61 protein-coding genes and 1 tRNA gene (1 of these 62 cut by a window edge) are annotated in these 54,820 nt (G+C 57.9%); 42 read left to right on the top strand and 20 right to left on the bottom strand.

What is annotated here, in order from left to right:
• Both V7730_RS08110 and V7730_RS08105 read left to right on the top strand, forming a co-directional pair.
• Positions 1–749: the 3' portion of a flavin monoamine oxidase family protein gene (locus tag V7730_RS08110; RefSeq protein ID WP_335747096.1), read on the top strand. Its footprint begins 289 nt before the window's first position; the window shows 749 of its 1,038 coding nt (coding positions 290–1,038); the start codon falls outside the window, past its left edge; its stop codon occupies positions 747–749.
• A complete protein-coding gene (locus tag V7730_RS08105) occupies positions 746–1,174 on the top strand; it encodes a YqaA family protein (RefSeq protein ID WP_335747095.1) in 429 nt (142 codons plus the stop codon). The genes V7730_RS08110 and V7730_RS08105 overlap by 4 nt, the downstream gene beginning before the upstream one ends.
• Here the strand turns inward: V7730_RS08105 and V7730_RS08100 are convergent.
• The 3 genes from V7730_RS08100 to V7730_RS08090 form a co-directional block, all read right to left on the bottom strand.
• On the bottom strand, positions 1,171–2,226 hold the full coding sequence (locus tag V7730_RS08100; RefSeq protein ID WP_335747094.1) for a YeeE/YedE family protein: 1,056 nt from the start codon (positions 2,224–2,226) through the stop codon (positions 1,171–1,173). The genes V7730_RS08105 and V7730_RS08100 overlap by 4 nt on opposite strands.
• Before the next feature lie 58 nt (positions 2,227–2,284).
• Positions 2,285–2,620 carry an ArsR/SmtB family transcription factor gene (locus V7730_RS08095; protein ID WP_335747093.1) on the bottom strand — a complete coding sequence of 112 codons (336 nt, stop codon included), beginning with the start codon at positions 2,618–2,620 and terminating at the stop codon, positions 2,285–2,287.
• A 106-nt stretch (positions 2,621–2,726) separates the two neighbouring features.
• Positions 2,727–3,095 carry a hypothetical protein gene (locus V7730_RS08090; protein WP_335747092.1) on the bottom strand — a complete coding sequence of 123 codons (369 nt, stop codon included), beginning with the start codon at positions 3,093–3,095 and terminating at the stop codon, positions 2,727–2,729.
• A gap of 70 nt (positions 3,096–3,165) precedes the next feature.
• Here V7730_RS08090 and V7730_RS08085 point away from each other — a divergent pair, with 70 nt between their 5' ends.
• The 16 genes from V7730_RS08085 to V7730_RS08010 all read left to right on the top strand — a co-directional run bounded on the left by V7730_RS08085 (position 3,166) and on the right by V7730_RS08010 (position 16,257).
• Positions 3,166–3,906 carry a cytochrome c biogenesis CcdA family protein gene (locus V7730_RS08085; protein ID WP_335747091.1) on the top strand — a complete coding sequence of 247 codons (741 nt, stop codon included), beginning with the start codon at positions 3,166–3,168 and terminating at the stop codon, positions 3,904–3,906.
• A gap of 14 nt (positions 3,907–3,920) precedes the next feature.
• The gene (locus V7730_RS08080) at positions 3,921–4,484 is read left to right on the top strand and encodes a thioredoxin family protein (protein WP_335747090.1); all 564 of its coding nucleotides are present in this window, start codon (positions 3,921–3,923) and stop codon (positions 4,482–4,484) included.
• A gap of 119 nt (positions 4,485–4,603) precedes the next feature.
• Positions 4,604–5,077 (top strand): sulfur oxidation c-type cytochrome SoxX, encoded by a 474-nt coding sequence (gene soxX / locus V7730_RS08075; protein WP_335747089.1) that lies wholly within the window; start codon positions 4,604–4,606, stop codon positions 5,075–5,077.
• 32 nt (positions 5,078–5,109) lie between these two features.
• Positions 5,110–5,526 (top strand): thiosulfate oxidation carrier protein SoxY, encoded by a 417-nt coding sequence (gene soxY / locus V7730_RS08070; RefSeq protein WP_335747088.1) that lies wholly within the window; start codon positions 5,110–5,112, stop codon positions 5,524–5,526.
• A gap of 21 nt (positions 5,527–5,547) precedes the next feature.
• A complete protein-coding gene (soxZ, locus tag V7730_RS08065) occupies positions 5,548–5,877 on the top strand; it encodes a thiosulfate oxidation carrier complex protein SoxZ (RefSeq protein WP_335747087.1) in 330 nt (109 codons plus the stop codon).
• A gap of 27 nt (positions 5,878–5,904) precedes the next feature.
• Positions 5,905–6,750, top strand: a complete 846-nt coding sequence (soxA, locus tag V7730_RS08060) for a sulfur oxidation c-type cytochrome SoxA (protein WP_335747086.1) — start codon at positions 5,905–5,907, stop codon at positions 6,748–6,750.
• A 96-nt stretch (positions 6,751–6,846) separates the two neighbouring features.
• Positions 6,847–8,550 carry a thiosulfohydrolase SoxB gene (gene soxB / locus V7730_RS08055; RefSeq protein ID WP_335747085.1) on the top strand — a complete coding sequence of 568 codons (1,704 nt, stop codon included), beginning with the start codon at positions 6,847–6,849 and terminating at the stop codon, positions 8,548–8,550.
• Positions 8,551–8,575: 25 nt separating this feature from the next.
• A complete protein-coding gene (locus tag V7730_RS08050; protein WP_335747084.1) occupies positions 8,576–9,010 on the top strand; it encodes a DsrE family protein in 435 nt (144 codons plus the stop codon).
• A gap of 40 nt (positions 9,011–9,050) precedes the next feature.
• Complete coding sequence (gene soxC, locus V7730_RS08045) at positions 9,051–10,319, top strand: sulfite dehydrogenase (RefSeq protein WP_335747083.1); 1,269 nt, start codon at positions 9,051–9,053, stop codon at positions 10,317–10,319.
• Complete coding sequence (locus V7730_RS08040) at positions 10,303–11,367, top strand: c-type cytochrome (protein ID WP_335747082.1); 1,065 nt, start codon at positions 10,303–10,305, stop codon at positions 11,365–11,367. Before soxC ends, V7730_RS08040 begins: the two co-directional genes overlap by 17 nt.
• A 3-nt stretch (positions 11,368–11,370) precedes the next feature.
• Positions 11,371–12,078, top strand: coding sequence for a c-type cytochrome (locus tag V7730_RS08035; RefSeq protein ID WP_335747081.1), 708 nt, complete (start codon positions 11,371–11,373; stop codon positions 12,076–12,078).
• A 40-nt stretch (positions 12,079–12,118) separates the two neighbouring features.
• Complete coding sequence (locus V7730_RS08030; RefSeq protein ID WP_335747080.1) at positions 12,119–13,387, top strand: NAD(P)/FAD-dependent oxidoreductase; 1,269 nt, start codon at positions 12,119–12,121, stop codon at positions 13,385–13,387.
• An 81-nt stretch (positions 13,388–13,468) separates the two neighbouring features.
• Positions 13,469–13,909, top strand: coding sequence for a DUF302 domain-containing protein (locus V7730_RS08025; protein ID WP_335747079.1), 441 nt, complete (start codon positions 13,469–13,471; stop codon positions 13,907–13,909).
• Positions 13,909–15,129 carry a 5-aminolevulinate synthase gene (hemA, locus tag V7730_RS08020; protein WP_335747078.1) on the top strand — a complete coding sequence of 407 codons (1,221 nt, stop codon included), beginning with the start codon at positions 13,909–13,911 and terminating at the stop codon, positions 15,127–15,129. The genes V7730_RS08025 and hemA overlap by 1 nt, the downstream gene beginning before the upstream one ends.
• A gap of 60 nt (positions 15,130–15,189) precedes the next feature.
• A complete protein-coding gene (locus V7730_RS08015; RefSeq protein WP_335747077.1) occupies positions 15,190–15,324 on the top strand; it encodes a hypothetical protein in 135 nt (44 codons plus the stop codon).
• 21 nt (positions 15,325–15,345) lie between these two features.
• Entirely contained in the window at positions 15,346–16,257 is a 912-nt protein-coding gene (locus V7730_RS08010) for a YeeE/YedE family protein (protein WP_335747119.1), read from the top strand.
• Here V7730_RS08010 and V7730_RS08005 read toward each other — a convergent pair.
• The 4 genes from V7730_RS08005 to V7730_RS07990 all read right to left on the bottom strand — a co-directional run bounded on the left by V7730_RS08005 (position 16,247) and on the right by V7730_RS07990 (position 19,155).
• Positions 16,247–16,702 carry a rhodanese-like domain-containing protein gene (locus V7730_RS08005; RefSeq protein ID WP_335747076.1) on the bottom strand — a complete coding sequence of 152 codons (456 nt, stop codon included), beginning with the start codon at positions 16,700–16,702 and terminating at the stop codon, positions 16,247–16,249. The two genes, V7730_RS08010 and V7730_RS08005, sit on opposite strands and share 11 nt — an antisense overlap.
• Positions 16,699–17,643 (bottom strand): MBL fold metallo-hydrolase, encoded by a 945-nt coding sequence (locus V7730_RS08000; protein ID WP_335747075.1) that lies wholly within the window; start codon positions 17,641–17,643, stop codon positions 16,699–16,701. Before V7730_RS08000 ends, V7730_RS08005 begins: the two co-directional genes overlap by 4 nt.
• Positions 17,644–17,645: 2 nt before the next feature.
• Complete coding sequence (locus tag V7730_RS07995; RefSeq protein WP_335747074.1) at positions 17,646–18,566, bottom strand: MBL fold metallo-hydrolase; 921 nt, start codon at positions 18,564–18,566, stop codon at positions 17,646–17,648.
• A 91-nt stretch (positions 18,567–18,657) separates the two neighbouring features.
• Positions 18,658–19,155, bottom strand: a complete 498-nt coding sequence (locus V7730_RS07990) for an RNA polymerase sigma factor (RefSeq protein ID WP_335747073.1) — start codon at positions 19,153–19,155, stop codon at positions 18,658–18,660.
• Between the two features lie 246 nt (positions 19,156–19,401).
• Here V7730_RS07990 and V7730_RS07985 point away from each other — a divergent pair, with 246 nt between their 5' ends.
• Positions 19,402–19,650 (top strand): hypothetical protein, encoded by a 249-nt coding sequence (locus V7730_RS07985; RefSeq protein ID WP_335747072.1) that lies wholly within the window; start codon positions 19,402–19,404, stop codon positions 19,648–19,650.
• Between the two features lie 99 nt (positions 19,651–19,749).
• Here the strand turns inward: V7730_RS07985 and V7730_RS07980 are convergent, their stop codons facing one another.
• Positions 19,750–21,288: a trimethylamine methyltransferase family protein gene (locus tag V7730_RS07980; RefSeq protein ID WP_335747071.1), complete on the bottom strand. Its 1,539-nt coding sequence runs from the start codon at positions 21,286–21,288 to the stop codon at positions 19,750–19,752.
• 385 nt (positions 21,289–21,673) lie between these two features.
• On the opposite strand from V7730_RS07980, the gene V7730_RS07975 reads away from it, so the two are divergent.
• Positions 21,674–22,264 (top strand): outer membrane protein, encoded by a 591-nt coding sequence (locus tag V7730_RS07975; protein ID WP_335747070.1) that lies wholly within the window; start codon positions 21,674–21,676, stop codon positions 22,262–22,264.
• A gap of 56 nt (positions 22,265–22,320) precedes the next feature.
• Here V7730_RS07975 and V7730_RS07970 read toward each other — a convergent pair whose 3' ends face one another.
• Positions 22,321–23,499 (bottom strand): pyridoxal phosphate-dependent aminotransferase, encoded by a 1,179-nt coding sequence (locus V7730_RS07970; RefSeq protein ID WP_335747069.1) that lies wholly within the window; start codon positions 23,497–23,499, stop codon positions 22,321–22,323.
• A gap of 234 nt (positions 23,500–23,733) precedes the next feature.
• Here V7730_RS07970 and cysS point away from each other — a divergent pair, with 234 nt between their 5' ends.
• The 5 genes from cysS to V7730_RS07945 all read left to right on the top strand — a co-directional run bounded on the left by cysS (position 23,734) and on the right by V7730_RS07945 (position 29,366).
• Positions 23,734–25,170: a cysteine--tRNA ligase gene (cysS, locus tag V7730_RS07965; protein WP_335747068.1), complete on the top strand. Its 1,437-nt coding sequence runs from the start codon at positions 23,734–23,736 to the stop codon at positions 25,168–25,170.
• Between the two features lie 121 nt (positions 25,171–25,291).
• Positions 25,292–26,920: a citramalate synthase gene (cimA, locus tag V7730_RS07960; RefSeq protein WP_335747067.1), complete on the top strand. Its 1,629-nt coding sequence runs from the start codon at positions 25,292–25,294 to the stop codon at positions 26,918–26,920.
• Entirely contained in the window at positions 26,910–27,887 is a 978-nt protein-coding gene (locus V7730_RS07955) for an alpha/beta hydrolase (protein ID WP_335747066.1), read from the top strand. The genes cimA and V7730_RS07955 overlap by 11 nt, the downstream gene beginning before the upstream one ends.
• Complete coding sequence (locus V7730_RS07950; protein ID WP_335747065.1) at positions 27,877–28,605, top strand: class I SAM-dependent methyltransferase; 729 nt, start codon at positions 27,877–27,879, stop codon at positions 28,603–28,605. The genes V7730_RS07955 and V7730_RS07950 overlap by 11 nt, the downstream gene beginning before the upstream one ends.
• Positions 28,602–29,366: a squalene/phytoene synthase family protein gene (locus V7730_RS07945; RefSeq protein WP_335747064.1), complete on the top strand. Its 765-nt coding sequence runs from the start codon at positions 28,602–28,604 to the stop codon at positions 29,364–29,366. The genes V7730_RS07950 and V7730_RS07945 overlap by 4 nt, the downstream gene beginning before the upstream one ends.
• Here V7730_RS07945 and V7730_RS07940 read toward each other — a convergent pair.
• Positions 29,350–30,636: an MFS transporter gene (locus V7730_RS07940; RefSeq protein WP_335747063.1), complete on the bottom strand. Its 1,287-nt coding sequence runs from the start codon at positions 30,634–30,636 to the stop codon at positions 29,350–29,352. The genes V7730_RS07945 and V7730_RS07940 overlap by 17 nt on opposite strands.
• A gap of 110 nt (positions 30,637–30,746) precedes the next feature.
• Here V7730_RS07940 and V7730_RS07935 point away from each other — a divergent pair, with 110 nt between their 5' ends.
• The 5 genes from V7730_RS07935 (at position 30,747) to V7730_RS07915 (ending at position 34,907) form a co-directional block, all read left to right on the top strand.
• Entirely contained in the window at positions 30,747–31,490 is a 744-nt protein-coding gene (locus V7730_RS07935) for a precorrin-6A/cobalt-precorrin-6A reductase (RefSeq protein ID WP_335747062.1), read from the top strand.
• Positions 31,487–32,113, top strand: a complete 627-nt coding sequence (locus V7730_RS07930; RefSeq protein ID WP_335747061.1) for a DNA-3-methyladenine glycosylase family protein — start codon at positions 31,487–31,489, stop codon at positions 32,111–32,113. Before V7730_RS07935 ends, V7730_RS07930 begins: the two co-directional genes overlap by 4 nt.
• Entirely contained in the window at positions 32,110–32,775 is a 666-nt protein-coding gene (locus V7730_RS07925; RefSeq protein WP_335747060.1) for an alpha/beta hydrolase, read from the top strand. The genes V7730_RS07930 and V7730_RS07925 overlap by 4 nt, the downstream gene beginning before the upstream one ends.
• Before the next feature lie 129 nt (positions 32,776–32,904).
• Positions 32,905–33,489 (top strand): HNH endonuclease, encoded by a 585-nt coding sequence (locus V7730_RS07920; protein ID WP_335747118.1) that lies wholly within the window; start codon positions 32,905–32,907, stop codon positions 33,487–33,489.
• Positions 33,490–33,671: 182 nt separating this feature from the next.
• On the top strand, positions 33,672–34,907 hold the full coding sequence (locus tag V7730_RS07915; RefSeq protein WP_335747059.1) for an MFS transporter: 1,236 nt from the start codon (positions 33,672–33,674) through the stop codon (positions 34,905–34,907).
• Here V7730_RS07915 and xth read toward each other — a convergent pair.
• Together xth and V7730_RS07905 are read right to left on the bottom strand one after the other, a co-directional pair.
• Positions 34,904–35,713 carry an exodeoxyribonuclease III gene (gene xth / locus V7730_RS07910; protein ID WP_335747058.1) on the bottom strand — a complete coding sequence of 270 codons (810 nt, stop codon included), beginning with the start codon at positions 35,711–35,713 and terminating at the stop codon, positions 34,904–34,906. The two genes, V7730_RS07915 and xth, sit on opposite strands and share 4 nt — an antisense overlap.
• Positions 35,714–35,837: 124 nt before the next feature.
• Positions 35,838–36,161 carry a HesB/IscA family protein gene (locus V7730_RS07905; protein WP_335747057.1) on the bottom strand — a complete coding sequence of 108 codons (324 nt, stop codon included), beginning with the start codon at positions 36,159–36,161 and terminating at the stop codon, positions 35,838–35,840.
• Positions 36,162–36,256: 95 nt separating this feature from the next.
• Here V7730_RS07905 and V7730_RS07900 point away from each other — a divergent pair, with 95 nt between their 5' ends.
• The 8 genes from V7730_RS07900 (at position 36,257) to V7730_RS07865 (ending at position 43,659) form a co-directional block, all read left to right on the top strand.
• A complete protein-coding gene (locus tag V7730_RS07900; protein WP_335747056.1) occupies positions 36,257–37,435 on the top strand; it encodes a deoxyguanosinetriphosphate triphosphohydrolase in 1,179 nt (392 codons plus the stop codon).
• A 3-nt stretch (positions 37,436–37,438) separates the two neighbouring features.
• The gene (locus V7730_RS07895; protein ID WP_335747055.1) at positions 37,439–38,044 is read left to right on the top strand and encodes a hypothetical protein; all 606 of its coding nucleotides are present in this window, start codon (positions 37,439–37,441) and stop codon (positions 38,042–38,044) included.
• A gap of 58 nt (positions 38,045–38,102) precedes the next feature.
• Positions 38,103–39,848, top strand: coding sequence for an arginine--tRNA ligase (gene argS / locus V7730_RS07890; RefSeq protein WP_335747117.1), 1,746 nt, complete (start codon positions 38,103–38,105; stop codon positions 39,846–39,848).
• Positions 39,849–39,921: 73 nt separating this feature from the next.
• Entirely contained in the window at positions 39,922–40,869 is a 948-nt protein-coding gene (locus V7730_RS07885) for an SPOR domain-containing protein (RefSeq protein ID WP_335747054.1), read from the top strand.
• Entirely contained in the window at positions 40,866–41,885 is a 1,020-nt protein-coding gene (gene nagZ, locus V7730_RS07880) for a beta-N-acetylhexosaminidase (protein WP_335747053.1), read from the top strand. Before V7730_RS07885 ends, nagZ begins: the two co-directional genes overlap by 4 nt.
• A complete protein-coding gene (locus tag V7730_RS07875) occupies positions 41,878–42,660 on the top strand; it encodes a segregation and condensation protein A (protein WP_335747052.1) in 783 nt (260 codons plus the stop codon). The genes nagZ and V7730_RS07875 overlap by 8 nt, the downstream gene beginning before the upstream one ends.
• Positions 42,661–42,664: 4 nt before the next feature.
• Positions 42,665–43,321 carry an SMC-Scp complex subunit ScpB gene (scpB, locus tag V7730_RS07870; RefSeq protein WP_335747051.1) on the top strand — a complete coding sequence of 219 codons (657 nt, stop codon included), beginning with the start codon at positions 42,665–42,667 and terminating at the stop codon, positions 43,319–43,321.
• A 62-nt stretch (positions 43,322–43,383) separates the two neighbouring features.
• Positions 43,384–43,659 (top strand): hypothetical protein, encoded by a 276-nt coding sequence (locus tag V7730_RS07865; protein WP_335747050.1) that lies wholly within the window; start codon positions 43,384–43,386, stop codon positions 43,657–43,659.
• Between the two features lie 74 nt (positions 43,660–43,733).
• On the opposite strand, the gene V7730_RS07860 is transcribed toward V7730_RS07865, so the two are convergent.
• The 8 genes from V7730_RS07860 to V7730_RS07825 all read right to left on the bottom strand — a co-directional run bounded on the left by V7730_RS07860 (position 43,734) and on the right by V7730_RS07825 (position 49,746).
• The gene (locus V7730_RS07860; RefSeq protein WP_335747049.1) at positions 43,734–44,810 is read right to left on the bottom strand and encodes a 2'-deoxycytidine 5'-triphosphate deaminase; all 1,077 of its coding nucleotides are present in this window, start codon (positions 44,808–44,810) and stop codon (positions 43,734–43,736) included.
• A gap of 79 nt (positions 44,811–44,889) precedes the next feature.
• Positions 44,890–44,966: transfer RNA gene (locus tag V7730_RS07855), tRNA-Pro, on the bottom strand.
• A gap of 68 nt (positions 44,967–45,034) precedes the next feature.
• Entirely contained in the window at positions 45,035–46,291 is a 1,257-nt protein-coding gene (locus V7730_RS07850) for a MerR family transcriptional regulator (RefSeq protein WP_335747048.1), read from the bottom strand.
• Between the two features lie 4 nt (positions 46,292–46,295).
• Positions 46,296–46,598, bottom strand: coding sequence for an integration host factor subunit alpha (ihfA, locus tag V7730_RS07845; RefSeq protein ID WP_299023599.1), 303 nt, complete (start codon positions 46,596–46,598; stop codon positions 46,296–46,298).
• A 92-nt stretch (positions 46,599–46,690) separates the two neighbouring features.
• Positions 46,691–47,662, bottom strand: coding sequence for a beta-ketoacyl-ACP synthase III (locus V7730_RS07840; RefSeq protein ID WP_335747047.1), 972 nt, complete (start codon positions 47,660–47,662; stop codon positions 46,691–46,693).
• Positions 47,659–48,735, bottom strand: a complete 1,077-nt coding sequence (gene plsX, locus V7730_RS07835) for a phosphate acyltransferase PlsX (protein WP_335747046.1) — start codon at positions 48,733–48,735, stop codon at positions 47,659–47,661. The genes V7730_RS07840 and plsX overlap by 4 nt, the downstream gene beginning before the upstream one ends.
• 44 nt (positions 48,736–48,779) lie before the next feature.
• Positions 48,780–48,986: a 50S ribosomal protein L32 gene (rpmF, locus tag V7730_RS07830; RefSeq protein ID WP_335747045.1), complete on the bottom strand. Its 207-nt coding sequence runs from the start codon at positions 48,984–48,986 to the stop codon at positions 48,780–48,782.
• 205 nt (positions 48,987–49,191) lie between these two features.
• Positions 49,192–49,746: a YceD family protein gene (locus V7730_RS07825; RefSeq protein ID WP_335747044.1), complete on the bottom strand. Its 555-nt coding sequence runs from the start codon at positions 49,744–49,746 to the stop codon at positions 49,192–49,194.
• A gap of 88 nt (positions 49,747–49,834) precedes the next feature.
• Here V7730_RS07825 and V7730_RS07820 point away from each other — a divergent pair, with 88 nt between their 5' ends.
• The 4 genes from V7730_RS07820 to V7730_RS07805 all read left to right on the top strand — a co-directional run bounded on the left by V7730_RS07820 (position 49,835) and on the right by V7730_RS07805 (position 54,431).
• Complete coding sequence (locus V7730_RS07820; RefSeq protein ID WP_335747043.1) at positions 49,835–50,299, top strand: outer membrane protein assembly factor BamE; 465 nt, start codon at positions 49,835–49,837, stop codon at positions 50,297–50,299.
• 58 nt (positions 50,300–50,357) lie between these two features.
• Entirely contained in the window at positions 50,358–51,077 is a 720-nt protein-coding gene (locus V7730_RS07815) for a GNAT family N-acetyltransferase (protein WP_335747042.1), read from the top strand.
• Positions 51,078–51,122: 45 nt separating this feature from the next.
• Complete coding sequence (locus V7730_RS07810) at positions 51,123–52,931, top strand: ABC-F family ATP-binding cassette domain-containing protein (protein WP_335747041.1); 1,809 nt, start codon at positions 51,123–51,125, stop codon at positions 52,929–52,931.
• A gap of 513 nt (positions 52,932–53,444) precedes the next feature.
• Positions 53,445–54,431, top strand: coding sequence for a hypothetical protein (locus tag V7730_RS07805; protein WP_335747040.1), 987 nt, complete (start codon positions 53,445–53,447; stop codon positions 54,429–54,431).
• Positions 54,432–54,820: the final 389 nt, after the last annotated feature.

Genomic DNA, 54,820 nt, shown 5'->3' with positions numbered 1-54,820 from the left:
GGTTTGCGTCAATGGAAGGCTCATGGCGGCTTAAAGGGGGGCTGAGCGCGTTGACCGATGCGCTGCAAGACCGCTTGCCGCCTGAGCGTGTGCGGCTGAACGCTCAGGTCACCGAGCTTGCTCAAACGCCAGACGGGATCACTGCCAGGTTTGCAAACGGCGAAGTAGTGCGCGCCGATCGTGTGGTGCTGGCGCTGCCGCCACGCGTTGCAGCCCAAATAAAATATACACCCGCTCTGCCAATAGTGGCAAAGACGGTGATGGGTGATGTGCCAACGTGGATGGCCGGTCAGGCCAAGGCGGTTGCGGTTTATGAAACGGCCTTTTGGCGCACAGCCGGACTGTCGGGGGCTGCCACCAGCCGTTTTGGCCCAATGATTGAAATCCATGATGCGTCACCGGCCCAAGACGGCCCCTCTGCGCTTTTTGGCTTCATCGGGGTGCCACCACAGGGCAGGGCGGATGTGCCTGCACTCCGGCAGCATATTCTGGCCCAGCTTGTCCGGTTGTTTGGCCCTGAAGCAGGGCGGCCCATTAAGCTGTTGGTGCAAGATTGGGCTTATGATCCGCTGACCGCCACAGAAGTGGACCGCGTGCCGCTTTATGCCCATCCCGACTACGGAATGCCCGCCGCCCTTCAGGAGCTTTGGGACGGGCGACTGATTATGGCGGGGACAGAAGTGGCGCAGCAATTCGGCGGTTATCTGGAAGGTGCGCTTGAGGCGGCGGAGGCAGCGTTTCGCACATGATTGCTTACGTTGGGTTGTTCGCTTCGGCGTTGGTGGCGGCAACCATTTTGCCCATGCAATCCGAAGCGGTGCTGGCGGGCTTGCTGGCTGCTGGGGGACGCTCGGTCGGGTTGCTGATTGCGGTGGCAACGGTGGGCAATGTGCTTGGCTCTGTGATCAACTGGTATTTGGGGCGCGCGCTGCTGCGCTTCAAGGACTGCCGCTGGTTTTCCAGCTCTGATGCGCAGCTTGAACGGGCGCAGCGCTGGTATGCGCGTTATGGAAGATGGTCACTGCTGGGCAGTTGGCTGCCGGTGATCGGCGATCCGCTGACTGTGGTGGCAGGGGTCATGCGTGAACCTTTGGGGCCGTTTATCCTGCTTGTAACAATCGCAAAGGGGACCCGCTATCTGGTGTTGGCCGCTTTGGTTCTCAGCTGGGTCTAGACGGAAGGGGCGAAGCCCCAGATCAACTGGCGCAGGCCAAGTGCTGCGCCTGCCATGATGCTTAGCAAGGTCACTGGCGCGCTGTAGGCCAGTACAGAAAAGCCCGACAGCCCCTGTCCGATACTGCACCCGACCGCCACAACCGCACCAATTCCCATCAAAACCGCACCAAGGATCTGGCGGCGCAGTTCGCGTGGATCATCGCAAGCTTCCCAGCGGAAATGTCCTTTGAACAGACTGCCTGCGAGTGCACCCAGCAAAACCCCCACAACAGAGCCTGTTCCAAAACTGAGTGTATTACCGGAGGAGGTCATCACATAAAGCAGGGTCTCGCCAATTGGCGCTGAAAAGGTGTGGCTTAGGATGGGAGTAGCATCATAGCCGTTGCTCGCGACCCACTGCGTTCCTGCCCATCCGCTGACCACCGCAATACCTGCTACCGCTCCCCACAGGATATGGCTTGGAGAAGCGCGCAGCGAGCGGCTCATCAGGGTGAGAGCAAGGATCACACACCCTAGCGCGATACCGGTAATGTCTGGTGACATACCCGTCAGCCGCCCCGCCGTCTGCGCAAAACCGGGGGGCGTATCTGCGGGAATGACGTCTCCGAAAGCCCAAAGCCGGAGGCCGGAAAACGGCCCACCCAGCGCCATATAGGCGGAAACGCCCATCACCAGCACAATCAACAAGGACCGCAGATCACCGCCGCCAACACGGGCAAGCGCGCCGTAGCCGCAATTGCCTGCCAGCGCCATGCCGTAACCGAAGACCAGCCCGCCGACAACGCTGGCCACAGGGTTCCAGATCCGGCCGAGGTAAAGCGTCTGGTCCAGCTCAAGCAATCCGGACGCCGACAGGCTGAACGTGCCAATCACCGACACACCAATCGCAATGCCCCACATGCGCAGCCGCAGGGGATTTTCGCCGTAATAGAGATCTTCGATAGCGCCAAGGGTGCAGAACCTGCCGATGCGGGCCGCAAGGCCCAGCAGTACGCCGCCAAAAAGGCCAACAAGGGCCACCAGCACTGGTTCGGATGCGATATCAAGCATATCTAGAGGGCGGTGCCCGGCGCATTGGCCCTGAGGGCCATGTCAGTTGCGCGCGGTCTCAATTTGGCCGACAGAACAGGTCATAGACAACTTCCATGATCTGCTTGGGGCGGTCATCAGCAAGGCTGTAAAAGATCGTCTTGCCGTCGCGCCGCGGCTTTACCAACCCTTCAAGCCGCAAGCGGGACAGTTGTTGGGAAACAGCGGCCTGCCGCGCGGACAACAGCTCTTCAAGTTCAGTCACCGATTTCTCGCCAGAAGCAAGATGACACAGGATCATCAATCGGCCTTCATGGCTGATCGCTTTAAGGAAGTTGGACGCTTCGACGGCATTTGCAGCCATCTTGTCCATATCTTCTTCACACATGTTTACGTCAAATACGGGTAGGCCCATTTTTTCCTCGTATGCCGATGTAGTTCCGGCGCTAAGATCGTTATTTTAAAGGCTCATCAGGGCCTCACCCACCCATGCACCAAAGTCACCGGGTTCGTATCATAAACTAGTTGGTCAATTCAACTCTTTCGCGTTCAAGCATTTGTTTCAGTAGCCCCCAAAAGAAATCCTCGCCCGGATAACCTTCGATGCGGGATGCTTCGACGTTGTCGACCATCAGCACAAATGTCGGCGTGAAAAAGAGCGGCCGAGAGAATGTAAGGTCTGCCGGAGTAGGGGCGCGGATGTCTATGCGCCGCAACGGAGCAGCCTTACCTTCGGGCGTCTTTGGGTAAATCTCCGAGATCTCTTCGTTCCAACGTGCACACCACATGCAGCCGTCTTCTTCGACCATGATCAGGCGCACCTCTGCCACCGCAGCCGATACGCTGAGGCATGCCAACAAAGTACCAAAAAAGAGAGACCGTATGAACATGCCAAATTGACCTTTGTTACTTATACCACGTAATCTGAATATGTGAATTTTACAAGGGCACGCCAATACCATGATGGAAATTACTTTTGCCGGTGCTGCGTTAGCAGGCCTTATTTCTTTTCTCTCGCCCTGCATCCTGCCGATTGTGCCGTTTTACCTTAGCTATCTGGCGGGGGTTGGCATGAACCAGATCAGTGCAGAGGCCAAGATTGACAGCAAAACCCGCCGTCGCGCGGTGATGGCTGCGTGCTTCTTTGCGGCGGGCGTCATCACTATTTTCATGGGGTTGGGGGCGGCGGCCACAATGTTCGGGCAGGTGGTGCGCGAGTACTTTGATATCCTGCGTTGGGTAGCGGCGGCGATCATCATCGCGATGGGTCTGCATTTTCTGGGCGTGATCCGGATTGGCATTCTCTATCGCCAGATGCGGGCGGATACGGGCAGCACCTCCAATGTTAGCCTGCTGGGTGCGTATGTAATCGGGCTGGCCTTTGCCTTTGGCTGGACACCTTGCGTGGGGCCCGTGCTGGCAGCGATCCTTTTCATGGCGGGTGGTGCTGAAACGGCCTCGAACGGAGCGCTGCTTTTGTTCGTGTACGGAGTGGGCATGACCGCGCCATTCATTCTTGCAGCGCTGTTCATCGGTCCGTTCATGCGCTGGATGCAGAAGTTCCGCAAACACCTTGGAAAAATAGAGAAAATCATGGGTGTCATGCTCATCATATTTGGTCTGCTGATCGCCACGAACTCGATGAATTACATTGCGCAGTGGATGCTGACTGTGGTGCCCACTTTCGGTACAATAGGATAATGGGAGGACGTTTGATGAAGAAACTAATGACTGCGGGTTTTGCGCTGATTGCCATGACCGTCTGGGCAAATGCCGCTACACTGGGCGATGACGGCCTGCACAAGGCGCCATGGATGCGCGATACGTTTAAAGATCTCTCAGAAGATCTGGAAGAGGCCAATGCTGAAAGCAAGCGCTTGATGGTGATCATCGAACAGCGCGGCTGCATCTACTGTAAGAAGATGCACGAAGAGGTGTTTCCTGTCGAAGAGATCGCTACGTACATCGACGAGAACTACTTCGTCGTGCAGATCAACATGTTCGGCGATGTCGAAGTTACCGACTTCGACGGAGAGGTTTTGCCCGAAAAAGACATGGTCAAAAAGTGGGGCGCGCTGTTCACACCGATGATCCTGTTCTTTCCCGAAGATGTGGCTGATGGGCTTAGCGCGTCACAGGCGGCGGTCGCGACGATGCCGGGAGCATTTGGACGCCACACCACCTTCAACATGCTTAACTGGGTGGTCGAAAAAGGGTATAACGGCGATGAACCGTTTCAGAAGTACCACGCGCGCAAGTTCGAAGAGCAAAGCAAATAAGGGCCGTTGGCACGTACTCTTGCCGTTTCAAGCATTATAATTCAATTAACTGAATTTGTTGTTGCGTGAAGTCGAGAGTGTGCGCTACGGTATACAGAATAAGGTCTGAGGGAGGACGCATGAGGATTTTTGGTATTACAGCCATCGCGGCTGGGGTTATGGCTTCGGGCGTCTACGCCGAAGACGTAGCGCCGACAGCAGTTAGCTTCACTGACGGTGCGGTTGAGCAATCGTTGACCGGCGTTGCCGGTGATGCTGCCAACGGGCGTATGATTGTCGGCGACAAAAAACAGGGCAACTGTGTGGCCTGTCATGAAGTCAGCGATCTTGCGGATGTGCCTTTCCAAGGCAATATCGGTCCCGTGCTGGACGGCGCGGGGGAGCGTTGGTCCGAAGCGGAACTGCGCGGCATCGTTGCAAATGCAAAGGTCATGTTTGAGGGCAGCATGATGCCGTCATTCTATCGCACCGAAGGCTACACGCGCCCGGGCAATGCCTACACAGGGAAGGCGGCGGATGACACGTTCGGCCCGCTCCTGACGGCGCAACAGGTTGAAGACGTAGTGGCCTATCTGGCCACCCTCAAAGAATAATCAAACCCGTTCGGGAATGAAGGAGTATACAGATGGAAATGACGAGACGTGACGCCATTGCGATGGGGGCAGGGGCCCTTTTGATCGCAGGCTTGCCAATCCGCGCATCGGCGGCGGCAGAAGATGCAATTGCCGCCTTTACCGGTGGCGCAGAAATTGGTTCGGGCGATATCACCCTGACAGCCCCTGAGATCGCTGAGAACGGTAACACTGTGCCGGTCGAAGTGGCCTCGGAAACGGCTGTCGAGATTATGCTGCTGGCGACGGGCAACCCGACACCGGGTGTTGCGACGTTCAAGTTCGGCAAGTTGGCAGGGTCGCGCTCTGCATCCACACGAATCCGTTTGGCGGGCACACAGGATGTTGTCGCAATCGCCAAGCTGGAAGATGGATCGTTTGTACAAGCGTCGAGCACTGTCAAAGTAACAATCGGCGGCTGCGGCGGCTAAAGGTCTTTAGGAGAAACAATCATGGCATCTGATGTAAAACCACGCGTCAAAGTACCAAAGTCGGCCACTGTCGGCGAGGCCATCACGATCAAAACGCTGATCAGCCACAAGATGGAATCCGGCCAGCGCAAGGACAAGGAAGGCAACGTCATTCCGCGTTCGATCATTAACCGTTTTACCTGTGAATTCAACGGGGAGAGCGTGATTGACGTGAAGATGGAGCCTGCGATCTCCACAAACCCGTACTTCGAATTCGAAGCGTTGGTCCCAGAGGCCGGCGAGTTCAAATTCACATGGTACGACGACGACGGCTCGGTCTACGAAGACGCAAAAAAAATCGCGATCGGCTGAACGCATTTTTACCTTGGGAGGGACACCATGCGGAAATTGACAGGCGCACTGCTTGCAACTCTGTTGACGACATCGGCAGCTTTTGCCGATCCGGTCGATGATAAACTTATCCTAAACGAAGAAACAGAACTGGTCACGCGCACTGCCGCGCCGGCGCATGTTTCTGAGGCGCTGGATGAAGTCATGTCCGGCTGGCTGTTCCGCGGGACAGAGACCCGTGCGATGCAGACGGATGACTTCGACAACCCGGGCATGATTTTTGTGGAACAGGCGGAGGATGTCTGGAACACAGCCGAGGGGAGCGAAGGTAAATCATGCGCGGATTGCCACGGCGCGGCTTCGGACATGTCCGAGGTCCGTCCGACCTATCCGAAGTGGAACGCGGACGCGGGCGAAGTTCGCACGCTCGAGATGCAGATCAACGACTGCCGTACCAACCAGATGGGCGCAGACGAGTGGAAATATACTGGTGGCGATATGGTCAACATGACCGCATTGCTGGCCTCTGTTTCGCGTGGCCTGCCAGTGAACGTCGCAATCGACGGTCCTGCGCAATCCACATGGGAGCAGGGCAAAGAGATCTATTACACACGGACAGGCCAGCTTGAACTGTCTTGCGCAAATTGCCACGAAGATAACTATGGCAATATGATCCGCGCAGACCACCTGAGCCAGGGCCAGATCAACGGCTTTCCGGTTTACCGTCTGAAAAACACAAAGCTGAACTCGGCTCACAGTCGCTTCAAAGGCTGTATCCGCGACACCCGCGCCGAGACCTACAAAGAGGGCAGCCCGGAGTTTGTCGCACTTGAGCTTTATGTCGCGTCGCGCGGCAACGGCCTAAGCGTCGAAGGCCCAGCCGTCCGCAACTAAGCGATGAATGGCCCCGCCCGAGCGATCGGCGCGGGGTTTTTCGACCTTAATCCATTCAATAATGCGCATATGTATGCGTAACTGGGAGCGCCCGAAATGATTTCTCGTCGTGATTTTTTGCAAACCAGCATGGCGGCAGCCGCCCTCTACGGCTCTTCTGGTTTTGGAAGCTGGGCGCGTCTGGCGGCCCAGCAGGCGCTGACGCAGGACAAACTGCTGGAGTTTGATACCTACGGGAACGTCTCGTTGATCCACATCACCGACATTCACGCCCAGCTCAAACCAATCTATTTTCGCGAGCCTTCGGTTAACATCGGGGTAGGCGGCAACAAGGGCGCTGTGCCGCATGTCACCGGCGCTGACTTCCGCAAGCTTTACGGCATCGACGATGGCAGCCCGTCTGCCTACGCGTTGACCTACAATGATTTTGATGCGCTCGCGCAAAGCTATGGCCGCGTTGGCGGGCTGGACCGTGTGGCCACCGTGATCAATTCGATCCGCGCGGACCGTCCCGACGCGCTGCTGCTGGATGGCGGCGATACATGGCACGGCAGTTACACCTGCTATCAGACCCAAGGTCAGGATATGGTCAACGTCATGAACGCGCTCAAGCCTGACGCGATGACGTTCCACTGGGAATTCACGCTTGGGTCCGAGCGGGTGAACGAGATCGTTGAAGGGCTGCCGTTCGCCGCCCTTGGCCAGAACATTTTCGATGCAGAATGGGATGAACCCTCCGAGCGGTTCCCGCCCTATAAGTTCTATGAGACTGGCGGCGTCAAAGTGGCCGTGATCGGTCAGGCATTTCCCTATATGCCCATCGCCAACCCCGGTTGGATGTTCCCCGAATACTCCTTTGGTATCCGTGATGAGAACATGCAGGCCATGGTCGACGAAGTGCGCGCAAAGGGTGCCGAGCTTGTTGTTTGCCTTAGCCACAACGGCTTTGACGTGGATAAGCAGATGGCGGGAAAAGTGACGGGTATCGACGTGATCCTGTCGGGCCACACCCATGATGCGCTGCCCGAACCTGTCTTGGTGGGAGAGACGATCATCGTCGCCTCTGGCTCTAATGGTAAGTTCGTCAGCCGTGTTGATCTTGATGTGCAGAATGGCCGGATGATGGGTTTCCGTCACAAGCTGATCCCGATCTTCTCAGACGTGATCACACCGGACGCCGAGGTTGCTAAACTCATCGACGATCAGCGCGCACCCTATGCCGACCAGCTAAGCGAAGTCATTGGCCGCACAGGTGACGCTCAAACGCTTTATCGCCGCGGCAATTTCAACGGCACATGGGACGATCTGATCTGCGACGCGCTGATCTCCGAGCGGGAGGCAGACATTGCGCTCAGCCCCGGTGTGCGCTGGGGGCCGTCGATCTTGCCCGGTCAGGACATTACACGCGAAGACATCTGGAACGTCACCTCCATGAGCTACGGCGAAGCTTACCGCACTGAAATGACAGGTGAGTTTCTGCATGTGGTGCTGGAGGATGTGGCCGACAACTTGTTCAACCCAGATCCCTATTACCAGCAGGGCGGCGACATGGTCCGCACCGGTGGCCTTGGCTACAAGATCGACGTGACCAAGTCGCAGGGCAGCCGCATCACCGAAATCACGCTGCTGAAGACAGGCGAAAAGATTGATCCGGCGAAATCCTACCAGATCGCTGGCTGGGCCTCGGTCAATGAGGGCACCGAAGGGCCGAAAATCTGGGATGTGGTCGAGGCGCATATCGCCAAGCAAGGCACCATCTCGCTTGATCCGAATAACAGCGTGGAAGTGGTCGGCGCGTAAATCCGGTCCGTAAGGGAGAGAAACCATGAAGAATTTCGTCGCAACAACGGCTTTGGCCGTGATGATGGCCACAACTGCATTTGCCGAAGGTGTCGTGCACCGTGTGGCCGTGCATGTGGACCAGAACGATCCGCAGGTGATGAACATGGCGCTCAACAATGTTGCCAACCTCACCAGCTACTATGAATCGCAAGGTGACACGGTGATGGTTGAGGTCGTGGCCTATGGTCCCGGTCTCAATATGTACGTCCCCGGCAAAAGCCCTGTTGAGGACCGCATTTCCACCATGTCGTTAGAGATGGAGAACCTTACTTTTGCAGCATGCGGCAACACCCTGCGCAACATGAGCAAAAAGGCGGGCAAGGACATCACCTTGATGGATGAGGCAACTGTTGTGCCCTCCGGTGTCGTGCGCCTGATCGAATTACAAGAAAAAGACTATGCCTACATCCGGCCCTGATTTTCGCCGGACTGCTGGTATCTAACAAAAGGAGCATGCCATGACGCATAAACCCTCACGCAGACAATTTCTAAGAAGCAGTGTGGCGGCCGGTGCTGCAATCACTGTCGCCGGTGCTGCGAAGGCGCAAACGCCCGATCCGTTGATCACCGAAGTGCAGCCTTGGGCGCAGGCCTTTGGTGACGGGGTTGATGCGTCACCCTACGGCATGCCGATCCAGTACGAGGGTGATGTGATCCGCCGCAATGTCGAATGGCTCACTGCGGATACGGTCAGCTCGATCAACTTCACGCCGATCCATGCGCTTGATGGGACCATCACGCCCCAGGGCTGCGCTTTTGAGCGTCACCACTCCGGCGCAATTGATCTGAAGAAAGAAGACTATCGTTTGATGATCAACGGCTTGGTCGACACGCCGCTGGTCTTTACCTACGCAGATCTTGAACGCTTCCCGCGTGAGAACCACGTGTATTTCTGCGAATGTGCGGCCAACACCGGCATGGAGTGGGCGGGTGCGCAGCTGAATGGCGCGCAGTTCACTCACGGCATGATCCACAACATGGAATACACAGGTGTGCCGCTGCGCACCCTGCTGGAAGAGGCCGGTCTGGATACCGCGGGCGACCTCAAGGACAAGTGGGTCTTTGTTGAAGGGGCCGATGCTTCTTCCAATGGCCGCTCGATCCCGATGGAGAAGGCGCTGGATGATGTGCTGGTTGCGTTCAAGGCCAACGGTGAGGCCCTGCGCAAAGAGCATGGCTATCCTGTGCGCCTTGTGGTGCCCGGTTGGGAAGGCAACATGTGGGTCAAATGGATTCGCCGTATTGAAGTTGTCGACACACCCGTGGAAAGCCGCGAAGAGACCTCGAAATACACCGACACGCTTGCAGACGGCACAAGCCGTAAATGGACATGGGCGATGGACGCGAAATCCGTGGTCACCAGCCCCAGCCCACAAGCGCCTATCACCCACGGCACAGGACCGCTCGTGATTACCGGCCTTGCATGGTCCGGTCGCGGGGCGATCACCCGCGTTGATGTCTCCAAAGATGGCGGCATGACGTGGGAGACCGCGCGTCTGGCCAAGCCTGGAGAGAAGATGGCGCTTACGCGCTTCTACCTCGACACGGACTGGGACGGCTCCGAGATGATGCTGCAAAGCCGCGCCATGGACGACACCGGCTATGTCCAGCCCACCAAGACGCAACTGCGCGAAGTGCGCGGCCTGAACTCAATCTATCATAATAACTGCATCCAGACATGGCTGGTGCGCAGCAACGGCGAGGCGGAAAATGTCGAAGTTTCTTAAATCAACAGCTCTTTTGACAGCTCTCGCTCTGGTCTCCGGTCCGGCGTTTGCTGAAAAAATCGGCCTTGGTCGTCCGGCGCTTCCTGAAGAGGTTGCTGCATGGAATGGCGAAGTACACCCCGATGGCACAGGTCTGCCTGCAGGGTCGGGCGATGCCATCGTTGGCGAAGAAATTTTTGCTGACAAATGCGCAGCCTGCCACGGTGATTTCGCTGAAGGCATCGACAACTGGCCCAAGCTGGCTGGTGGGGCGGATACGTTGGATCACGATGACCCGCTTAAGACGGTCGGCTCTTACTGGCCATATCTTTCGACGGCCTTTGACTATATCAAACGCTCGATGCCCTACGGCAACGCAGGGACGCTCACCGATGATGAAACCTATGCCATCGTGGCCTATATCCTCTTTTCCAATGATCTGATTGAAGACGACTTTGTGCTGTCGAAAGAGAGCTTCTTTGACGTGGAAATGCCCAATGTCGATGGGTTCATCGTTGATGATCGCGCCGAGACGGAATATGCGGCTTGGTCGGGTGAGCCGTGCATGGAAAACTGCAAAGGCGAGCCTGTGAAGGTCACAATGCGCGCGATGGTACTGGATGTGACGCCGCAGGAAGAAGCAGCGGTTGAACCTGCTGCGCAAGAGCCAGCGGTTGTTGTGGCGGAGGCACCCAAGGGCGAAGCACCGGCAGCGGCGGAGCCCGAAGTGGTCGCCGCAGCATTTGATGCCGAGCTGGCTGCTAAGGGCGAAAAGGTCTTCAGAAAGTGCAAATCCTGCCATCAGGTCGGCGAAGGCGCCAAGAACAAGGTAGGCCCGATCCTCAATGGAATTGTTGACCAAGCTGCGGGTGCAGTGGAAAGCTTCAAGTATTCCAAACCGATGAAGAAAGCGGCTGAAGGTGGTCTGGTCTGGAGCGAAGCCGAATTGGCAAGCTTTTTGGCCAATCCGAAGAAGTACATGAAAGGCACCAAGATGTCTTTTGCGGGCCTCAAGAAAGAAGACGACCAGCTTGCGGTTGTTGAATACCTCAAGTCAGTGAGCGACTGACCCATGCGCAAGCTGGCTCATACCCTGACCGTTCTTGCTGCCCTTGTGGTGGCAGGGGCGGGTCGGGCCAGCGAAAGTGGTGATACCGAAAAAGGCGCTGCGATTTTTAAGAAGAACTGCAGCGCCTGCCACGATGTGGGGAAGGATGCGCGTAACCGCGTTGGACCACAACTTAACGGGATATACGGGCGCACGGCGGGGACGGAAGCGGCGGTAGCATATTCGCCCAATATGCTGCGTATGGGCAATGATGGTCTGGTCTGGACCGCTGAAACCCTTGATGCCTATTTGGAAAACCCTCGTGCGTTGGTCTCTAAAACAAGGATGAGCTTTCGAGGTCTGGATGACGTGCAAGAGCGCGCCGATCTGATGGCTTATCTGCGGGTGTATTCCGACAACCCCGCCAACATTCCCGAAGCCGAACCCACAGCGCGGGGCACGGATCATAATATTGATCCCGCGATTTTGGCCATTCAGGGTGATCCGGAATACGGCGAATACCTCGCCAGTGAATGCCAGACGTGCCATCAGGCAAGCGGTGCCAATGACGGCATTCCCGGCGTCACCGGTTGGCCCGAAGAGGATTTCATGGTGGCCATGCACGCCTATAAACGCAAGCTCAGACCGCATCCTGTTATGCAGATGATGGCGGGGCGATTGTCTGATGAAGAAATTGCAGCCCTTGCTGCGTACTTTAAGGACCTCGAATAACGGGGCTAATCAAAAGCGACAACTCTGGGAGGAGAAGACCATGACACTGAACAGAAGGATATTCCTCGGCACGGGGGCGGCAACCGCCGCAAGCCTTGCTGCTGCGGCAGTTTTTGCGGCTGGCCACGGTAAACCGCGTGTGGTGGTTGTCGGCGGCGGGGCAGGTGGTGCCACTGCTGCGCGCTATATCGCCAAGGATAGCAAGGGCGAGATCGCCGTGACGCTGATCGAGCCGACGCGCCAGTACTACACCTGCTTTTTCTCGAACCTCTATCTGGGCGGTTTCAAAGAGATGGATGATCTGGGGCACTCCTATGGCAGCCTTGCTACTGGTGGCGTGAATGTCGTGCACGACTATGCCGTGGGCGTGGACCGCGATGCCAAGACTGTCGCGCTCGCCAGTGGTGGCTCTGTCCCTTATAACAAACTGATCCTGTCGCCTGGTATTGATTTTGTGGATGGCGCAGTTGAAGGCTGGGACCTGTCGGCGCAAAACGCGATGCCGCACGCCTACAAAGGCGGCTCACAGACCGAGCTTCTAAAGGCGCAGTTGATGGCGATGCCCGAAGGCGGCACGTTCGCCATGGTCGCACCGCCAAACCCTTACCGCTGCCCTCCGGGACCGTATGAGCGGATCTCGATGGTGGCGCATTACCTCAAGGCTAACAATCCGACGGCCAAGATCCTTGTGGCTGACCCGAAAGAGAAATTTTCAAAGCAGTCGCTGTTTCAAGAGGGCTGGTCGAACCATTATTCCGGCATGATCGACTGGATTGGCTCGGATTTCGGCGGCGGCAATGTTGTGGTCGATCCTGATGCCATGACCCTGTCCATCGATGGTGAAGTCACCAATGTTGATGTCTGCAACGTCATCCCCGCAATGAAGGCAGGCCATATTGCCGAACTGGCAGGCGTGACAGAGGGCAATTGGGCACCGGTAAACGCGGCTGACATGTCCTCCAAGGCGGATGCGGATATCTATGTACTGGGCGATGCCGCGCAGCAGGGCGATATGCCAAAATCAGGATATTCGGCCAATTCGCAGGCCAAGGTCTGCGCCAATGCTGTGCGTGGCGCGCTGACCGGCTCGAAGGTCTTTCCGGCAAAGTTTTCGAACACGTGCTGGTCGCTGATTGACACCGATGACGGCGTCAAAGTGGGTGCGACTTATGAAGCAACGCCCGAGAAAATCACCAAGGTAGATGGGTTTATCTCTGCCACAGGCGAAAGCGCCGAACTGCGCAAGACCACCTACGAAGAGTCCGAGGGCTGGTATGCCGGCATCACCGCCGACATGTTCGGCACTTAAGTCAAACCGTCAAGGCCTTGATGCAGATCAAGGCCTTGGCATCCAGTCTGTGAGATGCTGGTGAGCAAAGGGGAGAGTGACATGGTACGATCTATTTTGTTGGCGGCTGTTTTTGGCATCGCAACCAGTGTGAGTGCTGGTGCTGAAGAGGCCTATACGGCGCATCCGTTCGAGGGCAGCTTTGACGATGCGACATTCAGCGTGGAAAGCGCGATTGTAGGTCGGGGGCTGGTAATTGATTACGTCAGCCACACGGGTGATATGCTCAACCGGACGGCTGCGGATGTCGGCAGCGAGATTAAGCTGTTTGAGGCGGCGGATGTGTTTCTGTTTTGCTCGGCCGTGGTGTCGCGCAAGGTGATGGAAGCCGATCCAATGAATATCGCACATTGTCCCTACGGGATTTTTGTTGCGGACCGTGAGGGTCAGGTGATGATTGGACACCGCAACTATCCCGAAGGTGCCATGCAGGAAGTACAAGCGTTGCTTGATGAAATCGTCCGCGAGGCGGTGGGGGACTAATGAACTATCAGAATTTTTTTAAGAGCGCGCTAGACGATCTGCGCGATCAGGGAAACTATCGCGTATTTGCCGAGCTGGAGCGTCATTGCGGCGACTTCCCCCATGCCACATCGCGCGGGACCGAGACAGCAGATGTGACCATCTGGTGCTCGAATGACTACCTTGGCATGGGCCAGCATCCCAAGGTGCTGGAGGCCATGCACGAAGCGCTTGATCGTTGCGGCGCGGGTGCAGGTGGGACGCGCAATATCTCTGGCACAACCCATGACCATGTCCTGCTGGAGGCCGAGTTGGCCGATCTGCACGGCAAGGAGGACGCGCTGCTGTTCACCTCTGGTTACGTCTCCAATTGGGCGGCCCTTGGCACGCTGGCGGGGCGCATTCCGGATTGCGTGGTCCTGTCGGACGCTCTGAACCATGCGTCGATGATCGAAGGTATTCGCCACTCCAAAGCCGAGCGGGTGATCTGGAAGCACAATGATCTGGTCGATCTTGAGGCCAAGCTGGCAGCCTTGCCGCTGGAGCGCCCCAAGTTGATCGCGTTTGAGAGCGTCTATTCTATGGACGGCGATATTGCCCCGATCGAAGCGATTTGCGATCTGGCCGACAAATACAACGCTATGACCTATCTGGACGAGGTGCATGCCGTGGGCCTTTACGGTCCGCGTGGCGGCGGCATTGCTGAACGTGACGGTCTGATGGACCGTCTCACAGTGATCGAGGGCACGCTGGGCAAAGCCTTTGGCGTGGTAGGCGGCTATATCGCCGCATCAGCCGAGCTTTGTGATTTCGTGCGCAGCTTTGCCAGCGGATTTATCTTTACCACGGCTTTGCCTCCTGCAGTTGCCGCAGGTGCGGCGGCATCTATCCGGCACCTTAAGGACAGCGCGACAGAGCGGGAGGAGCAGCAAGCCAAGGTCGCACAGGTACGCGCGCGACTTGATGCCATCGGGATTCCGCATGTTGAGAACCCCAGCCACATCATTCCGGTGATGGTCGGCGATCCGCATAAGTGCAAATTCATCTCTGACATGCTGCTGAAAGATTATGGCATCTACATCCAGCCAATCAACTATCCCACCGTGCCCAAAGGCACCGAACGTCTGCGCATCACGCCATCTCCGGTACACAGCGATGCGGATATCGAGCAGCTGATCGGCGCGCTTGAGGATTTATGGGCGCAATGCCAGTTGGCGCGGATGCCACTAGCTGCTCAATAACTGCGTTTGTTTCAGGCATCCGAAGCGCGCGAATAACCGTCCAACACAAAGGATCGTCAGATGCTTGAGACTGTATTGGATCGCTTCGGAGACGGTACCGTGTTGACCGCTGCTGGTGCAGTCACTGGCGTCTTGTTTGGTGTGATGGCGCAACACTTGCGGTTTTGCCTGCGCGCAGCTTCGGTTGAGGTTTGAGAGGGCCGCTTTGGCCCACGCCTGTCAATCTGGTTCATTGCTTTCTCAGCCGCAGTGCTTGCCGTGCAGGGCGAGATCTCGGCTGGTTGGTTGGACGTAAGCGAGGCGCGTCCACTTGCGGCCACTGGCAGCATGTCTGGCGCTGTGATCGGCGGGCTGATGTTTGGCTGCGGCATGATCCTTGCGCGTGGCTGCGCCAGCCGTTTACTGGTTCTGTCAGCCACCGGAAACCTACGCGCGTTGATGACCGGCCTTGTCCTCACTCTTGTTGCTCAAGCGTCCCTGCGCGGGGCGCTGTCACCCCTACGTGAAAGCTTGGGCAGTCTTTGGCTTGTGCAGGGTGGGGAGGGGCGCAATATCCTGTCGCTGATAGGGCTCACCTCAACTATGGCTGCGGGGCTTGCTGCCGTAGGGCTGATCTTTGGTATTTGGCTGGCACATCGTCGCCATGTTGTCACAACGGAGGCACTGGCTGCAGCTGGTGTCGGCCTTGCCATCGGACTGGGTTGGTTGCTGACCTTCGCCATCGCACAAAGCTCGTTCGAGGTGGTGGCAATTTTGTCGGTCACCTTCACGGGACCTTCGACAGACACGCTGATGGGGCTGGTCAACACTGCCGAATTGCCGCTTGGGTTTGGCGTCGGGCTGGTGCCGGGGGTGTTTGTTGGCGCTGGCGGCATGGCCCTGTTGCGCCGCGAGGCGCGGATAGAGCGGTTCGGCATAGACACCCCGATGGAGCGCTATTTGATCGGGACTGTGATGATGGGGTTTGGCAGCATGCTGGCCGGCGGCTGCGCCGTGGGGGCGGGCATGTCAGGTGGTTCAATCTTTGCGGTGACGGCATGGGTTGCGTTGTTCTGTATGTGGGCGGGCGCAATGGCGACGCATATCGCGCTGTCCCGCGTGTCGGTCGCCTCAAGCGCTACTGTTTAAGAAAAACCTGCGTGGCTGTCAGCGCCGTCTGTGCATCCACCACGGGCATGTCGCGGGCAAGCCACCCCGGCGCTGCTTCATTGCCGAACATTCCCTCGGAGACATCTATCACGCCGCTGATCCCGTTTCGCTCCAGCACTGAGGCCACATATTGGCTGCGCCCGCCAGTGGCACAGATCAACGCCACAGGGGTATCGGGATTTCGCGCAAGGATTGTTCGAAGCGTCGACGCAAAGCCCACGTCATTCATCGTTACGGTCAGCGCCCCTTGCGCCACGCCACTTTCGCGCCATTCCTCTGGGCTGCGGATCTCGAGCAGGATGATATGCCGCGTTGTAGCCGCATCAAATGCCTGAGGCGCAGAGATCGTCGCAGGTTCTGCCTGCGCACTACCGACCCAGCCGCCAGCGGCCAAGGCCAGCGCCATCAACGCCCCGCGGATCATTCGAATTCCATCTGCTCATACACACGGCCGGAGTTCTTTGTCGCCAGTTCTTCGAAGGTGTCCAGACCGGCATAGGGGGTCTGGTCCACATAATAGGCATCGGCAAGCGAGCCGCCGTCTTCCAGATGCGCGCCGATCTTTTCGCGCAGGTAGACCAAATAATCGTGGGTATAGCGGCGGACCTGATCCATATTAGTGGGGTGCCCATGGCCAGGAATGACATAAGTCGCGCCCATCGGCTCGAACACGGTTTCCCACGTCTCGATCCAGTCGGCGGTCATTGTGTCCTCGAAAATCGGTAGCATCCGTTCATGAAAAGCCATGTCACCCGAGATTACCAAGCCTTGCTCGGGCAGCCAGACGACAATGTCACCGGGGCTGTGGGCAGGACCAAGGTAGCGGGCTTCGATCTTCATATCTCCCATCTCGACGATGTATTCATCCTCAAAGGTGATCGTGGGGCCGACGACTTCGGTCTTCTGTGCGCGTTCTTTGGTCACTGCGATGGCCGCGCGCAGGGATTGATACCCGCTTTCCTCAAAGGCAGCAGCGGCCTCCGTGTGGGCCACAATATCAACCGCTTGCTCAGCCCAGTAGGAATTGCCCAGCATCGCATGACCCTGACCGTTTTCGTTAAAGACAAGCTTTACTGGTTGATCGGTCACTGTCTTGATCTCAGCGTGTAGCGCCTCGGCCAGTGCGTAGGACGCTCCGCCGTTGATCACCACCACGCCGTCCCCGGTGACGATGAAGCTAAGGTTGTTGTTGTGGCCTGCGTTCTCGTAAGTCGGCGGTGCGGTGGCGCCGATGGCAGACCAGACATGAGGGATCACTTCGACGGGCTTTGAGTAAAGCTCTGACGCAGGATACTGGTCTGCGATATCTTCGCTGGCATAGGCGGGCAGCGCAATGAGGGCGCAAAGAGCGATAAGATGCTTCATGCTTATGCTCCTGGCACAAAAGTATAGCCGGTCGCCGATTTTTCGACATAGCCGGTACCGTCTCCGACAAGGTGAAATCCGATGATCTGCGTTTTCTCGGCTGCGAGCTGGTCCATAAGCGCAACGCGTGTCTTCGCCGCTGCTTCGCCGTCCTGATCTGAGCCGGAAATCCATGCGGGCTGTTCAAAGGCGACATGATGGTTGCCGATGCAATCGCCAAGGATCATCACGGCATTGCTGCCGCTGCGCACCTCAAAGGACATGTGTCCGGGTGTGTGCCCCAAGGTCGCGCGGGCGGCGACACCGGGGATAATTTCTTCGCCGTCCTTGAAGAAGGTGATCGCATCCTCGATTGCGGCAAGACGGCGTTGTGCGCCTACGGCAAAGGATACCCGCGCTTCGCCAATCTCGTCCACTGTGTTGGGGTTCATCCAATAGTCCCATTCGGCTTTACCGATCATATAGCTGGCCTGCGGAAAGAGCGGATCGTCAAAGTCATCCAGTAGCCCCCAAAGGTGGTCAGGGTGCGCGTGGGTAAACACCACATCGGTGATATCTTCGGGCGTGACGCCAAGCGCATCAAGCGAGGTCACGATTTCCCCGGCGTTGGGCGTAAAATCGGGGCCGGAGCCGACATCAAAGAGGATCACCCGCCCACCGCTGCGCATAAGCGTGACGTTGCAGGGTGGCGTTAGCACATCCGCCGAGAGGTTGTATTTCTCGAGGATAGGCGCAAGCGCGTCTTTGGGCATCGGATCAAAGATGAACCCGCCGGGCAGGGTGAGCGATCCGTCACTGACAACATCGAGCGTGATATCTCCCAGTGTCAGCTGTGCGTTAGCTGTGCGGGGTGTGAGCCCCAAAGCGGCGCTTGCGGCGACTCCTGCACCGGCGGCCATAAAGTCGCGTCTTGTGAATGGCATCTCGCTGTCCTCCCATAAATTCGTTATTTAGAATATGATTGATTGTTGGGAAGGTAGCAAGATGTATGGTGAGCAGCATTCACTTGCACGGCTATAAAAGTTCGGCCACGGGCATCCCCGTTTCCAGCCCGATTTGGCGGCGTAAGGTGACCCTTGCGCGGGCAAGGCGCGACATCACTGTGCCCACGGGCACGTCCAGTCGTGTGGCGATTACACGAGGGCTCAACTCTCCTTGCAGGACCAGTTCCATAACACAGGCTTGATCAGGTGGCAGTGCGGTAATTGCACGGCACAGCGCGTCCAGCATCAGCCTGCTGTCGCCAAGCGGCGGGGTAGTTGCGCTGTCTTCCTCCAGCTCCGTCATTTCAACCTGCGCACGCCAACGCGCACGGGTGAGGTTGTGCAGTATGATCATGGCGTAGTTTTCGGGGGCATCTACACCGGACCGGGTCATGCGCTGCATCAGGCGGAGCAGGGCTTCTTGTGCCATGTCTTCGGCATCACAAGGCTGTAAACCCAATCGCTGCGCGCGGCGGCGCAGGCGCGTTACGAGGGCGTCAAGGTCTCCTGCGTTTCGGGTCATGCCCATCCACGGTCTCCTGCCAAGGTTCATGACAGGCAACATGACCAAATAATAACATTCAACCAGAGGGGGAATTCCGCCGATCAAACAGAGTGGAGTTTTTTCGGCGGTGTGGCGCGCATAGACAGGATGCAGATCGGCGGCGCACCGCGCTTGGCCAAAGGGGAGGGACGCAACCGCGCTCTGGCGCATCTGACTGTATGAGGGCGCCATCTGGTGCCCCGCCTCAGTAAACCACAAATGGAGACACCTATGAAACATCTCAAATCCTTCACTGCGATCGCTGCGACAGCTCTGTGCCTGCCCGCCTTTGCAATGGGGCAAAGCGCTACCCAGGCGGATGCGAACGAGGATGGCGTGCTGAGCCTTGCAGAAGTGCAAGCGGTCTTTCCCGACATGACCGAAGATCAGTTCACAACGATTGATCTCAACGGTGACGGCATGTTGGAGGACGCCGAAGTGAAGGCGGCGCAAGAGGCAGGGCTGATGCCGACAAGCTAAGCGCCCACGAAATTTGCGCGCAGATGTGGCAGCATAGCGCGCAGATTATTGGAGGTCCGGTCGCCCCCAGCGACCGGACCTCTGGTGTTTTATCGAATCCTAGCCCTTTAGGTGGATGTTGAACTTTGCGCGAACGGCGCGATCAATTGCGGGATCAAGAGCAGCCTCAGACGGTGCGCCCAGAATCGCCTCTTTGCGCGCAACGGCGGTTTCGATCAGGTCTGGCTTATCCTTTTCCACCCATTCTTTGGGCGACATGCGGTTGCCATAGCTGGGGTAGCAGTGATCGCTTTGCATCCGGCTGAGCGTGCCAGAGGTACCCAGATAGTGACCAGGCCCGCCCAGACACACCTCTGCCATCTGGTCCAGTGCGATGGTCTCGTCGTTGACCTCGATCCCGCGCACACAGCGCAAGGCCTGTCCGATAACATCATCGCCAAGGATCAGGCTTTCGTGGCAAAAGCCCAGCAATGAGGCGTGCATGCCTGCGGCTTCATAGATCATGTTGCACCCCGACAACCCTGCCATCACGTTGGAACACATTGTCTCCCATCCTGCCTGCATATCAGGCAGCTTGCTGTCGGCAATGCCCGCAGCGGCGCCACCGGGCAAATCGTAGAAGCCATGCATTTGCGCGCAGCCGGAGGTAAGCAAGGCCTGCTCGCCCGAGCCGCCAGTCATCGCTCCGGTGCGCAGGTCCAGCCCGAAAGGCCATGTGCCAAAGATCACCGGATGGCCCGGCTTCACTGCCGTGACATAGACCAGCCCAGCCAGACATTCCGCAACCGCCTGAACAATCGCACCTGCTACGGTAGAGGGCGCAGTCGCACCGGCCATACCAGCCGAGAGAAGCAGCACCGGCATGCCATGCTTGATGCATTCTTCCATGACCAGACAGCTCTCGGTCGCGAATTTCATCGGGGGCACGACAAAGCAGTTGGAATTCGACACGAAGGGACGCTCGCGCCATTTGTCCTCACCGCCAGCAATCATATGCAGCATCTCTATTGCGGGGGCGACAAAGGCGGGATCGGTGAAAGAGGTGCCCACATGTTTCGTGGTGCCGCTCACGCAGGCGAAGATGGAGTTATAGTCCATCTCCAAATTGTCCAGAATATCGCGGCAGACCATGGGGCGCTGGCAAAAGTGCACATTCTCTAGCGTGTTCACGATCTTGGCTGCGTCATGCAGATCCTGCACGCCGCAATCGCGGTAGTTCCTGCCGTCCACATTGACCAGATGCACCGCCGCACCGGCCGTGCCGTAGTGGACGCGGGTGCCCGACAGGTCGAGATCGTTTAACCCGTTGCGGCTGGACAGCGTGATGGATCGGTTGGCGCGAGCCAGTGCATCCTCGACCAGCGCGCGGGGAAAGCGGATACGCCCGTCATCGCCCAACACCGCACCGGCGCCCGTCAGGTATGCGATACCGGATTCCGGCGCATCGGCAAGACCGATGGTCTCCAAAGCATCAAGCGCTGCGTGGTGGATTTTGAGGACATCGGCGTCCGAGAGCGGTTTGTACTGGCCGCCTTCAAGGCCTGCGCGCACGGGGCGCAGATTGTCGGGCAGGGCGGTCGAGCGGGCAGCACGGCGTGCCGCGCGGCCACCGGAGCGGGATGATGTTTGAACATTCATAAGCGGTTCTTTCGAAAAGAGTGGCGTTAGGGGTGTGTTGTTGTGCCCTGTGGTGCGCCACGAGCCGCCCGCCCACGCTCGGCGCCAATTGTGCGCTTTACTAATATCGCTGTGCAGGTGGCGTGCTGCATACGGGGCTCCCTTTGAGCACCAGATTGGAAAGGATGGAAAACCAAATCTGTCCTGTTTGCGACGCTGTTCAAATTTTCGATACCGTCGGAAGATCGGCGCTTTTCTGCCCATTTTTTCCCGTTTTGGCACGAATTGGCCTGCCGCGATGTCTGCCGTTCGCATGATCGGGAACCAATGCCTAACTGCAGGGTTTTTGGATGGAAGGGCAGCAAGTCTGCCTGACATGGACAAAAGAAATATTAAGGAGATACCCATGAAAACGTTTCATAAATTCGGCGCGGCATCTGTTCTGGTAACATCATTGATCGGCACCACAGCCTTTGCAGGTAACCTTGCAGAGCCGATCTTGGAGCCCGTTGCCGAGCCGATCTATACACCTGTTGCTGTCGGTACTGACTGGACCGGTGCTTATGGTGGTCTGAACCTTGGCTATGCCGATATCGACGGTGACGGCGCTGCGGATGGTGATGATGCGACCTACGGTGTGCACTTGGGCTACGACTATGACTTTGGTCGTTACGTGCTGGGTGGTGAGCTTGAGTACGACAAGACCGACATCGATCTTGGCGGTGCAGCAAGCGCTGACAGTGTAACGCGCCTGAAACTGCGCGGCGGCTATGACATGGGCCGTACACTGGTCTATGCAACAGCTGGTGCCGCACGTCTGGACAGCAGCCTTGGCAAAGACACCGGTGAGTTTGTCGGTCTTGGTGTGGCTTATCAGGTCACAGACCGCTTCACCGTTGGTGGTGAAGTGCTGGAGCACCGCTTTGAAGATATCGGTGGCTCGGGTGTGGATGCTGATGCAACAACCTTCAACCTGCGCGGCTCCCTGCGCTTCTAAGGTTTGATACACGGTAAGAAAGGCGCGCCTATAACAGGGCGCGCCTTTTTTTGTGGCTAGCGTTTTGCGCTCAGCTCTTCAGCAAAGGTGCATAGCGTCTTGAGCGCTTGCTCAAAGGCGTTGTCTTCGATTGTCATTGCCACCCTGACATGGCCCTCGGCCGCGGCACCAAAGCTTTCGCCGGGCATCACAGCGATGTGGTGGGCGTCTAGCAGGGCGTTGGCGAAGCCTTCACCGCTCAGGCCCGTCGCCGAGACATCCAGCATCATATACATCGCCCCCCCGTTGGGCACTGTCCCGACCACGTTCTGCGCGGCCAGCACGTTTTGGGCCAGTGCGCGGCGACGGCGGAAGGGCTCTGCGATCTCGGCCTCGAAAGCATCACTTTGTTCCAAGGCAAACAAAGCCGCGTCCTGAATGTAGCCGGGCACGCCATAGGTCGTGTGGGTGGCCAGATTGACCAGATGGGCGATGATTTCTTCGGGTCCAACGACCCAGCCAACGCGCGATCCGGTCATCGCATGGCTTTTGGACATAGAGCCGACAACCAGCGTCCGATCGGCCATCCCGTCCAGCGCGCGCGGAGAGATGTGCGGGCCTTCCCAAACCTGCGTGTCATAGACCTCGTCCGAGATGAGCCACAGATCATGGTCGCGGCAGACCTTTGCGATGTCTTCCAGCGTCTCGCGGCTATAGATCACGCCAGTGGGGTTGTTGGGAGAGTTGACGAGCAGGGACTTTGCGCCCTGCGCCGCCGCCGCGATATCAGTTGCACGAGGCTGGAAGGCAGCGTCGGCGTGGGCTTTCACAGCAACAGGTACCGCGCTCGCTCCGCGCAGTGTGCCGGGGTAGGTCGCATAGTAGGGATCAATGTAGAGCGCCTTATCGCCAGGATCGATCACAGCCATATGCGCGGCAAACAGGGCCGCTTGCCCGCCCGGTGTGATCATGACGTTGTCGCGGCTGGTTGGCACACCCGTCTTTGCAGTAACGCGTGCGGCAATGGCATCGCGCAGCGCGTCGATACCGGGGACCGCGGCATAGCCTGTGTGTCCGGCCATAGCGGCGCGGTGCATGTCTTGCAGGATAGGAGCAGCGGTGCGGATGTCATGCTCGCCAATGGTCAGCTCTGTCACCGGCGTGCCTTCTGCGATCATCTGGCGCGCGCGCAAAAAGACCTCCCAGCCGTCAGATCCGCCGCCCAGAATACCGCTGATCCGTGTCGATGCCTGCATGATATGCTCCTTTCCAATTGTTCCGCGCAGGGGCGCAGAGGCTGGCGGAATTGTCAATCAACCTTGACCGGATGGCGCGCCTTGGGCTAGGCATAGGGTATGACAACGATGACGCTCATTATTTGCTGTACCATTACCTGCTGAGATACCTCTCGCGGGCCTTGATCACGTTGTTTTATTTCCATTGAAACTGTGCCATGTCCCGCGCATCCCCGCGCCGATAGGACATTTGCCATGACGACCCTCAAACTGCACAACACCAAGACCCGCAAGCGCGAGGATTTCGCGCCAATTGATCCGCAAAACGTGCGGATGTATGTCTGCGGACCCACGGTTTATGACCGCGCGCACCTTGGTAATGCACGGCCTGTGATCGTGTTTGATGTGCTCTACCGGTTGCTCCGTCACATCTATGGCGCAGATCACGTGACCTACGTGCGCAATTTCACGGATGTGGACGACAAGATTAACGCGCGCAGTTCTGTTACTGGCAGGTCCATTGGCGAGATCACAGATGAGACCATCGGCTGGTTTCTGGAAGATATGGGTGCAGTAGGGGCGTTGGAGCCAACGCACATGCCCCGCGCTACGGCCTATATCCCGCAGATGGTCGCAATGATTGAAAAATTGATTGCCAAAGGGCACGCCTATGCTGCCGAGGGCCATGTACTGTTTGCGGTAGAGAGCTACAAAGCCTACGGCGCGCTTTCAGGGCGTAGCATTGACGACATGATCGCAGGCGCACGGGTCGAAGTAGCACCCTATAAGCGCAACCCGATGGATTTCGTCCTTTGGAAGCCCTCGAATGCCGGGACGCCGGGTTGGGATAGCCCGTGGGGCCGTGGCCGCCCCGGCTGGCACATCGAATGCTCTGCCATGGCGCATGAGCTGTTGGGATCGCATTTCGACATTCACGGTGGCGGCAACGATCTGATGTTCCCCCACCATGAAAACGAGATCGCGCAAAGCTGCTGCGCAGGCGACAAGTTCGCCAACGTCTGGCTGCACAACGAAATGTTGCAGGTCGAGGGTAAGAAGATGTCCAAGTCCTTGGGCAACTTCTTCACTGTGCGCGATTTGCTGGACCAAGGCGTGGCAGGTGAAGTGATCCGCTTTGTCATGCTGTCGACGCATTACCGCAAGCCGATGGACTGGACGGAGAAGAAACGCGAAGAAGCCGAGAAGACGCTGCGCAAGTGGTATGCACTGGCCGTAGGTGCACAGGAAAGCGCAGTTGACGATTTGATGCTGGGTTTGCTTTTTGATGATCTCAATACTGCTGGTGCTATTACTCATATGAACAAGCTCGCAAAGGGAGGGGACGCAGTATTGCTGCGCAGTGGAATGCGTCTTCTTGGCTTGATGAGCGATGTCGTACCTGAATGGGCGCGACCTGTTGAGCCGGCTGATAAGGTGGCAGCGGATGGATGGTTCTTTGGAGCGCCAGCGATGGTTGGTGACGAGAGTGCAGAAGGAATGCAACAGCTCGTCGTGCCTATCTTAAAAAAATATGCCGCTTACATTGATCGAAAAGATTTCGAAAAAGCGGACTGTCTGCGTGACGAAATGTTAGCAGCTGGTCTTAAAGTACAAGTCGACCGTAAACAAAACTATATTGATAGCAGCAAAACCGAAAATTTCGATCCCGCAAAACTAGAGGCACTCAAATGATGCGCCTTACACCACAGACCTGTGCTCGGCCGCGGGGGGGGCTTGCCCCCGCCCGGGGGGGCGGCCGGGGACGGGTCGCGCAAACTGCACGGCCTAAGAAAGAGAAAAAGGCGACCGCATCATGACCAAACAACGCCTCTCCCTCTACGACACCACTCTGCGTGACGGGCAGCAAACCCAAGGGGTGCAATTCTCTACCGAGGAAAAACTGATCATCGCAAAGGCGCTGGATGCGCTGGGCGTGGATTATATTGAGGGCGGCTGGCCAGGGGCGAACCCGACAGACTCAGCATTCTTTGACGAAGCTCCACAAACCCGCGCCCGCATGACCGCCTTTGGCATGACCAAACGCAACGGCATGTCTGCAGAGAATGACGATGTGCTGGCCGCCGTGATGAACGCCAACACCGCTAGCGTCTGTCTGGTTGGCAAAACCCACGAATTTCACGTAAAAACTGCGCTGGGCATCACGCTGCCAGAAAACATCGAGAATATCGCAAAGTCCATCGCCCATCTGGTCGCTCAAGGGCGCGAAGCGCTGTTTGACGCGGAACACTTCTTTGACGGCTACAAATCGGATCCTGCTTATGCGTTGGAGGCGATCCGCACGGCCTATGACGCCGGTGCGCGCTGGATTGTGCTGTGTGACACCAATGGCGGCACGCTGCCCGCCGAAGTGGGGCGCATCACGGCCGAGGTGATTGCTTCTGGTATCAGCGGTGACCGTATGGGCATCCACACCCACGACGATACAGAGAACGCCGTGGCCTGTACGCTGGCTGCTGTAGACGCAGGTGCGCGGCAAATTCAAGGCACGCTCAACGGTTTGGGCGAGCGGTGCGGCAACGCCAATCTGACAACCCTCATCCCTATCCTGAAGCTCAAGGAACCCTACGCCAGCCTGTATGAGACAGGCGTGAGCGACGAGGCGCTGCAAGGGCTCACACGCACGTCTCGGATGCTGGACGAAATCCTGAACCGAGTGCCGATGAAGCAGGCGGGTTTTGTCGGCTCTTCTGCCTTTGCGCATAAGGCGGGGCTGCACGCCAGCGCGATCCTCAAAGACCCCAGCACGTATGAGCATATCGACCCCGCGCGGGTCGGCAATGCGCGGATCATCCCGATGTCCAATCAGGCGGGCCAGTCCAACCTGCGCCGCCGTCTGGCCAGTGCCGGACTTGAGGTTGAAAAGGGCGATCCGGCGCTTGCCGTTATCCTTGATGAGGTCAAGGCGCGGGAGGCGGAAGGCTATAGCTATGACACCGCACAGGCGAGCTTTGAGCTGCTAGCACGTAATGTGCTGGGCCAGATGCCTGAGTTGTTCGAAGTGAAACGCTACCGCGTGACCGTTGAGCGGCGCAAAAACAAGTATAACCAGATGATCAGCCTGTCAGAGGCTGTGGTGGTGGTAAAGGTGGACGGTGAAAAACGTCTGTCGGTTTCCGAGAGCATGGACGAGACTGGCAGCGACCGTGGGCCCGTTAACGCGCTCAGCAAGGCGCTGGTCAAGGATTTGGGCCAGTATTCGGCGCTGCTGGAAGACTGGCGGCTGGTCGATTTCAAGGTGCGTATCACCCAGGGCGGCACCGAGGCGGTGACCCGCGTCATCATCGACAGCGAAGACGCGCAGGGGCGGCGCTGGTCCACCGTGGGTGTATCAGCCAACATCGTCGATGCGTCTTTCGAGGCGCTGTTGGATGCGATCCGGTGGAAGCTGATCCGCGATATGGACGTGAAGAGTGCTGGTTAAGATTTTGAAATACATAATCATTGCGATTGTCGTCGCGCTACTCGTTGCGGTGGCGCTTGTGTTCTCGCAGCGCTCCAAACAGCTGAGCGGCGAAGGTGGGCTCGATTTTGGCGGTCAGCTTACCGCAGGGCGCGATAATCCCGCGCCATTACAGTCGTTGCCGATGCGCGACGGGTACCCTTTGCAAGTACGCACCTATGGCGGCGCGGACAATGTGCCACTGTTCGTTTTGGTGCATGGCTCCGGTTGGAATGGTTTGCAATTTGATAGCCTTGCCAGCGGCTTGTCCGGCGTAGCTGATGTGATTGTTCCAGACTTGCGGGGGCACGGCATTGCACCGGCGCGGCGTGGAGATGTTGATTACATCGGCCAGCTTGAGGATGATCTTGCCGAGCTCATCAAGGCTGTCGCAAAGCCGGGTCAGCAGGTTATCATGGGTGGTCACAGTTCGGGTGGCGGGCTAGTCGTGCGCTTTGCAGGCGGGACGCATGGTGATCTGCTGGACGGAGCCGTGCTGCTTGCGCCGTTTCTAAAGCATAACGCGCCGACCATGCGCGAAAACGTGGGTGGCTGGACGCATGTCCTAACCCGCCGGATCATCGGGTTGAGCATTCTCAACACCTTCCGCATTACGGCGCTTAACCATCTTCCGGTAGTCCAGTTCAACATGCCGCGCGCGGTATTGGACGGACCTTTGGGCGACACGGCAACAACGGCCTATTCCTACCGGCTCAATACCTCATATGCACCGCGCAGCAGGTATTTGCAGGACGTGGCTGCGCTTCCGCCATTCATTCTACTGGCTGGCAACGCAGATGAGGCATTTGACGCATCGCAATACGCGCCTACCATGGGAAACGTGACCGATAAGGGCCGCTATGACATGCTGCTCGGGGCAACCCACCTTGATCTGGTCGACGACCCGCGCACCCAAGCGATTATCAAAGGATTTCTCAATGAGTTCTGAAGCCGCAATGGAAGCGTTTTTTAAGCTACACCGAGATCTGCCGCGCGAAGGGCCGGGCGAGGCGCAGGACTTGGCATGGGCTGCGTCTTTGCTTGATTTGCCGAATCGCGCGCGGCTGGCAGATGTGGCTTGTGGACCCGGTGGCGATATCGCTGCCTTGTTAAATATAGCGCCTGAGGGGCACGTCACAGCGCTTGATGCGACGCCTCATTTCGTGGAGGCCGCCCGCGCCATGTGGCGCGAGCATGACCGCGTGACCGTTCTAAAGGCCGACATGAAGGTGATTGCAAACCGGTATGATCTGATCTGGTGCGCCGGTGCGGTCTATTTCATGGGGGTGGAGGCGGCGTTGCGTGCATGGCGCAAATCCCTGCTGCCTGACGGCGCCATCGCATTTTCCGAGGCGTGCTGGTTCACCGATGAGCCGTCAGCGCGCGCCAAGGCGCTGTGGGATCGCGAATATCCTGCCATGCAGGACACGGCGGGCATTACCGCACAGATTACCGCTGCCGGCTATGAAGTGGTAGATCAGCGCCGCCTGTCCGATGCGGCATGGGAGGCGTATTTTACTCCTCTGGACGCGCGGATCGCGGCCCTGCGAACTAAGGCTGACGCGGCGCTCCGTGCATTGATGGACGAGGCGGAAGAAGAGGCCGCCTGCTGGCGCGCGCACCATGATGAATACGGTTATCTGCTCAGCGTGGTGCGTCCGACGTGAGCTGGTCTGATGATCTGAACGCTTGCGCCGCAATCGTAGAGCGGGGCGATCCGCTGCGATTTCACACGGCGATGCTGGCCCCCGTGGCACAGCGCGCAGCACTCTTTGTGCTTTACGCCTTCAACGTGGAAGTGAGTCGCGCCCCGTGGGTGACCCAAGAGGCGATGATCGCGGAGATGCGTCTGCAGTGGTGGCGCGATGTGCTGGAAGAGATCGCCAAAGGCGGTTCCGTCCGTCGACATGAGGTCGCAACGCCCTTGGCAGATCTCATAAGCCCCGAGCAGGCGACTTTGCTAGACGAACTCGTGGCCGCGCGCCGCTGGGATATTTACCGCGATCCCTTCGAGGACGCGGCTGACCTTGAGCGTTATATCAATCAGACGGCTGGGCATCTAATGTGGGTGGCTGCCTCTGTTTTGGGGCAGGCCGCGGAGGCGGCGGTTCGCGATGCGGCCCGTGCGGCTGGCATTGGCGCATGGCTGCGTGCAATTCCCGCGCTTGAGGCCGCTGGGCGGGTTCCGCTGTTGGACGGCACACCTTCAGGTGTCTCTGATCTGGCGCAAAGCGGCTTGGATGCATTGGCGCGGGCGCGCAAGGGCAGGGCGTCTGTTCCGCGCGCTTGTGCTCCGGCGATGCTTCCTGCAACAGCGGCTGAACCTGCTTTGAAGCAGGCACGCAGCACTCCGCAGGCAGTGGTTGAGGGGCAACTGCCCGATGTCGGGCTAGGCTTTACCTTGCGGGCCGCTATTGCCCGTTGGTAGCCACGGTGCGCCGGTCGTGCAGCATCAGCCACAGCAGCGCGCCCCCTGCAAGGATCAGGAACGGGATCATCGCGTAGTTGACTGCGGTCCATCCTGCCTGAGCTGTCCCACCAGAACAGTTCATCAAACCGCCAGAGGCGAGCGATGCAAATGTCACGCCGCCGAACACCAATAGATCGTTGAGGCCCTGCATCCGTCCGCGTTCATGCGGCGCATGTGCGCCTGCCAGCATTGAAGTGGCTCCGATAAAGCCGAAGTTCCAGCCGATACCCAGCAGGATCAGCGCGATAAAGAAGTTCTCAAGCCGCACACCTTGCAGGGCCACCAGACCGGCTGCGGCAAGGATCAGCAGGCCCGTGCCGATGATCTTTTCCACGCCGAACTTATTGATCAGATGGCCGGTAAAGAACGATGGCGCGAACATCGCCAGCACGTGGCCAGTTACCACAAAACCTGCGATGATTTTGAACAGGGCTGATGTTTCCTCGCCCGAGAAAAGATCAGCAATGAACGGCGGCACCGATGTGTCACCGGCAATGCCACAGCCCACCACGGCCAGTGGGGTTGATGTCATCACGAGGTTCATCAGTGCGTAAGAAACCATGGCACAGATCACCGCCACCGCGATACGCGGGGTGCGCAACAGCTCCGTTCGGCTGCGCCCACGCGGGGCGTCAACAGAGGGGACTGGCGGTTTTGGGATGTCGATGAAGAAAAACAGCAATGAACCGAATATATTTAGTACCGCCACAGCGATATAAGTGCCGAAAAACGGGATCGCTGACAGGCTAAGCGATGTGGCTGACGCAAGTTGCGGCCCGATAATGGCTGAGACCAGACCGCCTGCCATGACGTATGAAATGGCCTTTGGGCGGTATTCCTCAGAGGCGGTATCAGCGGCGGCAAAGCGGTAAAAGCCTTGGGCAGACATATAGATCCCTGTCAGGAAAGAGCCTGCAAGGAAGATAGGGAAAGAGGACACAAAAAGCCCGTAAGCCGCGATCAGCGCGCCGGATGCACCACCGGCTGCTCCCAAAAAGAAGCCCACGCGGCGGCCATAACGTTGCATAATCGCAGAGACCGGCGTGGCCGACAGCATAGAGCCCAGAACAATCATCGAAATCGGCAGGGTCGCAAAACAGATGTTGCTTGCCAGCGACTGTCCCGCAAGCCCGCCGACCAGAAAAATCATCGGCATCTGAGAGCCCAAAATGGCCTGAGCCATAACCAGAATGGTTACGTTGCGCCGTGCGCGTGTGTCATCAATCATCGTAATCTTCCCATGCAATGCGTTATCGCTACTCTCGCGACGGGGGGGAGGCAACCCCTTGGAGACACGCCGCTCTTGCGCCTGCGGGCTGTGCAGCTAAAGCTATCAGGATGACAGAGGTTAAGAAAATTTTGCTTCTTGCGGGCAGTTTTGAGGCGCGGCTCGTGGCCGAAGCGTTAACTGCGCGCGGCGTGCCCTATGACGCATGGCTTAGCGAAGCACCGCGCGGTGCGGCGCCGATGCCGCAAATACCGCTCTTGCGGCGCTTCGACTCGCAAGCGCAAATGCAGGAGGCAATTGCGCAGGGTGGCTATACCGCCGTGCTGGACGCAAGCCATGTGTTTGACCGGACGGTGACGCATCTGGCATATGCCGCCGCGCGTGCGCTGGGATTGCCCTATCTTCGATTGGAGCGTCCGGCATGGGAGACTGCCGACCACCCCCGCTGGCGCAGCGCTGCAAGTCCCGCTGACGCCAATGCCATGATCCTCGACGGTGCGCAGGTGTTCTGTGCCACGGGTTGGGACAGTCTGCCTGCCTTTGCTAATTTTCGTGGTGCGAGGCTTTTGCTGCGCCAGTCGCGTCGGCATACGCGTCCCGCACCTTACCCGCACGTCGAGCTGGTGTTTGGCGATCCACCCTTCAGCGCCGTGCAGGAAGAAGCGCTTTTTACCCGTCTGGGTGTAGACCTGCTGATCTGCCGCAATATTGGCGGCGCTGCCAGCCGCCCCAAACTGGATGCCGCCCGCGCGTTGGATCTGGATGTAATCCTGATAGAGCGGCCACCAACGCCTGACGGTTTGGAGCAGGTCGCAGAGATTGATGCGGCAATCGCTTGGGGCACTGCACAGTGACGGCCTTTATCACCAATGACGCCGATGTGGCGGAGGGGGCTGCATGGCTTGCACTAGCCGAACCTCGCTTTGCTAGTGCTTTAGATGCGACGGGCCCTCTGCCGCTACGCCTTGCTCCGGGCGGGTTTGCCGCGCTTTTCAACAAGATTGTTAGCCAGCAGGTTTCGGTCGCCTCGGCGCGCGCGATTTGGGGTAGGGTAGAACTGGCGGGGCTTATCACTCCGCAAGCGGTGGCAGCGGCCAGTGAGGAGGACCTCAAATCAGTTGGCCTTAGTCGGCCAAAGATGAAATATGCCCGCGCTTTGGCCGCGGCCGAAATCGACTATGACGCGCTGCGCCATGCACCGGATTCGCAAGTGATCGAAACACTCACGTCTGTGTCGGGCATTGGCGTCTGGACGGCACAGGTCTATGCGATGTTCAATTTGGGGCGCGCGGATGTCTTTGCGCCGGGCGATCTTGCTCAGCAAGAGGCGGCGCGGATGCTGTTTGATTTGCCCGCCCGACCCACGGCGAAAACGCTCGAAGAGATGTCTTTGGCTTGGTCCCCTTGGAGGGCAGTTGCAGCCCGTCTTTTGTTCACTTACTACCGTGTTGCAAAAGATCGGGAAGGAATAACATGACACGAGTCCTCAATTCGGAACGCCGCGAACCTCTTTCGGGTGAGACCCACTCGGTGGTGGTGTTCCTGCATGGCTACGGCGCCAATGGTGCTGACCTGCTGGGCCTTGCCGATCCTCTGGCAGAGCATTTGCCCGATACCCTGTTTGTTGCCCCTGATGCGCCCGAAAGCGTGGCAGGTATGCCAAACGGCTACCAATGGTTTCCGATCCCGTGGATTGATGGCTCCTCCGAGGAGGAAAGCGAACGGGGTATGGCGCAGGCGATAGAAGACCTGAACGCCTATCTGGATGCGCTGATGGTGGATGAGGACGTTCTGCCAGAACAGGTCGTCCTGTTCGGTTTCTCCCAAGGCACTATGATGTCCCTGCATGTCGCCGCCCGCCGCGAGGATGAGGTCGCTGGTGTGGTGGCTTTCTCTGGCCGTCTGCTGTCGCCCGAAAGCCTCAAGGACGAGGCCGTATCGCGCCCGCCTATCCTGCTGATCCACGGGGATATCGATGATGTAGTGCCGCCGGAATCGCTGCCGCAGGCCGCCGAAGCGCTGCAAGAGGCTGGCTGGACAGACGTTTATGCGCATATCATGGAGGGCACCGCCCATGGTATTGCGCCGGACGGGCTGTCTGTCGCGCTGGCATTTATGCGCGATAAGCTGAACCTTTAGGCCGATTTCCGTCAAATCACTGTAACATTCCCGCGCTAGCCTCCCTGCGACATCTTGTGGTCACGAGAGGCTTGCCAGCTTCAATGCACGAGATATAGTCATTTCAAACGGTAAGAGGGTGGCGTGCAGATGGTCGGCGATTTCAGAACCGAATTTACGCGAAGTCCGGCGGGGTTGAAAAATAGACCCGCCTTGGTGCTCAATGCGGATTATCGCCCGCTGAGCTACTATCCGCTGTCGTTGTGGTCCTGGCAGGATGCGGTAAAGGCCAAATACCTTGATAGGGTGGATATCGTGGCGGAGTATGACGATTGCGTCCATTCCCCCACCACCACACTGCGCATACCGTCGGTTGTTGTGCTCAAAGACTATGTAAAACCTCAAAAGCGCGTGGCCTTCACGCGCTTTAATTTATTTTTGAGGGATGAATTTCGCTGTCAGTATTGTGGGGCACGCGGGGATCTGACCTTTGACCATGTGGTGCCACGCGCCAGTGGCGGGGTGACCAGTTGGCAAAATGTGGTTGCGGCCTGTAGTCCGTGCAACTTGCGCAAAGGATCCAAGGTGCTGCACCAGACCGGCTTTTCGCTGCGCAAACCACCGCGCCAGCCCGCCTCAGAGGAATTACGCAACACAGGCCGCAAATTCCCGCCCGGCCATCTGCACGACAGCTGGATGGATTTTCTCTACTGGGATGCTGAACTACAGGCATAACACGCGCAAATATTAGCCTTGAAGACCAACACTCTGATCTCGCGAAATAGCGTGATGCCATAGAGCAACCGAACTGAGCCGCGCGGCATATATTTGTCATTTGCGGCAACTGGCGTCGTGAAAGGCACAGACTTCGCAATTTGCGGGTCTAGGCTCCGCGTAGCTAAGCCGGAAATAGTCCCATGTTTGAACGTCGAATTCCCGAATGGTTGCGTCATGCGCCGGCACCCTCCGTACGCGGCTTTGCGATCCTTGCCGGGTTCGAGGCGGTGATCCGTGGCATATTAATCTCGGTCTTTCCGGTGGCGATGCTGGATGCGCTAGGGGATGTGGCGCGGGTAAGCTCGGTATATTTTATGATCGGACTAACATCGTTGGTGGCGGGGCTGCTGGTGCCTTTTCTAAACCGCTTCATTCCGCGTCGCTGGATGTATTTGATCGGAGCGTCGGGGTATGTATTGGGCTGTAGTGCGGCGATGGTGGGCACACCGGCCCTGATGGTGACGGGCCTTGTGTTCAACTCCATCGCCACGGTGACAACCTTTGTGTGCTTCAACTCTTACGTGCTTGATTACATCGCGCGGGTCGAGCTGGGTCGGTGTGAGACGCTGAGGCTGTTCTATTCTGCACTTGGGTGGACGGTCGGGCCATTTGCGGGTGTGCTTTTGTGGGGCTGGTGGCCACCTGCACCCTTTCTGATCTCGATCACCGCTGCGTTGATAATGATGGCAGCGTTTTTCTATATGCGCATGGGCAACGGCAAGCTTATCACCCGCGCGAAAAAGCCGCCTCCCAATCCGCTGGCCTTCTTGCGCAGGTTCTTCCAGCAGCCGCGTCTTGTCGCTGGCTGGTTGTTTGCTGTTATCCGTTCCTGCGGTTGGTGGGCCTATATCGTCTATCTGCCGATCTACGCGGTAGAAAACGGGCTGGGCGAGCAGTTGGGCGGAGCTGCGCTGTCAATCACCAACGGCGCGTTGTTTCTGACACCGTTGATGCTGCGTTGGATACAGGCTCGATCTATCCGCCAATCGGTCCGCACAGGCTTTTTCGTATGCGCAGTGCTGTTCGGGTTGGCGGGATTGGTGCCGCTGACACCATGGTTGATCGTTGCGCTGGTTTTCGCGGCGAGCTTCTTTCTAATCTTGCTGGATATATGCGGGGGCTTGCCCTTCCTGATGGCGGTCAAGCCGTCCGAGCGTACAGAGATGTCTGCGGTCTATTCGTCGTACCGCGATGTATCGGGGATCGCCACGCCGGGGATGGCGTGGCTGGTGCTGCTGGTCTCTCCGATCACCGGCATTTTCGCCTTGGCGGGGGCGGCGTGTTTGCTGGCGTGGTCATTGGCAGGTAACTTGCACCCCCGCCTGGGGGAGGCCCGCCTTAGACCCGTAAGCGATGACGCCATAGCACCAACTTAAAGGTCGAGATCAACCCAGACAGGCACGTGATCGGACGGCTTGTCATAGCCGCGAATGTCCTTGTCGATCTGGCAGTCGCGCAGGCGGTCGGCTGTGTAGGGGCACAGCAGGAAGTGATCAATACGGATGCCGTTGTTACGGTTCCACGCGCCAGCCTGATAATCCCAAAAGCTGTAGTGGCCGGGCCCTTGGGTGCGGGCGCGGAATGCCTCGGTCAGGCCAAGGTTCAGCAGTTGCCGCCATTTTTCACGGGATTCGGGCCGAAACAGGGCATCGTCGCGCCAGCTGTCCGGTTTGGCCGCATCTTCGGCTTGGGGAATGATGTTGTAATCACCCGCCATAAGGAAGGGCGTCTCATCGGCTAGCAACTCTTGCGCGCGGGCGCGCAGGCGGTCCACCCACGCCAGCTTGTAGGCGAATTTGCCACCCGCTACGGGGGTTCCGTCGTCTTCAAGCTCTACAGGGTTGCCATTGGGCAGGTAGAGCCCGCACAGGCGCACAGAATGGCTGTCACCAATCACTGTCGCCTCGATATAGCGGGCCTGTTCGTCGGCGTCATCGCCAGGCAGACCGCGTGTGACGTCTTCGAGCGGCAGCTTGGAGAGAATGCCAACCCCGTTAAAGGACTTCTGGCCGTGGACCTCCACGTTATAGCCCCGTTCTTCGAATACCTCGCGCGGGAAGGCCTCGTCGACGGATTTGATCTCTTGCATCAGCACCACATCGGGTTGGGCTGCATCCAGCCAGTCAGGCAGCGCGTTGATGCGTGCCTTGATGCCGTTGATGTTGAATGTTGCGATTTTCATTGGGGCAGGGCTCCTTTGGCGGGGATGCCCATGCTATCGCCCAATTGGCGGGGCAGGGCAAGCAGGCCGCACTGAAACCAGCCTTATTGGGCGATAGCGATTTGGGGCGTGCATCGCTAAACCATTACATTGAGAAAGACGTACCACAGCCGCAAGAAGAGCTGGCGTTCGGGTTGTCGATCACAAAGCGTGCCCCGATCAGTTCTTCGGTGAAATCAATCACAGCGTTGGACAGGAATGGCAGAGAGATGCTGTCAACGACAACACGCTCTCCGGCGCCTTCCAGCACCAGATCATCGTCCTTGGCCTCATCCAGAGCAATCTCGTACTGGAAACCCGAACAGCCGCCACCCTCTACGGCTACGCGCAGGGATTTGCCGTCTGTTGCGGCGCCGATCTCGGACAAGCGGGCAAAGGCGCGCTCGGTCACTTTTGGGGGCAGGTTCATCTTGGGTCTCCGCAGTGTGTTTCCATTGGGCCTTATGCGTAATATAGAAACTGACAAAGCGTGGTACAAGCGCTGTGTCAAAGGAGACCTGCCAGATGCGTGCATCCTTCGCCTCCGATCCAGACCTCGCCCGTGGCCGGCGTGTACACGAACAAGAGAGCAGCTTCCGCTCCTGCTTCCAGCGTGACCGTGACCGGATCATCCATTCCAGTGCCTTTCGTCGGCTTAAACACAAGACGCAAGTCTTCGTTGAGCATGAGGGTGATTACTATCGCACGCGGCTGACCCATTCGATCGAAGTGGCGCAGGTGGCGCGCACCATCGCTGGGGCGCTTTATCTGAATGTGGAGCTGACCGAGGCGGTAGCGCTTGCCCATGATCTGGGACATCCTCCCTTTGGCCACACCGGAGAGGATGCGCTGCACGCGTTGATGGAGCCTTACGGTGGCTTTGACCACAACGCGCAGGCGATCAAGATCGTCACCTCGTTGGAGCGGCACTATGCGGATTTTGACGGGCTGAACCTTACATGGGAAACGCTGGAGGGCATCGCCAAGCATAACGGCCCCGTAGTGGGTGAACTGCCGCAAGCACTTGCCGACTACAACGCGCAGCATGATCTGGAGCTGCATACCCACGCCAGTGCAGAAGCACAGGTGGCAGCCCTTGCGGATGATATCGCCTACAACAACCATGACCTGCATGATGGCTTGCGCGCGGGCCTTTTTAACGATGAAGATATTGCGGTACTTTCGTTGGTCGGGGCGGCCTATGCAGAGGTCGACGCGCTTTATCTCGATCTGGACCCGTACCGCCGCCGCCATGAGGCGCTGCGCCGTGTGTTCGGGGTGATGGTCTCTGATGTGATAGAGACGTCGCGCCATGCGCTTGTCCTCGCGGATGCCAAAGATGCGCAGGCGATCCGCCTTCTGGGGCATCCGGTGATCCGCTTCTCTGACACGATGTGGCAGCAACTTGGGGAGATCCGGCGCTTTCTGTTCACCCGTATGTACCGCGCGCCCGCTGTCATGAAGATACGCGCCGAGGTGACAGGCGTGGTCGAAAGTTTGTTCCGGCTGTTTTTGGAGCAGCCTGCGCTGATGCCCGCCGATTGGGCAAATTCTATTGCTGCAGCTGGTACAGATCGTACAATGCTTGCACGGATTGTGGCTGACTACATTGCCGGCATGACCGACCGTTTTGCGCTTCAGGAACATGAGCGCTTGATCGGCGATACGCCGCGTGCAGGTGGCCACCCGACGATGAGGGGATGAAAAATGCTTGATACTGAAAAACAAACCACAAAAAAGCCTGCGCTGATTCTGCAAGGCAAACGGATCATGGTGCTGGGCGCGTGCTGCAGCTTTGGGCGTAGCATGGCGCGTGCGCTTGCTGCCTCTGGTGCTCAGGTGGTGGTGGCCGACAGCGATACCGAAAGCCTTAGCCAGATAGGTGGGGTTGTGCCGATCACGCTCAAAGGCACCCCCGACGAGGCGCTGCGCCGGATTGGCCGTGCATGGGGAGAGGCGCGTCTGGATGCCGTGCTCAACCTGATGCCGCTGCGCCATTCTGACAAGATTGACCTGAATATCGCAGTGCTGCAGGGCATCGTGCAAGGATTTATGCCGGCGCTGGGCGCGCGTGACGGACAGATCGTCAGTGTTGTTGCACGTCCCGAGCAGCCCTTGGATGTGGCCACCGGCGCTATGGCGCCTGCGCTGCTGTCGGCACAAGCTGCCTTAGCCCACGCGCTGCGCCGCGACGGCATCCGCCTTAACCTGATCAACGTCGGCGAGAACGCCGTGAGGCCTGCGCGCACCGCCGTGGTGGGGCTTTTGTCCGGAACGCTTGGATCAGTGAGTGGATCAGAACTGCGGCTTTGATTGACGCGGGGCGCTCAGGTGGTACATGGAAACCGACGATTACCCTGAGAGCACCAAAATGAACCTTTTTGCCGATATTCGTACCCTTGTTGTGAGCGCGCTTGACGCGATGGTAGCCGCTGGCGATCTGCCCGCCGGTCTGTCCACCGATAATGTCACGGCAGAGCCGCCACGAGACGCGGCACACGGCGATATGGCCACCAACGCAGCCATGGTGCTGGCCAAGCCTGCCGGCATGAAGCTGCGCGATATTGCTGAAAAGCTTGCGGCATTGCTGGTGGTAGATCCACGCATCACCAGCGCCGAAGTTGCTGGTCCCGGCTTTTTGAACCTGCGGCTCGCGCCATCTGTCTGGCAGGGTGTTGCGCAAGATGTGCTTGCGAATGGCACGGACTATGGCCGTGGCACGCTGGGTGCTGGCAAACGCGTGAACGTTGAATATGTCTCGGCCAACCCTACTGGCCCGCTGCACGTGGGTCACACCCGTGGTGCTGTGTTTGGCGATGCGCTGGCAAGCTTGTTGGCCTACGCCGGCTGGGATGTGACCCGTGAATATGTGATCAACGACGGTGGCAACCAAATCGACGCGCTCGCGCGGTCTGTTTACCTGCGCTACCTTGAGGCGCACGGGCAGGAGGTCGCCTTTCCTGATGGCACTTATCCTGGCGATTACCTCATCCCCGTCGGTGAAAAACTGAAGGCTGAAGTCGGCGAGAAATATATCGGTCAGCCCGAAGAAGTTTGGCTCGACCCGATCCGCAACTTTGCCACGGACGAGATGATGGAGCTGATCCGTGAGGATCTTGCTCTGCTTGGTGTGAAGATGGACCGGTTCTTCTCGGAAAAATCTTTGTACAACACTGGCAAGATCGAAGCCTGCCTGCAAAAGCTCGATGATATGGGGCTGATCTATACCGGCACGCTGGAGCCGCCAAAAGGCAAGCTGCCCGACGATTGGGAAGCGCGCGAGCAGACCCTGTTCAAATCAACCGATTTTGGCGATGACCAAGACCGCCCGATTAAAAAGAACGATGGTGCATGGACGTATTTCGCACCTGACATCGCTTATCATAACGACAAGGTCGAGCGTGGCTATGACGCGCTGATCAACGTCTTTGGCGCCGATCACGGTGGCTACGTCAAGCGGATGAAAGCGGCTGTGCATGCTTTGTCGGGGGGTAAGGTGCCGCTCGATATCAAGTTGACGCAGCTAGTGAAGCTGTTCAAGAACGGCGAAGAATTCAAGATGTCCAAGCGTGCAGGAAACTTTGTCACGCTGCGCGACCTGATTGATGAGGTCGGCAGTGATGTGACCCGTTTCGTCATGCTCACGCGCAAGAACGATGCGCCGCTGGATTTCGACTTTTCCAAGGTGATGGAGCAGTCACGCGAGAACCCTGTTTTCTACGTTCAATACGCCCATGCACGGGTCGCCAGCGTTATGCGCAAAGCCGCTGAGGCAGGCATCGACGTGAGCGATGCTGCCCTGAAGGCGGCGGACCTGAGCAAGCTGGACCATCCTGCAGAGCTGGCGTTGTTGCGCAAAGTGGCAGAATGGCCGCGCCTGATCGAAACCGCTGCGCGCAGCAATGAGCCGCACCGCGTCGCCTTCTATCTGTATGAACTTGCGGGGGATTTGCACGGCTTCTGGAATTTGGGCAATGCCGATACAAGTCTGCGCTTCATTCAAGAGGACGATCCTGCAACATCGCAAGCGAAAATCGCCCTTGCGCGGGCGGTAGCGATTGTAATTGCAGCCGGCTTGGGTATCCTCGGCGTAACTCCTGCGGAAGAAATGCGTTAAGCGGCCGCTGCAGGGCACAGGCAACCAACATAAGATCCGTGCGGCAATGTACTGCGCGGGCTGAGAGGCAAAGATGGCAGATTACACACAGACCCCCCAGGGGGGCTATGCGCCACATGTGCATCCCGAGTATGCAGTGGCGCAAGGGTCTTCAATCGGCAAACTGACAAACCTTACCGGCGCAGTCGTATCGCTGGCGCTGGTCGTTGGCGTAGGCGTTTGGGGTTACAAGCTGTTGGTCCGCGATGTAAGCGGCATCCCCGTGGTGCGCGCTGCTGCCGGTGATATGCGTGTGCGGCCTGAAGAGCCGGGCGGCGATTTTGCCCAACACCAGGGTCTTTCTGTAAACACTATTGCGGCCGTCGGGTCTTCTGATGAGCGCGCAGAAGAACTGCATTTGGCGCCGGAGCCCATTGCGCTCGCTGAAGAAGACCAGCCGATGCCAGAGATTGAAGACGCAGCGATGTTCGATACCCCAGAGGCCGACACGCCTTCGGGTGATGATATTCTCGCCGCACTTGAGAGCGGTTCGGTAGAAGACCTTGTGGCGCAATTGACCCAAGGCGTGACACCTATGGATGCGGTTGACGCAGAGAGCGTCCCTGTTCTGGCCTCTGTTGAAGTGCAAGCGATGCCTCAATCGGCAAGTGGACTGCGCGTTTCGCTGCGTCCGTCCTTGCGGCCTAAGCGGGCGAACCGCGCCGCGGCTGCAACTCCTGCTGTGGCATCTGCGAGCACCGCCACTGAAATGGACGCGGCAAGCCTGCCTACAGGAACACGGCTGGTCCAGCTTGGCGCTTTCGACTCTCCCGAGATTGCGCGCGCCCAATGGGGCAAGCTTAATTCTCGCTTCGCGCCCTTCATGGAAGGTAAGCAGCGGATCGTGATGGAGGCTAAATCCGGTGGCCGCACGTTCTACCGTTTGCGTGCGCACGGCTTTGAAGATATCGGCGATGCCCGTCGCTTCTGTTCGGCACTTGTGGCCGAAAGCGTGGATTGTATCCCTGTGGTGACACGGTGAGCGGGCCAACAGCGCGCTTTGGCGCCACGATCCTTGATGCCGAAGGTCTTCGCCTGAATGCCGAAGAAAAAGCCCTGTTTCGCGATGTGAACCCTTTCGGGTTCATCCTTTTTGCCCGCAACATCGATACCCCCGATCAGGTGCGCGCGCTGTGTGATGATTTCCGCGAAGCCGTTGGCCGCCACGCGCCCATCACCATTGATCAGGAAGGCGGCCGTGTGCAGCGTCTGCGCGCGCCAAGATGGCGCGAATGGTTGCCGCCAATGAACTTTGTGCAGGCTGCAGGTGAAAATGCGGCAGAGGCCATGTACATCCGCTTTCGGCTGATTGCGCATGAGCTTTATGACCTTGGCATCGACAGCAACTGTGCGCCTATGGTTGACGTGCCGCGGGGCAATACGCATGAGTTTCTGTATAATCGATGCTACGGACGTGATGCGCGTAGCATCGCGCTGATGGGGCAGGCGGCAAATGACGGGATGCTGGCTGGCGGTGTGTTGCCCGTCATAAAACACATCCCTGGCCACGGCCTTGCGACTGCAGACAGCCATTTCGAATTGCCCCGCGTTACTGCTATCCGTGATGAGCTTGAACGAGTGGATTTCGCCCCCTTTAAGTCACTTCGCGATACGCCAATGGGGATGACTGCGCATGTGGTCTACGAATGCATCGACTCTGCGCCTGCTACCTTAAGTGCGCGGATGATGAAGGTGATCCGTGAGGACATCGGCTTTGACAATCTGATCATGACGGATGACATCTCGATGAAGGCTCTTTCCGGCTCTTTGGGGAATTTGAGCCGTGATGCGCTGGCTGCTGGATGTGACGTGATCCTGCATTGCAACGGTACGCTGGCCGAGCGGACCGAAGTGGCCCATGCCGCAGGCGAGATGACAGATGCTGCACAGCGCCGCGCCCTGCGCGCGCTCAGCTATCGCCAGAAACCCGATGATATTGACATTCCCGCCCTCGATGCGCAGCTTAAGCCGCTTGTGGGCGAGGATTTGCATGGCTGAAAACCTTTTCGAGGAAGACAGCACGACCGTAGCGGAGCGGCTGGCGGCCGAGGCGCTGATTGTGGACGTGGACGGGTTTGAAGGCCCGCTCGACCTGTTGCTGACCCTCAGCCGCACCCAGAAGGTGGACCTGCGCAAGGTCTCTGTGCTGCAACTGGCGCGCCAGTACCTCGCGTTTGTGGAAAAGGCCAAGGCACTACGACTGGAACTGGCGGCGGATTATCTGGTCATGGCCGCTTGGCTGGCATTTCTGAAATCCCGTCTGCTGCTGCCTCCTGACCCAACCGAAGAGGGCCCCTCGGGCGAGGAGCTGGCCGCGCATCTGGCGTTCCAGTTGGAACGGCTTGCAGCGATGCGCGATGTGGCCGCACGTCTTATGGCGCGCGATCAACTCGGGCGCGACTTCTTTGCGCGCGGCCAGACGCAGATGGTCGAACGGGTCCGGCGCGTGACCTATACCGCAACGCTACTGGATCTGATGCAGGGCTACGCGCGTACCCGGACACGGGATGATTTTCGCCCGTTTGTTCTGGACCGCGAAAAGGTATTCACGATGGAGCAGGCGTTGGAGCGTATGCGGGGGCTGATCGGGTATGCAGGCGATTGGGGTGATCTCATGAGTTATCTGCCCGAAGGCTGGGAAAGCGATCCGATTAAGCGTCGCTCGGCCACGGCGGCCACCTTTGCGGCCTCGCTGGAGCTGGTGAAAGAAGGTCATCTGGAAATTCGCCAAAGCGAAAGCTTTGCCCCAATCCAGTTGCGCAAGAAGGTTTAAGTATATGTCAGAAGAGACTGAACACGAGGAAGAAAGCCTGTTTGACGCGCCCCCGATAGCAGAGCAAGAGCGCATGATCGAAGCGGTCCTGTTTGCCAGTGCGGAGCCGGTGACACTGCGCGAACTGGAGGCCCGGATGCCGCATGGATGTGACGCCGCCGAGTCAATGGTTTACCTGCGCCGCCGCTATGAAGGTCGCGGTGTGCATGTGATGAAGATCGGTGATTCCTATGCTCTGCGCACCGCTGCTGATCTAGGCTATCTGATGCAAAAAGAGACTGTCGAGGTGCGCAAGCTTAGCCGCGCCGCGATCGAGACATTGGCCATCATTGCCTACCACCAGCCCGTCACCCGCGCCGAGATCGAAGAAATACGCGGCGTATCTGTCTCTCGTGGGACGGTGGACCAACTGCTTGAGCTTGAATGGATTCGCTTTGGCCGACGCAAGATGACGCCGGGCCGACCTGTGACTTTCGTGGTGACCGAAGGCTTCCTTGATCACTTCGGTCTTGAAAACGCCCGCGACCTACCGGGGCTCAAGGAATTGCGGTCTGCCGGTCTGTTGGAGAGCCGCCCCGGAACGAGCCTCATGCCGAAAGTCACCAAAGAAGAGGACGAGTTGGAAAGCACCGAAGGTCAGAGCGAACTATTCGAAGATTAATCCGCAAAATTGCCGCAATTGTCGCTATAGTGGCAACAAACAGAAATACCGAGGAGAGCAGAATGAACCAGATCATCAATATGATAATCCGTCAACTGACGCGTAAATTGCTCAACAAGGGCATCGACGCGGGCTTGAACAAGGCATCGTCGCTGCGCAATGGACGGGAACAGCAGCCGCAACAGGGGGCAATCGACGACTATGGCAATCCTGTGCAGAAAGGCCCGACCCAAGAAGAGGTGCGCGCCGCACGTCGCGCAAAGCGTCAAGGTGGCGGGCAGGGCGCGAATCAGGCTAAACAGGCGATGAAAATGGTGCGCCGCGCAGGAAAACTGTGACTCTAAAGCCTAATTCGCTTAGCCAAAAGTATCAGAAGATATCGGTGGGGTGGGCTAGCCCACCTCAGGCATTGTCAGGGCAGCTTGAAGTGCTTTGACAGCTTCAGCCCCTGACCTTGATAGTTGGAAGCGATCCCAGCACCATAAAGCTGGGTCGGCGCTTCGCTCATCCGCTCATAGACCAACCGGCCCACAACCTGACCATGCTCCAGCACGAACGGCGCTTCGTGGCAGCGCACTTCAAGCACGCCGCGTGAACCAGCACCGCCTGCGGCATCATGGCCAAAGCCCGGATCGAAGAAGCCCGCGTAATGCACACGGAATTCGCCCACCATCGCAAGGTAGGGTGCCATTTCGGCGGCGTACTCTGGCGGGATGGTCACTGCCTCACGGCTGACGAGGATATAGAACGCGCCGGGATCGAGAATGATCTGACCGTTAGAGCTGTGGACTTCTTCCCAATAATCCACAGGAGCGTAATGTCCGATCTTATCCAGATCGATGACCCCAGTGTGCGGTTTGGCACGGTAGCCCACCAGCGTGGTGTCCTTGAGCCGCAGATCGACGGAAAAGCCCAAACCGTCGTCAATGACCGCCTCTCCATCTACCAGAGGGGTCTGCGCGTGGAGCGCGCGCAAATCATCGTCGCTGAGCACAGCGTCGCCCGTACCAAAGCGGATTTGGTTAAGACGCATACCCGGACGCACCAGTACGGAGAACGAACGTGGACAGATTTCGGCGTAAAGTGGGCCGTGGTAGCCTGCCGCAACGCGGTCAAACTCGGTCCCGCCATCGGTGATGGTACGCGTCAGAAGATCGAGCCTGCCGGTTGAGCTTTTTGCGTTTGCCACTGCGCTTATACCGTCGGGCAGGGCAAGGTGCTCCATCAGTGGCACGACATAGACTGCGCCTTTTTCCAGAACCGCGCCTTGGGTCAGGTCCACACGGTGCATCTCGAACTCTTGCAGCCGGTCAGCAACCTTTGCGCCGCGTCCGGCCAGAAACGAGGCCCGCACGCGGTAAGCCACGGTGCCAAGGCGCAGATCAAGGCTGGCTGGTTGTATCTGTGCAGGATCCACGGCCGGTTCGGCAGCGATCACGCCTTGCGCGATCATCGTTTCAAGCTGTTGGTTTGGGATTACGCCGGGCATGAAACGTCCTTTTGGTCACTGGTCTCTAGATGCACAAAACGCCCGCAACCGAGGGGATGCGAGCGTTTTGCGTATGTCGTGGTCGGGCTAGCAGGACTCGAACCTGCGACCTTCCGTCCCCCAGACGGACGCGCTACCAGGCTGCGCCATAGCCCGACATGGAGGTGTTCATACCGCATAAACAGGGCGGTGCAAGAGGTAATTGCACCCATTCGGCTTCCCCGTCAGGATTTTGAAGGCGTGCTACCCCGACGCGCTGCCATACGGTCACGCAGTGACGTAAGCTGTGCCAAAAGCGGCTGCATTTTGTTCGCGGTCTCTTCATCCAGTGAATGGATGCGGCTGGCACGGGTCAGAGTTGCAATGTCGGCGTGGATATCGTGCTCTGCTGTCACCTCCGGCATGCCAATATCGCGCGGCTTGGGCGCGGGAGGTGCTTCCGGGGCGGCTTTGGCTTCCGGTTGGCCTGCAGGCGCGCCATCCTCAGGTGCATCCTCCGCAGTGGACGTAGCCTGTGCTATTGCGAGTTTTTGCAGGAAAGAAGGCAGGGGATCCATGGCTTCTTCAGCGGGAGTTTCCTCTTGTGCAACTTCTACCGGGTCCTCTGGGGGGCTTTTGGTTGCTGTTTCCTGAGTTTCAGACTGCTCATCCGGTTCGACGAGATCATCTTGAGCAGGTTCAGCCGCCACAGTGTCCTCATCTGATGCGGACTCTTCGGCCGGGGTTGATTGCGCATCCTCGCCACCATTGGCGTCAGATTGGGCCGCATCTTCGCTTTCTGGCTCTGCGATACCCTCAATCTGTGTGGTCGTCACTTCCACAGGGGCGTCCGCCTCAGGCTGCTCTTCTGCGGTTGCCTCCACCTCTGGCGCAACCTCGATCGGCGTCAAGTCAACAGGCTCAGCAGGAGTTTCATCTTGCGCCGACAGGTCCGGCTCATCCTCAACAGAGGCTGGTTCGACGTCGACTGCGGCACTATCAGCAGGTTCTTCTAGCTCAGTCTCGGGCTCTAGGGCTGTATCCACCAGTTCTTGAACAGGCTCTTCTGGCGCGCTCTCTTGCTCAGAGGCGTCCGGTGGTGTGTCTTGCTTGGCCTCTTTCGGAGCTTCAAACGGCAGCACGACAGCAACCGGTTTTGATTCCGGTTCCGGCGAAGGCTGCGGGTCCGGCTTCTTGGACGAGGCCTGCACCTCAACGTCAGCATCGTCTAGCGGTACTGAAAGGGCAGCCACATGGCTCATCCCTTCTTCGCGCAGGATTTTCTGGACGCCTTTGATCGTTAATCCGTCATCATGTAACAACCGTTTGATACCACCGAGTAGCAGCATATCGGCGGGCCGGTAGTAGCGTCTGCCGCCGGCACGTTTGATCGGTTTTACTTGAGTAAACTTGCTCTCCCAAAAGCGCAGCACATGGGCTTGGATGCCAAGCCATTCTGCAACTTCAGAGATTGTACGGAAAGCGTCAGGCGATTTGGGCATCAGTTCAGGACTTGTTCCCGTCGGCAACACGATCTTTCATCAGATGCGAGGGACGGAACGTCAGCACGCGGCGCGGGTTGATCGGGACCTCTTCGCCGGTTTTAGGATTGCGACCGATGCGCGCGGATTTATCGCGGACCGAAAATGTGCCGAACGACGAAATCTTGACCTGTTCGCCACGGACCAGCGCATCGGACATTTCTTCAAGAACGGTTTCAACCAGCTGTGCGCTTTCGTTGCGCGACAGACCTACCTCACGAAATACAGCTTCGCTCAGATCCATCCGCGTCAGTGTAGTGCTTGTCATATTATTCCCCATTTTTTCTAAGACTTTGGCCAGCTTACGCTCTCAAGTCAATATCCTAGGCTCATTTGTGCGATGAGCCGCCATGGGTGGGCTTACCAGCGCAGAACGACCGCGCCCCAAGCAAGGCCGCCACCGATGGCTTCGGTCACCACCAAATTGCCCTGTTTGATCTGGCCGCGCTGTACGCCCACAGAAAGGGCCAGCGGGATGGAGGCAGCAGAGGTGTTGCCGTGGTCCTGAACCGTCACAACGACCTTATCCATGCTGAGGCCGAGTTTCTTGGCGGTGCCCTGAATGATACGGATGTTGGCCTGATGGGGCACGATCCAATCGACGTCTTCGCCGCTGACGCCTGCGGCTTCCATGGCTGTAGTCGCCGTCTTGCTCAGCTTCTCGACAGCATGACGGAACACCTGGTTGCCCTGCATGCGCAGGTAGCCTGTTGTGCCCGTAGAACTGCCGCCGTCGACATAAAGCAGGTCGCGGTGGGTGCCGTCAGAATTCAGATCGGTGGAAAGGATGCCGCGGTCATCGGATGTGCCTGCGCCTTCTTCGGCTTCAAGCACCAGCGCGCCTGCGCCATCGCCAAACAGCACACAGGTGCTGCGGTCGGTCCAGTCCATGATCCGGCTGAAAGTTTCGGCGCCAATCACCAGCACGCGACGCGCCTGACCCGACAGGATCAGGGCGTTAGCATTGCTGAGCGCAAAGATGAAACCGGCACATACCGCTTGGATATCAAAGGCAAATCCGGATTTCATGCCAAGCTGCGCCTGCACCATTGTCGCTGCAGAAGGAAAGGTCAGATCGGCGGTGGAGGTGGCAACAATCACCGCGTCGATATCATTTGCATCCAGGCCCGCCATCGCAAGGGCAGCCTCAGCGGCGGCGGTGGCCATGCTTGATGTCGTCTCGCCTTCGCCCGCGAAATGGCGACGTTCAATTCCTGAACGGGAGCGAATCCATTCGTCATTCGTCTCTAGAGTCGCCTCGAATTCGGCGTTCTCTACAACCCGTTTGGGCAGGTAGTGCCCGATACCTTTTACAACTGCGCGTATCGTCATTCGGATGTCGGCTCCTCTGTCGGCAGGGCGGCGGCAACCCGCGCGGCCAGCTTGTCGTTAAAGCCGTTCTCGACCAGTTGAGCGGCCAATCTAATGGCCGCGGCAATACCTGTCGCGTCTGCCGAGCCGTGGGATTTCACCACTGTCCCGTTCAGGCCCAAGAACACACCGCCGTTCACGCGGCGCGGATCAATCTTTTCGCGCAGACGCATAAGAGAGGTATAGGCCAGCAGAGAAGCGAGGCGTGACAGGATGGAATATTTGAACGCTTCGCGCAGGCGCTGGCCAATCAGGCTGGCAGTGCCTTCGCCTGTCTTGATTGCAATGTTGCCGGTAAATCCATCGGTGACGATCACGTCGGCTGTGTCGCCCGAGATATCTCCGCCTTCGACGAATCCGACAAATTCATAGCCGGCTTCGTCCTGATGATCGCGAATCAGGTCATGTGCTTCTTTAAGCTCGATGCGGCCTTTGTGTTCTTCGGTACCAACGTTCAACAGACCGATGCGTGGCGTTTGCAGGTTCAGGCCGTTGCGCGCGTAGGACATTCCCATAAGCGCGAAACGTAGCAGGTCATCCGCATCGGCACGGATATCCGCACCAACATCCAACATCACATTGAACCCCTGCGCGTTGGAGGAGGGGTAGAGCACGGCAATGGCGGGCCGGTTCACGCCGGGCAACTTGCGCAAGCGGATCATTGACAACGCCATCAGCGCGCCCGTGTTGCCACAAGATACGGCCACGCTGGCCTCACCTGTGCGCACGGATTCTATGGCCGACCACATTGACGTGTCCTTGCCAGAGCGCACAACATGGCTTGGTTTGTCTTCCATTGTCACAACACCGACGGCGTCGCGGATCAATGTACGTCCTTCAAGGGCGGGATGCTTTGCTACAAGAGCGCGCAATTGCGCTTCGGGACCGTGTAAAACAAAGGAAAGATCGGGATTTTTTTTGGCCGACTTGAGGCAACCGGCAACAACAGCTGCCGGTCCCTGATCCCCCCCCATCGCGTCGACCGAGATGAGGGTGCGGGCGTTCGCGGTTTTCTGATCGGTCGGGGCCGTCATCTGCTGCGAATGCCTTTGAGTTGCCAATTGTTCAGGCGTGCAGCTTACGCCGCGTCGTCTTCGAGATCAATCTCGTCGATCTGAGCCACAACTTCTTTGTCGGCGTAGTGACCGCAGGACGCACAAACGTGATGTGGACGCTTCAGCTCACCACAGTTGGTGCACTCGTTCGGGTTCGCTGCTGTCAGCGAATCGTGGGAGCGGCGGTTGTTGCGGCGCGATTTGGATACTTTATTCTGCTGGACAGCCATGTCTGGTGCCTTTGTATTCGGGGCCATAATTCGCAGATCTGCTGCGGCGGGCCGTGTTTCGGATCAACTCCCATACGGGCGTGTGGTGCGTTTAGGCAAGTGGCGGTCGCTTGTCCAACGCTATTTCGTTGGAACGGCGCAAAATACTGCGAAAAGGCTCAATTACAAGCCGGTTTTTGCCACCTGTGAGGGGGGCAAAGCCTGCTCAGCTATCTGCGTCATCCTCAAGCTGCTGTTTAAACGCCGCGAGGCCCGCGAATGGGCGCGCTTCCTCGTCGCTCATGGGTTTTTTGCCCGGTTCGGTGACGCGGACCGGCGCAATCTCGGTTTCTATCTTGCGCGGATATTGGGGCAGGGCGAGCGCTAGCTCTTCTTCCATGACAATTGCGGGGTCGATCCATGCGCCCAGAGGCTCAACGCTGTCATCTTCGGGCACCTCAACCTCTGGCGCGTCGATATCGACGTAATCGCGAATGAATGTGCGCAAGACATTTTTATCAATGCGCGTCGTGACTGGCTCAAGCGTGACAACGCAGGGCTGGGTGACGGTTGCGCCCAGACGGCCACGCAACTGCCAATCACTGTCTCCCATAGGATGCAACGCACCTTGAAAGGATAATTTGCGCAGCCCGCTCAGCTCCATACCTTGGGCCAAAGCGGCGAGCGTGGCCGCGTCAGGACGCAGCGAGAATGGGTTCGGCGAGGTTTGGGACAGGCTTGCAACGCGCAAACTGGTCGCACTTGAGGGTGTAGGAGACATGAGCTTGTGCTTTCGTTTCTTGAACCATAGGGCGCATTTGGTATATGCGAGATAAAAGCCATACAGGTTAAGGGCAAGGGGCAGTACCATGGGTATCTTCGACAACACGGTGATTGTGCGGCGTGTGCTGCTCGGCGCCGCTCTGGCTGGCGGCCTTGCAGCTTGTACGCCTCAATACCAAAATCACGGATATATGCCGCCTGCGGAAAATCTGGACCAGATCGTCGTTGGCGTCGATACGCGCGCCTCTGTTGAGGAAAGCATCGGCATCCCTTCGACAGCCGGTGTGGTGAATGAAAGCGGCTTTTATTATGTGCGCAGCCAGCGCCGCACAATTGGCGCGCTGGCCCCCAAGGAGATCGAGCGGCAGGTGCTTGCTATCAGCTTCAATGAAGCAGGCGTCGTTACCAACATCGAACACTTCGGTCTTGAGCGCGGGCAGGTTGTACCGTTGGCGCGGCGTGTGACCACACCGGGTGTGCGTGACAATGGCTTCCTGCGGCAGCTTCTGGGTAACATTGGCAGGTTCAACCCTGCAGGGCTGAGCGGCTGATTCCAGCCCGTTGTTCCATATGACGGGCAAAACTCTTTCAGGTTCCGCACACAGCTTGATGCCTTTGCAAAAAGGGCGCTACATTGTGCGCCGTGTAGAGAGCGACGCGGATATGACCGCTTCACTGGCGTTACGCGCGCGGTGCTTCGGCGCTGCTGGCGGGATTGAAGATGCTTTCGACGACAGTGCCCAACATGTGATGGTGCAGGCCCAAGATAGCAACGAACTGCTGGCCACCTTTCGCATGTCTGTTCTGAGTGGAGCGCTACTCGACCAGAGCTATGCCGCACAATACTATGATCTGAGCCGTCTGGCTGCGTTTGATGGCCCCATGCTTGAGTTGGGGCGGTTTTGCATCGCGCCAGACCATCCGGATCCCGATATTTTACGCATCGCATGGGCTGCGCTGACGTCTTACGTGAATTCCACTGGCGTACGCCTGCTTTTTGGCTGCTCCTCTTTTGCTGGTACGGATACGGCAGCCTATCTGGATGCCTTTGCACTGTTAAAGGCGCGGCATCTGGCACCTGCGAATTGGGCCCCCGACATTCGAGCACCTGATGTCTTTAACTATGCCGCACAACTGGATCGGGCGCCGGATATCAAACGGGCCAATGCGGCCATGCCACCATTATTACGCACCTATCTGATGATGGGGGGCTGGGTCAGTGATCATGCGGTTGTGGATCGCGCCATGGGCACGTTGCATGTGTTCACTGGGCTTGAGATCGAAGCGATTCCACCTGCGCGCAAAAGGCTGCTCAGAGCGCTGATTTGATTTTGCCTGATTGACGTTTTCGCGGCCACACAGTAGGCGGCGTGCATGGCACGTGCACCCCTTCTCCAACTCTCCGATATCGCCCTCACATTTGGCGGCGATCCTGTATTTGATGACCTGTCGCTTGTGGTCCAGCCCGGCGACCGTCTGGCGCTGGTCGGACGCAACGGTTCTGGCAAATCCACCTTGATGAAAGTCATGGCCGGGCTTGTCGAAGCGGACAAAGGCGATATCACCGCCGGTCCCGGCGTTAGCGTCGGCTACATGGAACAAGACCCTGATCTGACAGGATTCGAAACGCTTGGCGATTTTGCCTCCCACGGGCTTGAACCCGGTGAGCTTTACAAGGTCGAGCGTGCAGGCGAGGGCCTTAAGTTTGATCCTGAACGTCCCGTGGCCACTGCATCCGGCGGTGAGCGGCGGCGCGCAGCCCTTGCACGTCTGATGGCGCTTGAGCCTGAACTGATGCTGCTGGACGAACCGACCAACCACTTGGACATCGAAGCCATCGCATGGCTTGAGGATGAATTGAAATCGACCCGTGCGGCCTATGTCATCATCTCCCACGACCGCGCGTTTCTGAATGCGCTGACCCGTGCAACCCTTTGGATCGATCGCGGTGCTGTGCGCCGTCAAGAGATCGGCTTTCAAGGGTTTGAAGCATGGCGTGACCAGATCTGGGAAGAAGAGGACATGCAGCGCCACAAGCTGAACCGCAAGATCAAAGCGGAGGCTCGTTGGGCTGTTGAAGGTATTTCGGCGCGGCGTACACGTAACCAAGGTCGCGTGCGCGCGCTGCAAGATTTGCGCGCCGAACGGGCAGGCCAGATCAAACGCCAGGGCACGGCTGCCATGGCGCTGGATGCGGGGCCTAAATCCGGCCGCAAGGTTATGGAAGCGACTGGAATTACAAAAGTTTTCGGAAATAAAGTCATTTTGCATGACTTCTCACTGACGGTAAACCGCGGGGATCGAATCGCGCTTGTAGGCCCGAACGGCGTGGGTAAAACCACGCTGTTGAATATGTTGATTGGCAAAGAACAACCTGACAGCGGTGAGGTGAAAATCGGGACCAATCTTGCGCTTGCGCTATTCGATCAGGCGCGTGTGCAGTTGGACGGCGACATGAGTCTGTGGGACAGCTTGACAGGCGATCCTGACATGCGGGTAAGCGGTAAGGCGGATCAGATTATGGTTCGCGGTAATCCTAAGCACGTTGTTGGTTACCTCAAAGAATTCCTGTTCGACGAAGCCCAAGCCCGCGCACCTGTCCGTTCCCTATCTGGTGGGGAAAAGGCGCGCCTGCTGTTGGCCAAACTGATGGCGCGCGAAAGCAACCTGCTGGTGCTCGATGAACCTACAAACGACCTGGATGTTGAGACGCTGGACTTGATGCAGGAACTGCTGGGCAACTATGACGGCACGGTTATTCTCGTGAGCCACGACCGTGATTTTCTTGACCGCGTCGCGGCGACAACCATCGCCATGGAAGGCGACGGCAAAGCGACCGTTTATGCTGGTGGCTGGAGCGATTATATCGCGCAGCGCGGGATGGAGGACTTCTCTGAAAGTGTTGTGAAGTCAAAGACCTCTGCGCCGAAGGGTCAGCAAAAGCCCAAGACGCAAACCGGCCTCAGCTTTACCGAAAAGCACCGTCTTGAAGCCTTGCCGGCAGAGATTGAACGCATCACAGCAGAGATTACCAAGCTTGAGGAATTGCTGGGTGATCCTGCGCTGTTTACCGAACAGCCCGCCAAGTTCCAGAAAGCCAGCGATGCGCTGGTGCAGCGCCACGAAAAGCTGGCCGATGCCGAGGAAGAATGGCTGATGCTGGAAGAAAAAGCGGGCAGTTGAGAGCTGTCAAAAGCTGGTGACTCTAACGGTGAAACGTCAGCTTCACATCATGACAGTGATCCAAAAGTGAGATGACCTGGAAAGCTGCGGTTCGACCAAAACGCAGCGAAGGTCGGCTTCGAGCCCGAATTGACCAAATTCTGCTATGCGGCGAATGGCAGCTATTGCTGGCGAACCACAATCTTCAAAAATTGCGTTTTTTTATCGGAGAGTTTGGCAGCTTCAGATAGGGTAATTCCCCAAGTTTCCAAAGACGAGGGGTTGTTGAATGCAATCAGCGACTTGCTTTTCGGGAAAAGCAGGCTGCGACGCGACAAACAGAATGAGCACTAGTCCACCCCAGTCACTTGTTCATGTGGGCTAGATCAAATCTTTTTACTATAGTTGGGGTCTAGTAACCGCTCAGCAGGCGAAATCGTGTCGATCTGATCACGACAGTTTTGGTTAGATAATTCCGTCGCAACATATTTGGTGATCAGGTACTGGTGTCCCAGAACACTCTGGAGAGGTCCGATGATCCTTGAGCCGCATTCCACCCGACTTTTCCCAAAGAACTTTGGCGCAGACCAATATGCCATTACTGGTCTGGCCAGTCGCTGCGACTGGGTTATACTCAGCGATAGGAAGCCGCCGAATGTTCATTTGCACCGGAACTGCAATACTGATCATCCACGCCACATTTTTCTGTCTCTGCGAGCGCCCTTCGAAGCAATTCTATTTTTTTTTGAGGATATCTTACCAAAGCTATCAGCAGACTTCGTCCTCGTCAGCGGCTCGGTGGATGCTACAGTTCCTCGGCAGATAGATGCGCGCTGGCGCCAATTCAGTGTTCCGGAGCGGGATATGATCAATCATATTCTATGTCATCCGAAGTTAAAGCATTGGTATGCTGAGAACTTGGACCAAGCGGCACACCCCAAACTTTCGCCGTTGCCCCTTGGATTGATGTTCCCCAAGGGCTATCCAGAAGGTGGTATTATTGTTCCTGAGGTGCCTCCTATTTCCAAGCGCCCTCTAAAGGTGTTCTGTGCTCACCGTCATCGGGAAGGGGCGCAATGGGAACCTAGGCGACGGGTCAGCGACCTTGCGACAGGGCCATGGGCTGCTTTTACCACTCACCCAGAGATCGAGTTACCCGAAGCCCAGTTCTTCACCCAGATCGAGGCCCACAGTTTTGTACTCTGTGTGGAAGGCGGCGGTCTTGACCCTTCGCCCAAGGCATGGTCGACGCTACTGAATGGCGCTATTCCGATTATTAGGAAAAATTCCGTCTCCTTGGCTTATATGCATCTACCAATCGTGATGGTTGACGACTGGCAGGCCGATGCGCTGCGCCCCGATCTGCTATGGCAATGGCGCGATACGCTGCAGACTTGGTTCGATGATGCGCACGGGCGGCGCGAAGTCATTCGTCGTATGTCGCTAGACTATTGGTGCAGCTTCGTAGCAACAGGTACGCCTATCACCGATGGGGAAATCGGCCTGCATGGAATGTCCTGAACATGTTATGCGAGTGTGAAGAGAAATCTATTCATCCGACGAGATTGTACATAACTAGCAAATCTGTTGACCGTTTTCGTATCTTGCACAGGAAACAGGGGAAGCTGCAATTGTTCCCGCATGTAGCGTCCGTTTAATCTACCTAGAGCGCCCGTTTGTTGAACGGTTCCCCCAACTGGGCATTGGCGCATCGGCAGCGAAAGCACAGTTTCTCCGACTTTAGTCGTTCGAACCCAATGCCCCGAATGTCAAGTTTGCACTCGATGTGTCCAACGGACCTGTCTGCTTTTTGGTTCGGCGCGGCCATTTAAAGCACTGCGCCGAAGGTCCGTTCTGTCCGGCGATTTCAACGGGTCGACGCAACACTTTAATCTTTAGCCAAAGATGGA

The organism is Sulfitobacter sp., assembly GCF_036961165.1.
Lineage (GTDB): Bacteria > Pseudomonadota > Alphaproteobacteria > Rhodobacterales > Rhodobacteraceae > Sulfitobacter.
The sequence above is the reverse complement of the archived record's forward strand: the minus strand, read 5'-3'. Positions and strand labels throughout refer to the sequence as shown.

Coding starts and splice junctions, on each gene's coding strand:
- V7730_RS08105 (WP_335747095.1), top strand. CDS start 746: ATGATTGCTTACGTTGGGTTGTTCGCTTCGGCGTTGGTGGCGGCAACC.
- V7730_RS08100 (WP_335747094.1), bottom strand. CDS start 2,226: ATGCTTGATATCGCATCCGAACCAGTGCTGGTGGCCCTTGTTGGCCTT.
- V7730_RS08095 (WP_335747093.1), bottom strand. CDS start 2,620: ATGGGCCTACCCGTATTTGACGTAAACATGTGTGAAGAAGATATGGAC.
- V7730_RS08090 (WP_335747092.1), bottom strand. CDS start 3,095: ATGTTCATACGGTCTCTCTTTTTTGGTACTTTGTTGGCATGCCTCAGC.
- V7730_RS08085 (WP_335747091.1), top strand. CDS start 3,166: ATGATGGAAATTACTTTTGCCGGTGCTGCGTTAGCAGGCCTTATTTCT.
- V7730_RS08080 (WP_335747090.1), top strand. CDS start 3,921: ATGAAGAAACTAATGACTGCGGGTTTTGCGCTGATTGCCATGACCGTC.
- soxX (WP_335747089.1), top strand. CDS start 4,604: ATGAGGATTTTTGGTATTACAGCCATCGCGGCTGGGGTTATGGCTTCG.
- soxY (WP_335747088.1), top strand. CDS start 5,110: ATGGAAATGACGAGACGTGACGCCATTGCGATGGGGGCAGGGGCCCTT.
- soxZ (WP_335747087.1), top strand. CDS start 5,548: ATGGCATCTGATGTAAAACCACGCGTCAAAGTACCAAAGTCGGCCACT.
- soxA (WP_335747086.1), top strand. CDS start 5,905: ATGCGGAAATTGACAGGCGCACTGCTTGCAACTCTGTTGACGACATCG.
- soxB (WP_335747085.1), top strand. CDS start 6,847: ATGATTTCTCGTCGTGATTTTTTGCAAACCAGCATGGCGGCAGCCGCC.
- V7730_RS08050 (WP_335747084.1), top strand. CDS start 8,576: ATGAAGAATTTCGTCGCAACAACGGCTTTGGCCGTGATGATGGCCACA.
- soxC (WP_335747083.1), top strand. CDS start 9,051: ATGACGCATAAACCCTCACGCAGACAATTTCTAAGAAGCAGTGTGGCG.
- V7730_RS08040 (WP_335747082.1), top strand. CDS start 10,303: ATGTCGAAGTTTCTTAAATCAACAGCTCTTTTGACAGCTCTCGCTCTG.
- V7730_RS08035 (WP_335747081.1), top strand. CDS start 11,371: ATGCGCAAGCTGGCTCATACCCTGACCGTTCTTGCTGCCCTTGTGGTG.
- V7730_RS08030 (WP_335747080.1), top strand. CDS start 12,119: ATGACACTGAACAGAAGGATATTCCTCGGCACGGGGGCGGCAACCGCC.
- V7730_RS08025 (WP_335747079.1), top strand. CDS start 13,469: ATGGTACGATCTATTTTGTTGGCGGCTGTTTTTGGCATCGCAACCAGT.
- hemA (WP_335747078.1), top strand. CDS start 13,909: ATGAACTATCAGAATTTTTTTAAGAGCGCGCTAGACGATCTGCGCGAT.
- V7730_RS08015 (WP_335747077.1), top strand. CDS start 15,190: ATGCTTGAGACTGTATTGGATCGCTTCGGAGACGGTACCGTGTTGACC.
- V7730_RS08005 (WP_335747076.1), bottom strand. CDS start 16,702: ATGATCCGCGGGGCGTTGATGGCGCTGGCCTTGGCCGCTGGCGGCTGG.
- V7730_RS08000 (WP_335747075.1), bottom strand. CDS start 17,643: ATGAAGCATCTTATCGCTCTTTGCGCCCTCATTGCGCTGCCCGCCTAT.
- V7730_RS07995 (WP_335747074.1), bottom strand. CDS start 18,566: ATGCCATTCACAAGACGCGACTTTATGGCCGCCGGTGCAGGAGTCGCC.
- V7730_RS07990 (WP_335747073.1), bottom strand. CDS start 19,155: ATGGGCATGACCCGAAACGCAGGAGACCTTGACGCCCTCGTAACGCGC.
- V7730_RS07985 (WP_335747072.1), top strand. CDS start 19,402: ATGAAACATCTCAAATCCTTCACTGCGATCGCTGCGACAGCTCTGTGC.
- V7730_RS07980 (WP_335747071.1), bottom strand. CDS start 21,288: ATGAATGTTCAAACATCATCCCGCTCCGGTGGCCGCGCGGCACGCCGT.
- V7730_RS07975 (WP_335747070.1), top strand. CDS start 21,674: ATGAAAACGTTTCATAAATTCGGCGCGGCATCTGTTCTGGTAACATCA.
- V7730_RS07970 (WP_335747069.1), bottom strand. CDS start 23,499: ATGCAGGCATCGACACGGATCAGCGGTATTCTGGGCGGCGGATCTGAC.
- cysS (WP_335747068.1), top strand. CDS start 23,734: ATGACGACCCTCAAACTGCACAACACCAAGACCCGCAAGCGCGAGGAT.
- cimA (WP_335747067.1), top strand. CDS start 25,292: ATGACCAAACAACGCCTCTCCCTCTACGACACCACTCTGCGTGACGGG.
- V7730_RS07950 (WP_335747065.1), top strand. CDS start 27,877: ATGAGTTCTGAAGCCGCAATGGAAGCGTTTTTTAAGCTACACCGAGAT.
- V7730_RS07940 (WP_335747063.1), bottom strand. CDS start 30,636: ATGATTGATGACACACGCGCACGGCGCAACGTAACCATTCTGGTTATG.
- V7730_RS07935 (WP_335747062.1), top strand. CDS start 30,747: ATGACAGAGGTTAAGAAAATTTTGCTTCTTGCGGGCAGTTTTGAGGCG.
- V7730_RS07925 (WP_335747060.1), top strand. CDS start 32,110: ATGACACGAGTCCTCAATTCGGAACGCCGCGAACCTCTTTCGGGTGAG.
- V7730_RS07920 (WP_335747118.1), top strand. CDS start 32,905: ATGGTCGGCGATTTCAGAACCGAATTTACGCGAAGTCCGGCGGGGTTG.
- V7730_RS07915 (WP_335747059.1), top strand. CDS start 33,672: ATGTTTGAACGTCGAATTCCCGAATGGTTGCGTCATGCGCCGGCACCC.
- xth (WP_335747058.1), bottom strand. CDS start 35,713: ATGAAAATCGCAACATTCAACATCAACGGCATCAAGGCACGCATCAAC.
- V7730_RS07905 (WP_335747057.1), bottom strand. CDS start 36,161: ATGAACCTGCCCCCAAAAGTGACCGAGCGCGCCTTTGCCCGCTTGTCC.
- V7730_RS07900 (WP_335747056.1), top strand. CDS start 36,257: ATGCGTGCATCCTTCGCCTCCGATCCAGACCTCGCCCGTGGCCGGCGT.
- V7730_RS07895 (WP_335747055.1), top strand. CDS start 37,439: ATGCTTGATACTGAAAAACAAACCACAAAAAAGCCTGCGCTGATTCTG.
- argS (WP_335747117.1), top strand. CDS start 38,103: ATGAACCTTTTTGCCGATATTCGTACCCTTGTTGTGAGCGCGCTTGAC.
- V7730_RS07885 (WP_335747054.1), top strand. CDS start 39,922: ATGGCAGATTACACACAGACCCCCCAGGGGGGCTATGCGCCACATGTG.
- V7730_RS07875 (WP_335747052.1), top strand. CDS start 41,878: ATGGCTGAAAACCTTTTCGAGGAAGACAGCACGACCGTAGCGGAGCGG.
- scpB (WP_335747051.1), top strand. CDS start 42,665: ATGTCAGAAGAGACTGAACACGAGGAAGAAAGCCTGTTTGACGCGCCC.
- V7730_RS07865 (WP_335747050.1), top strand. CDS start 43,384: ATGAACCAGATCATCAATATGATAATCCGTCAACTGACGCGTAAATTG.
- V7730_RS07860 (WP_335747049.1), bottom strand. CDS start 44,810: ATGCCCGGCGTAATCCCAAACCAACAGCTTGAAACGATGATCGCGCAA.
- V7730_RS07850 (WP_335747048.1), bottom strand. CDS start 46,291: ATGCCCAAATCGCCTGACGCTTTCCGTACAATCTCTGAAGTTGCAGAA.
- ihfA (WP_299023599.1), bottom strand. CDS start 46,598: ATGACAAGCACTACACTGACGCGGATGGATCTGAGCGAAGCTGTATTT.
- V7730_RS07840 (WP_335747047.1), bottom strand. CDS start 47,662: ATGACGATACGCGCAGTTGTAAAAGGTATCGGGCACTACCTGCCCAAA.
- plsX (WP_335747046.1), bottom strand. CDS start 48,735: ATGACGGCCCCGACCGATCAGAAAACCGCGAACGCCCGCACCCTCATC.
- rpmF (WP_335747045.1), bottom strand. CDS start 48,986: ATGGCTGTCCAGCAGAATAAAGTATCCAAATCGCGCCGCAACAACCGC.
- V7730_RS07825 (WP_335747044.1), bottom strand. CDS start 49,746: ATGTCTCCTACACCCTCAAGTGCGACCAGTTTGCGCGTTGCAAGCCTG.
- V7730_RS07820 (WP_335747043.1), top strand. CDS start 49,835: ATGGGTATCTTCGACAACACGGTGATTGTGCGGCGTGTGCTGCTCGGC.
- V7730_RS07815 (WP_335747042.1), top strand. CDS start 50,358: ATGCCTTTGCAAAAAGGGCGCTACATTGTGCGCCGTGTAGAGAGCGAC.
- V7730_RS07810 (WP_335747041.1), top strand. CDS start 51,123: ATGGCACGTGCACCCCTTCTCCAACTCTCCGATATCGCCCTCACATTT.
- V7730_RS07805 (WP_335747040.1), top strand. CDS start 53,445: ATGATCCTTGAGCCGCATTCCACCCGACTTTTCCCAAAGAACTTTGGC.